Here is a 57671-nt window from a genome sequence, read left to right as displayed (position 1 = left end):
AACACTTGAATGCCCATATCATTGATCATTTGAATGATGTCTTCAATTTGATCTGCATCGACAAGTTCTTCTGGCAAATGGTCATTCACTTCAGCATAAGTAAGATAACCTTGCTCTTTCCCTTGTGCGATTAACAGTTTTAATTGAGATTGTGGATTTTGCTCCATATCCATATTATATATCCGCCTCGATGTGTAATTGTGGGAGATAAAATGGCTTTAATTTTATCACCCTTATGTTGGATTAACTATTTATTTTGCTGTTTTTTCAATAATAATTGTGCGAGCGCCTGCCGTTCTTGCTCATTTAAGCCTTCTGTGCGCTCTTTTGCGATAAGCATTTCGATATTTTTATCCATCAACTGCAAATAAAAATAACGTAGGGTTTCACGAAATGTTTCTTCGATTTTATCCTCATCGACTAAATGATCCCACACGGCAAGAATTTCAAGGGGGCGAAAATATTCCGTATCACGGTAATGTTCTAAAATTTGTGCGGCGGTAATCCCCACACGCTCACGGCAAAGTGCGGTGATTTTTTCAAACAAATCTAGCCCTGCTTCATTGAGTACCGATAGAACACTTAAATTTTCTGGCACAATTTGGATCAATTCAGGATTTTGCAACAGTAATGCAATCAACACGCGCATTGGCGTGCGTTTCACCGCATTTTGTTTCGGCGATGATGAATGATTTTCTTTTTGTGCCGGGATTAAATGCTCGATCTGCGCTTCATTAAAGATCCCCAATTTTTGCGCCAAAAGCTGACGCAATGATAAACGCAGTAATTCGCCAGGAATTCGGCTAATCAATGGCACAGCAAGGGCAGCAAGTTTTCCCTTACCTTCTTTACTGGAAAAATCCACCTGCGAACTTAGGGTAGAAAACATAAAATCGCTCAATGGTTGCGCCTGACGAATATAGTCCTCAAAGCCGTCTTTGCCATATTGGCGAATAAAGGTATCGGGATCTTCCCCATCGGGCAGAAAAATAAACTTAATTTGCCGCCCGTCTTCTAAAAAAGGCAGCGCATTTTCCAACGCACGCCACGCAGCATCACGCCCTGCACGGTCTGCATCGTAACAACAAATAAGCTGTTCGGTGGAACGAAATGCAAGCTGAATTTGCTCCGCTGTAGTGGCTGTCCCTAATGACGCCACGGCATAATCCACGCCAAATTGCGCCAATGCCACCACGTCCATATAGCCCTCTACCACCAGCAACATTTCAGGGCTGTCATTCACTTGTAATGCTTCAAACAAGCCATAAAGCTCACTACCTTTGTGGTAGGTCATACTTTCTGGCGAGTTCAAATATTTCGGCTTTTCATCACCCAACACTCGTCCGCCAAAGGCAATGGTTCGCCCACGGCGATCACGAATAGGAAACATAAGACGATTACGAAAACGATCGTAAACATCTTGTTTTTCATTGCGCGACAACATTCCTACATCAAACAATTTTTGCCGATCTTCTTGATTACGCCCAAACTGATTTAACACGGCGCTAAATTGGTTTGGCGAAAAACCGATTTGAAAGCGTTCAATCACTTCGGTGGATAAACCGCGTTTTTGCACATAGGATTGCGCAGGAATATTTTGTGGAAGTTGCTGATGATAAAACACCGCGATCTCTTGCATTAGCTGGTAAAGATCTTTCTTGGTACGATAATTGGCTTGTGGTTTATTCTTACCATCAAAGTGCGGTGATTTTTCGTAAGGAATTTCTAAGCCTAAATGATTCGCTAGCTCCTCCACCGCTTCGATAAATTCCAGTTTTTCATATTCCATTAAAAAACTAATGGCATTACCGTGCGCGTGGCAACCAAAGCAATGGTAAAACTGTTTTTTCGGACTCACGGTAAAGGAAGGCGTTTTCTCGTGATGAAAAGGACAACAAGCCTGATATTCACGCCCTGCTTTTTTCAGCTTAACCCGTGAATTAATCAATTCGACAATGTCAGTTCTGGCAAGAACATCATCAATAAATGAACGTGGAATATGGCCTGCCACAATAATTTCCTCTCGTTTTCAATCAACACAGAATTTAGCAAGATAGATCTAAGATAATAAGAAATGGCGCAGCTAAAAACAACAAAACCGTGATTCCAAAAGGTTTCACGGCCTGCTTAACTCGAGTTTAATTAAAAAATTTTTAATTAGTATAAACGTACGTTACGTGCATTTTCACGAGCAACGCGTTTTGCGTGGCGTTTAGCACGAGTTGCGTTTTCACGTTTACGAATTGTTGTTGGTTTTTCGTAAAATTCACGGCTACGAACTTCCGCTAAGATTCCCGCTTTTTCACAAGCGCGTTTGAAACGACGTAATGCTACGTCAAATGATTCATTTTCACGAACTTTAATTACCGGCATAAGCCATCACCTCAATATGGATTAATATTTTGCAAAATTTAGACCGTTTCGTTTCGATAAACGGCTTATTCAAATTAATAAGGGTGGCAATTTTAATTCAAATTAACCGCAAAAGCAAAGAAAAGATCCAATTTTTGTTGAAATTCTGCCTTTCCCTAAACGGAAAAATGATCGCCAACTGGTGAAAATACAATAAACAGGGTAAAATCAGCCAAGTTTTTCCCATATAAAAAGAGAGAAAAAATGCGAATTTTAGGCATTGAAACATCTTGTGATGAAACAGGTGTGGCGATTTATGATGAAAATGATGGGCTTATCGCCAACCAACTTTACACCCAAATTGCGTTGCATGCCGATTATGGTGGCGTTGTGCCAGAATTAGCTTCGCGCGATCACATTCGGAAAACTGCCCCCCTTATCCAAGCGGCATTGCAAGAAGCCAATTTATCAGCGCAAGACATTGACGGCATTGCCTACACTTGCGGGCCGGGATTAGTGGGCGCGTTATTGGTGGGTTCAACCATTGCACGTTCCCTCGCCTATGCGTGGAATGTGCCAGCCATTGGCGTTCATCATATGGAAGGGCATTTGCTCGCGCCAATGTTAGAAGAAAATGCACCGCACTTTCCTTTTGTCGCCTTGCTTGTTTCAGGTGGACATACTCAGCTTGTGCGCGTAGATAGCGTAGGGCAATATGAGGTGCTAGGCGAAAGCATTGATGATGCGGCAGGTGAAGCTTTTGATAAAACCGCAAAATTGCTCGGTTTAGACTACCCTGGTGGTGCAGCCTTAGCACGCTTAGCGGAAAAAGGCACGCCAAATCGCTTTACCTTTCCGCGTCCAATGACTGATCGCCCTGGGCTAGATTTCAGTTTTTCAGGCTTAAAAACCTTTGCTGCAAATACCATCAATCAAGCGATTAAAGAAGAAGGCACGCTCACTGAACAAACCAAAGCGGATATTGCTTATGCTTTCCAACAAGCGGTGGTAGAAACCTTAGTGATCAAATGTCGCCGCGCCTTGCAAGAAACGGGCTTTAAACGCCTAGTGATCGCAGGTGGTGTGAGTGCGAATCAACAGTTGCGCCAAGCCTTGAGCGAATTAATGACACAACTAAGCGGCGAAGTGTTTTATCCGCAGCCGCAATTTTGTACCGACAACGGTGCAATGATTGCCTACACTGGCTTTTTACGTCTTAAACACGGTGAACATTCCTCTTTAGAAATTGAAGTAAAACCACGCTGGGCAATGACTGAGCTGAGCGAAATAAAATAAAATAAGCTAAGCGAAATTAAACAAGCTGAGTGAAATTAAACAAGCTGAGTGAAATTAAACAAGGATAATTTATGCAAAATCAACAATCTAACGCAATGCGCGCAGCTGGGATCGGCTGCGTTCTTATGCTTCTTCTTATCGCCTTTGCTTTGATTAAACTCCCTACCGCACAGGTGATGGATTACCTTACCCTTGCAGGCCAATGGGTGGGACAAGGCACAACCATTGGCATTTTAATGCTCGCTACCCTGCCACCACTAACGGGGCTGGTGTTTTACTTGATTTGGAAATGGCTAACAAAATAACCGCACTTTATTATGGCTAATTACTATGGCTAAACTTTATTTTTACTATTCTACGATGAACGCGGGGAAATCCACCACCCTGCTGCAATCAGATTACAACTACCGCGAACGGCAAATGAATACGCTAGTTTACACCGCGGCGATTGATGATCGCTTTGGCGTGGGCAAAGTGACTTCACGCATTGGCATTAGCCAGCAGGCGAAATTATTTCATAAGGAAACGGATCTGTTTGCCGAAATCGCCCTGCATCTTGAACAAGAAAGCCTGCATTGTATTTTGGTGGACGAAGCACAATTTCTCACCAAAGAGCAAGTTTATCAGCTCAGTGATGTGGTGGATAAATTACACATTCCCGTGCTGTGCTACGGCCTGCGCACGGATTTCCAAGCAGAATTGTTTGAAGGCAGCCAATACTTACTGGCGTGGGCCGATCAGCTGGAAGAATTAAAAACCATCTGCCATTGTGGGCGCAAAGCTAATTTCGTGCTACGTTTAAACGATCAAGGCGAAGTGGTCAAAGACGGCGCACAAATTCAAATCGGCGGCAATAATCACTACGTTTCCGTATGTCGCCGCCATTACAAAGAAAAAATTGAACAAGCATAAAATTCGCCATTTTTGCACCGCACTTTTCACTCAACGTTTCCAAATGTAAGGACGCACTTATGTGTGCGTCCGATTGGGCTATCGACACGGGCGGACACATCGGTTCGTCTAGCCATAAAAAGCAATTTTATTTCATCATAAAAGCTGATATATTGAGTCAAGTATTGAAATAAGGAGTCAAAATGAAAAAAGAAGAAATGGGACATAATTTTCTTGCTCGATTAGGCAAAACGCGCTTACGCCCCGGTGGTCGCAAAGCCACAGAATGGCTGATTGCAAACAGCGATTTCAACGCCAATAAAAAAGTGTTAGAAGTGGCGTGCAATATGGGAACCACCGCCATTGAGCTAGCGAGCAAATTCGGCTGCCATATCGAGGGCGTGGATCTTGATGAAAATGCCTTAGAGAAAGCCAGAAAAAATATCGCCGAAAAAGGGCTACAAGATAAAATTCACGTTCAACGTGCCAATGCAATGAAATTACCTTTTGCCGATAACAGCTTTGATATTGTGATTAATGAAGCAATGCTCACAATGTTGCCTGTGGAAGCGAAAATCAAAGCGGTGCGCGAATATTACCGCGTTCTCAAACCCAACGGCTTCTTGCTCACTCACGATGTAATGCTTACCACGGACAATGCGGAAGAAGTAATCCAACAGTTGCGTGAAGCCATTAACGTTACCGTAACTCCATTAACAAAACAAAACTGGAAATCGCTCTTTTTAGAAGCGGGATTCCGCAACGTGGAAACCTATTCAGGCGAGATGACGCTACTTTCCCCAGCAGGAATGATTTATGACGAAGGCGTATTAGGCACAGCTAAAATTATCCGCAATGCGTTAAAAGCAGAAAACCGTCCGACATTCAAAAAAATGTTCAAGGTTTTCAATGATCCAGATAAAAAACTCGGCTTTATTGCCTTATGTAGCCAAAAATAATTTAACGAAAATCCCCGCACTTTTACTCAACAAATTTCACATAACAAAGTGCGGGGATTTTTTGTCAAATTTTGGCGTTCAAATAAAAAATCTATGGACAAATACCTATTTTGTGGGAGAATACTGCGCCTTATTTTTAACTATAAAAATTCTATGACAACCCCTTATTATAAATGGCCTGATGCCGTTTCTTTATATCCTGATCGCGGTAAAAAGTCTTACCGTTTAAAACGCTTTCGTTACCGTTTACGCAGTTGGCTCAATTACGATCTGATCAAAAAATTTGAGCGTTTCGTTAATCAATATCCTTGGCTAGCAGAGCTTCTGGCTACACGACCAGATTGGAGCTATCCTATTGCTTATCGCTTTTTAGATAAACGCTTGAACCGCAAAGAACGCTTTGACACTATTTGCGATAATTTGCAGTTCTTACCAGAGCATTTAGCAGAACTTGGGATTACCCCAATTTGGCAACAACCTATTTCCTTCGGTGAAATCATTCCTGATTTTGAGCTGGTGCTTGCCTTAACGACACACCAACCAATGGAGGGTTATTGGACTTTTGAGCTTATCCATAAACCAAGCAATGAACTTATTTATTTACTCACCTTTGGTAAAGTAAAAGGCACTGTGTTGATTGCTGTGGTTCAAGGGCCAAATTGCGAAGGTTCAAAAGAAATCGTCAAACAATTAACGAAATTATGCCACGGTTTACGCCCTGCCTATTTAATGATCGAAATCTGCAAAATGTTTGCTAAAGCAATGGGTTATAGCCAAGTGTTAGGTATTCCGCAAAAATACCAAAATAAATCACGCTTTATCCAAGCTAAGCGTTACTTAGTAAATTATGATGTGATGTTTGAAGAAAGTGGCGGGATATTAAAAGATTATTGGCAGTTGCCAGTGGAAATTGAAATGAAAAATCTCTCAACGGTATCTAGCAATAAACGCTCAATGTACCGTAAACGTTATGCGATGTTGCAAGAAATTGAACAACGCATACAACAAACCCTGATGCTGAAAAATAGCCTATAAAAATAGCCCCATTGGGGCTATTTTTAACTAAGAGAACGATCTTTTTCTTGAACGCGATTTAAAGCCACCCTCGTCAAAAAAGCGGTGGTTTTTTTCTTTAAATTTGCGATCCCCTTTGACTTTTCCGCCAAAGCCTTTTCCTTTGCCTTCACCACCTTTGGTTTCACCAAGGAAAGACATTTGCATTTGTTTGTTCATTACGCGCGTTTTGGCGAAATGGTTGAGCAATTCTTTTGGCATACCTTGTGGTAATTCAATGGTGGAATGATTATCGTAAAGTTTGATATGCCCGATATAACGGCTATCGATATCGCCTTCATTAGCGATCGCTCCCACAATATGACGCACTTCCACGCCATCTAAGCGCCCCACTTCAATACGGTATAAGTCCATTGGTTGCGGGTTACCGTAGCCACGGCGTTCAGCGGAGCGTGGATTTTCTCTGCGTCCATCATGTTCACGGCGGGCGCGTTTGTCGATGGCTGGATCTGGCGGTAAAATTAATTTTTGTTTACCTTGTAAGAGCATTAGCATTGCGGCGGCAATGTCTTCTTGATCTTGGTCGGCGGTGAAGAGATCTTCCAATAAGCTACGATATTGCTCTAGATCGTGATGTTCCAGCTGTTTGGTGATTTTTGCGACAAATTTTTTGCGACGACAAGCCTGTAATGCTTCGTGATTTGGTACTTCCACTTCCTCAATCGGCTTTTTCGTTAGACGTTCAATATTTTTCAGTAGGCGATTTTCGCGTGGTTCGACAAACAATAACGCACGTCCTGCGCGCCCAGCACGCCCTGTACGCCCAATACGGTGCACATAACTTTCGGCATCAAGTGGAATATCATAATTTACCACAAGACTAATGCGTTCCACATCAAGTCCACGAGCGGCAACATCAGTGGCGACTAAAATATCTAGGCTACCGTTGCGTAGGCGATCGAGAGTTTGTTCACGCAGTTGTTGGGTCATATCCCCATTGAGTGCGGCGGCACGGAAGCCGTGTTTTTCCAATAATTCGGTAATATCAAGGGTAGCAGTTTTGGTGCGAGCAAAGATGATTGCCGCATCAAATTCTTCCACTTCAAGGAAACGCAAGAGAGCTTCATTTTTGCGGAAACCACGCACATACCAGCAACTTTGGGTAATATCTGGGGCATTTTTTTGGCTTGATTGAATTTTCACCTCTTGAGGATTATTCATAAAGCGTTTGGTAATGCGGCGGATTGGTTCTGGCATTGTGGCGGAGAAAAGTGCGGTTTGATGCTGTTCTGGCAGTGCTGCCATTACGGTTTCAACATCATCAATAAAGCCCATTCGTAACATTTCATCAGCTTCATCAAGCACGATAAATTTTAATTCTGATAGATCGAGGGTATTGCGTCTAAGGTGATCGAGAATACGCCCCGGTGTGCCGACAACTACTTGAGCACCTTGTTTTAAGGCTCTGAGCTGAATGTCATAACGTTGTCCGCCGTAAAGGGTAACAATGTTGATCCCTTTAGCATATTTCATAAATTGTTCGCACGCATCAGCCACTTGAATGGCAAGCTCACGAGTAGGCGCCATAACTAGCATTTGTGGCATTTTTTTATTTGGCTCAATTTGGGCTAATAAAGGGAGAGAAAACGCAGCGGTTTTTCCACTTCCGGTTTGCGCCATTCCAAGCACATCATCACCTGCGAGAAGGTAGGGAATACAAGCTTGTTGGATTGGCGAAGGGGATTCAAATCCCATATCTGTTACAGCATTAAGGATAAATTCAGGTAAACCTAAATCATTAAAGGTGATTTTTGTTTCAGTCATTAAAATACTCGAATATAAAAAAGGAAAGCTCAATTACTTTCAGTTGCACAAAGCCTAGGTGTGGCGAAAAATCGCTGCTTTGTGGATAACATTGTTGAAAAGTTTTACGTTTACAACACCAAATCTAGGCTAATGCCTAGTTTATTGTGCTTTTGTGCGTTTTAATTTCGCCAGTTCAAGCACTGCAAAACGATACTCAACAAAGTTATACACCTGATTCGCTATGGCCAATTTAAACAGGGTTTCTGCTTTTTCCCTTTGACCCAAATTGAGTTGTTGTTTTGCTAGATAAAAGTAGGTTTCGGTCAATACTTCGGCATAAGGCATTTTTTGCTTTTCAGCAAATTCCACCCCTTGCTGTTGTAGCTCAGTGAGCGACAACTGACCTAAATAATATTGCACAATATAATTGCCCCACTGCTTTTGCGAGAGCGCAGGCGCTTGCTGTGCTAACTGCTGTTTAGCCTTTTTAGGATTGGTTTCTAATTCATTGAGATATAACCATAATGCACGGTAAGCATCGCTTTTATCTTGTTGATAAAACTGTGATAAATCTTTCTGTGCAAGAGGATAACGTTCTACATAATAAAAACCTAAGCCTCGATTAAATAGGCTATATTCATCGTTTGGGTTTAATTCCAATGCCGCATTAAATGCTTCTAGTGCTTCATCATAATCTTCATTGATAAGCTGATAGACGCCCAAATAATTATAAAGTGCGGCGTTTTTTGGCTGAAAAATTAAAGACTGTAAAAAGTCATAACGCGCTAACCCCCAAAGCCCAAGGGCGTCATACAACACGCCTCGTTCAAAATGTAAGGCAGCACGTTCTTTTTTATCAATTCTGCCAATTTGCAATACTTGGCTAATACGAGCAACCATTATTTCTTGCTCAATATGGCTATTCGGTGTCTGCTCCGCAATAATCAATTTATTATTTGCCATAAAAGGTTGCGAATTGACACAGCCTACAAGTAATAAGGCAACACACCAGATTGAGAACAATCTGAAAGAGTTTATACGCCAATTACATTGCATCATTGTTTAGCCTTAGGTGTTAGCTCAAGTATGCCTGACTGGCAATGCCAGCCCATTTCCCGCTAAGGAAAATTGCTCCCTAACAAGTAGGGAGCGGTATTTTTATTCTTGCTCACTCACTGCAACCACAACTTCTTCTGTTGGTGCTGCCTCTTGTTTTGGAGCAATATCTTTCATTGTTAAGCGGATACGGCCTTGGCGATCAATTTCAACTACTTTCACGCTAACTTCTTGACCCACGCTTAAGTAATCACTGACTTTTTCTACGCGTTCATCAGCGATTTGTGAAATGTGAACCAAGCCTTCTTTATTGCCAACTAAGGAAACGAACGCACCGAAATCCGCAAGGCGAGTCACTTTACCTTGATAGATTGCACCAGCTTCCACTTCCGCGGTGATGTCTTCAATGCGCGCCATCACTTCTTTCACCGCATTGTTATCTACCGCTGCGATTTTCACTGTACCGTCATCATCAATATCAATGGAGGTGCCAGTTTCTTCCGTTAAGGCACGAATTACTGCACCACCTTTACCGATCACATCTTTGATTTTCTTCGGATCGATTTTCATTGTGTGAATACGCGGTGCGAAGTCAGAAATTTCCGCACGCGGTGCAGGAATTGCTTGTTCCATCACGCCAAGAATGTGCATTCTCGCACCTTTTGCTTGGTTAAGGGCGATTTGCATAATTTCAGGGGTAATCCCTTCAATTTTGATGTCCATTTGTAATGCAGTAACCCCTTCGCGTGTACCCGCTACTTTGAAGTCCATATCACCTAAGTGATCTTCATCACCCAAAATGTCAGAAAGCACAACAAATTTTTCATCTTCTTTTACTAAGCCCATTGCGATACCCGCAACAGCGGCTTTAATTGGTACACCTGCGTCCATTAAGGCTAGTGATGCGCCACATACCGATGCCATTGATGATGAACCGTTAGATTCAGTGATTTCAGACACCACACGCACCACATAAGGGAATTCGCTCAAGCTTGGCATTACTGCAGCCACACCGCGTTTTGCTAAACGACCGTGACCAATTTCACGGCGTTTTGGCGAACCAATCATACCTGTTTCACCCACTGAATATGGCGGGAAGTTGTAGTGGAATAAGAAGTGATCAGTTTTTTCACCGGTTAATTCGTCAATGATTTGTGCATCACGTTCTGTCCCTAAGGTTGCCACCGCTAAGGCCTGTGTTTCACCACGGGTGAAAATCGCAGAGCCGTGCGTACGCGGTAACACGCCTGTGCAAATGTCTAATGCGCGCACGGTATCTACGGTACGGCCGTCAATACGCGGCTCACCGTTTAGAATGCGTGAACGCACGATTTCACTTTCAAGTGCGGTAAGAATATCGACAATTTTTCCTTCGCTAAGGGTTTCATCTTCAGTGGTTAATTGGCCTACTACGTCTGCTTTAATCGCATCAATTTGTTCATAACGCGCTTGTTTTTCAGTGATACGATAAGCATCGCCTAAACGGCTTTCCGCAAGGGCTTTAACTTTATCAATTAATGCCGTATCTGGTGCTGGTGGCTGCCAATCCCAACGCGGTTTTCCTGCTTCTTGGGCAAATTCTTTAATGGCTTCAATCACCACTTGTTGTTGCTGATGACCAAATACCACCGCAGCCAACATTTGTTCTTCGGTTAAAATGTCCGCTTCAGATTCCACCATTAATACGGCTTTATCTGTCCCCGCTACCACTAAGTCTAAACGACTTTGTTTTTGTTCGTTAGTGGTTGGGTTTAAGACGAATTGACCATCAATAAAGCCAACGCGTGCTGCGCCGATCGGGCCGTTAAATGGCACGCCAGAAAGGGTAAGTGCTGCTGAAGCACCGATCATCGCCACTAAATCAGGGCTAATTTGTGGGTTTACCGAAACCACGGTTGCCACAATTTGAATTTCGTTGAAAAAGCCTTCAGGGAATAATGGACGGATTGGACGATCGATTAAACGCGCCACTAAGGTTTCCCCCTCAGAAGGGCGGCCTTCACGTTTAAAGAACCCACCAGGGATACGTCCTGCTGCGTAAGTACGCTCTTGGTAGTTTACAGTTAATGGGAAGAAATCTTGCCCTTCTTTAACGTCTTTTTTCGCTACCACTGTTACGAACACGCTAGTGTCGTCCATACTCGCCATCACTGCCGCTGTGGCTTGACGGGCGATTGCACCAGTTTCTAAGGTTACCGTGTGCTGACCATATTTAAATTGTTTAACAATTGGATTCACAATATTTTCCTTCAAATAAAATGGAATAATCTGCGGAACATTCCGCACTCAATGCTTTTAGGTAAATAACAGATTAACTGTTTGATTTCACGTTGTTTTCCCAATTGCGACTAGCAAAAATTCTCTCAAAAAGCACCGCACTTTGTCGGGTTGCGTAAGAGTATTTTTGATAGCCGCACGCCAACGGGAAAAGAAAAGCCCCGCTATTATACAGGGCTTTTGTGTTTATTGATACCGCTAAATGCGTTGATTTTAGGTTTATTCACCTTACCTAATTATTCTGCTTTTTCTGGTGGTAAAAAGCCAGATTTCACGTCTTTCATATTTGGCAAGTGGTGAGCAATCCCTTTATGGCAATCAATACAGGTTTTGCCGTCTTTGATTGCCATTGTGTGCATTTTTTCTGCTACGCCTTTTTGCAAGGTGAAATCCATTGCATCAAAATTATGACAGTTACGACATTCTTGTGAATTATTGGCTTTCATTCTTGCCCATTCACGCTCAGCCATTTCTAAACGTGCTGCTTCAAATTTTTCTTTGGTATCCACTTTACCTGTAATATGCGCATAAACTTCTGTTGCTGCTTTAATTTTACGCACCCACTTAGGAATAAATTCGTGTGGCAAATGGCAATCCGCACAAATGGCTTTTACCCCAGTACGATTCACATAATGCACAGATTGACGATATTCAGGCACAACGTCGTTCATATGGCAACTAGAACAAAATTCTTCCGTATTGGTGTGTTCCAGCGCAGTATTAAAGCCGCCCCAGAAAATAATCCCAGCAATGAAAGAAAGGGTGATTAGCACGCCGACAGCAATACGACTTGGTGAACGAAACCAATGCCAAAACTTTTTGATTAATTTCAACATTTTTATTCTCCGTAGCCTTTCATTGGTTTAAATTCATTTGGCACAATCGGTTCAACGTCAGATTGTGAAACGTGGCACTGTAAGCAGAAATAACGGCGAGGAGCGGTTTCGCCGCCGACAAAGTTTCCGTTACGATCCATAAAGTGGGTTGGGCTAATGCGTGTTGCCCCTGTGATGCGAGAAGCCTCAACGCTGTGGCAATTCAAGCATTGGTTCACATTTTTGGTGATTTGATAATTTTTTACGCTATGTGGAATCGTTGGTGGTTGATTCACATAGTTAAGCGGTGGTAACTCACTTTGTTTTGGTACATTGTGAAAAGCTGGTTTCACATCTTCAGCCGCCCCTTGCAGATAGTTGTCAATTTTGTCTTCCGCAGCCATTACGCTGGTGGCAAAAAGTGCGGTTAAAATTAATAAGGTTTTTTTAATCATTTTATTCCCCCGAATGATTAAATCTAGTGGTAAAAGTAAATACATTTTCAGCACAAACATCAATGCAACGTCCGCAACTGATACAATCTTTAGAAAGCACGAGCAGGCTTTCGTCTTTTTTGCCGTGCAGTGGGCTGCGTAACACTTGCGGTTCAGGGCAAATGTTGTAGCAATCCATACAATTATCACAGCGTGCGCGATCAATCACTTTAATGCGCGCAATGCTTTTTGCGCCAATTAAGCCATAGGTCGTGCCGATAGGGCATAAATGCCCGCACCAGCCGTGCTCTGCAATCAATAAATCAAATAAAAATATCGCTAAAATTAACCAAGTGGTTGCACCGAAACCATAAATTAAGGCGCGTCCAAATGCACTTACAGGATTGATCCATTCCCACAACATAATGCCACTTAACGCACTGCCGATGAGAATCATCAATAAAATGCCGTAGCGTAAGCCGCGTGGAATTTTGGCATTTTGACGAATACCTAATTTACGTCTTAACCAAGCCGCACAGTCGGTAACCAGATTTAACGGACACACCCAACCGCAAAACACTTTGCTTCCCAATAAAGCATAAAGGGTGATCACAATGCCAGCACCCAGTAAGGTGGTGAAGTTGGGCAAATGACCCGTGGCAAGGCTTTCTGCGGTGATGAGTGGATCGCTCATTGGAATTAAATCTAAAAATAAGCTCCCGCTATAATTACCACGCAGAATCCATACACCAAGCCAAGGGCCGCTCAGAAACATTGCGAGAATGCTTAACTGAGTTAAACGACGCCAAAATAAAAAGCGATTAGCGCGCCACAAGCCCAGCTTTTCTCTTGCTTCTCTACCTGCATATTTCGGTGAATTTGCCATTAAAAGCCCTCCGGTTTGCGTACGGGTAAAGAAATAATGTCGTCAGGCGCAAGGGAATGCCCTGCCTTTTCTTTTTCTTCCCAACCAAGGCGATAATGTTTACCCAACATTCCTTTCGCAAGGGAAAGAGGCAACACTTTGATTGCCGCTTCATCCAATACGCAGGCTTCCTCGCATTTACCGCAGCCCGTGCAAGCGTCCGAATGCACCGTTGGAATAAACACCGCGTGCTTGCCCGTACGATCATTACGCTGCATTTCTAAGGTGATGGCTTTGTCGATAAGTGGACAAACGCGATAACACACATCACAACGTAGGCCCTGCCAGTTTAGGCAAGTCTCGTGATCTAACAGCACCGATAAGCCCATTCGGGAATCGTTAATATTATCCTGTGTGGAATCTAACGCCCCGCTCGGACAGGCTTTTGCACAAGGAATATCTTCACACATTTCGCAAGGTTTATCCCGTGCGATGAAATAAGGTGTGCCAGCTTCCATTGGCGAAAGCAAGGAAGCAAGGTGCAACATTTCATAAGGGCAGGCTTGCACACATTGTCCGCAACGAATACAGGCGGCGGCGAATTTTTTCTCATCTTCAATGGCAAAGGGTGGACGTAATGCCACGCCTTGACGAGCAAGGCTTTGCTCTTGTTGAAGACCGAGTAAAATGCCAAGACCTGCTAATCCGCCCGCGGTGCGAGCGGCGTCCTTAAAAAATTTACGGCGTTCCGGTGTTTGGGTTAATTTTTTCATTTTATTTTTCACCGCACTTTGCTTAGTTTAGAAAGAAAGTGCGGTGCTTTTTTGCTAAGTTTTTAGGCTTTTTCCACTTTAACGGCACATTTTTTGAAGTCCGTTTCTTTTGAAATTGGGTCAGTGGCATCTAAGGTTAATTTATTTACCAACTGGCCAGCATCAAAGAAGGTGGTGAAAACTAAACCTTCAGGACATTTATTACGTCCACGAGTATCTACATAGGAAATAATTTCCCCACGGCGTGATGAAACTTTGATCTTATCACCGTGGCGTAAACCACGTTTTTTCGCATCGTTCGGGTGCATCCAAACCACATTGTTCGGGAATGAACGGTGCAATTCAGGCACGCGGCGAGTCATTGTTCCTGTATGCCAGTGTTCTAACACACGGCCAGTAGATAACCATAAATCATATTCTTCATCAGGCACCTCTGCTGGTGGCTCATAAGGCACGGCTAAAATCACCGCACGTTTATCTGGCTGACCATAGAAAGACACTTCTTCGCCTGATTTCACATAAGGATCGTAACCTTCACGGTAACGCCATAGGGTTTCTTTGCCCTCTACCACTGGCCAACGTAAACCGCGCGCTTTGTGGTAAAGATCGTATTCGGCTAAATCGTGGCCGTGGCCGCGACCAAATGACGCATATTCTTCAAACAAGCCTTTTTGAATGTAGAAGCCGAAATCGTAAGCTTCATCGTTAAGACGATCATTGAGTTCAGCGTTAGAATATTTATCTACATTACCGTTGCGGTATAACACCTCGTATAAGGTTTTGCCTTTAAATTCTGGGTTCGCATTTAAAAGCTCTGCTGGCCATACTTCATCAGTGGTGAAGTATTTAGAAAATTCCACTAATTGCCATAAGTCAGATTTCGCTTCGCCCGGTGCTTTTACTTGCTGACGCCATACTTGTGTGCGGCGCTCTGCGTTACCATAAGCCCCTTCTTTTTCCACCCACATTGCGGTTGGCAACATTAAGTCTGCCGCTAAGGCTGATACTGTTGGGTATGGATCGGAAACCACGATGAAGTTTTCAGGGTTACGCCAACCTGGGAAAGTTTCTTCGTTGATGTTTGGGCCACCTTGCATATTGTTCGTACACATTTGCCATAACACACGCATTTTGCCATCTTTTAACGCACGGCTTTGTGCCACGGCGTGATAGCCTAATTTATCGGTGATCGTGCCAGCTGGGATTTTCCACGTTTTTTCTGCAATTGCACGATGTTCTGGCTTGGTAACCACCATATCAGCAGGTAAACGGTGGATAAATGTTCCCACTTCACGCGCCGTACCACAAGCAGATGGCTGACCAGTTAAGGAGAATGGGCCACAACCTGGGATAGAAATTTTACCGGTTAATAAGTGAATGTTGTAAATCAAGTGGTTTGCCCACACACCGCGGGTATGCTGGTTAAAGCCCATTGTCCAGAAAGACACCACTTTGCGTTTTGGATCGGCATAAAGCTGCGCCAAACTTTCTAATTGATCTTTTGGCACACCTGACATTTCGTGGGCTTTCTCAAGGGTATATTCAGACACAAGCGCTTTGAGTTCTTCAAAGTTACTGTCGTACATTTTACCGCTATTGGCATTTTTCGCTGCTTTTTGACGCGGATCGCTATCACGCAAGCCATAACCAATGTCGGTTTCACCACGTTTGAATTTAGTATGTTTATTCACGAAATCCCAGTTAATGGCATCGTTTTGAATGAGATAGTTGATGATGTAGTTGAGAATCACCAAGTCAGCTTGCGGTGTGAACACCATACCGTTATCTGCTAGTTCAAAGCTGCGGTGTTCAAAGGTAGAAAGCACGGCCACTTTTACATCAGGGTTAGATAAACGGCGATCAGAAATACGTGACCATAAAATCGGGTGCATTTCCGCCATATTTGAACCCCATAAAACAAAGGCTTCGGCGTGTTCAATGTCATCATAACAGCCCATCGGCTCATCAATACCAAAGGTACGCAAGAATGCCACCGCGGCAGAGGCCATACAATGGCGCGCATTTGGATCGATATTGTTAGAACGGAAACCTGCTTTCCAAAGTTTCGCTTTGGCATAACCTTCAAAAATGGTGCTTTGTCCAGAAGTGAACATTCCCACGCCATTCGGGCCACGTTCTTTCATTGCGTTTAAGAATTTCTCTTTCATTGTTTTGAACGCAGTATCCCAAGTAACAGGGGTAAATTCCCCATTTTTGTCGTACTTGCCGTCTTTCATACGCAACATTGGTTGAGTCAAACGGTCTTTTCCGTACATAATTTTTGGCAAGAAGTAACCTTTAATACAGTTCAAACCACGGTTTACTTCAGCATCTGGATCACCTTGTGATGCCACAACGCGTCCGTTTTGTGTTCCTACTAATACGCCACAACCTGTACCACAGAAACGGCAAACACCTTTGTCCCATTTGATACTGTTATCCTGTGCGGCTTCCACGTTTTTCACTGGAATGCTTAATCCAGCGACAGCTGCTGCAGCGGCGGCTGCATTGGCTTTCATAAAGTCTCGGCGACTTAAATTCATCTCATTTCCCCCACGAGTATGATTAATTATTCATCATTGCCATCATCTTGTTGATGATAGACCAAAGATACGGTAATCACGCCATCAATATTGCGCGCTTGCTCCATTTGTTCGAGCAAAATATGTTGATCGTGAGATTGCATCACCACCACCAACTTGCCTTTTTCTACATCTTCGGCAGGCACTTCAGCATAAGGCAGCGCTAAAAGTGCGGTCTTAATTTTTTCAATTTTTTGCGGATTACATTGAACAATCACGCCACAAACGTGCCATTCTTCCGCTTTATCCATTGGGATAATTTCTTGTTCTGACATAGTTATTCCTGTGGATAATCAAGTTTAATCGCAGAAACTGGGCAGGCACTAATGCACGCACCGCAACCATTACAATCCGCCAAGTTCAGGCTTGGTTGCGCCACCTTACCAAGCTGCGGCACAAAACGAATCGCACGCATTTCACAACTGTCTTGGCAGGCACGACACTCCACCTGTTTTTGCGTTAAGCATTCATTGGTAATGTCAATTTTATGCCGCCAAGCTATTTCGCTGACTGGGCGAAAAACAGGCTGCTGGCACACGTCCACGCATTTTTGGCAAAAGGTACATTCACCTTTATCAAACTGCACTTCAGGAAATCCGCCTTGTCCTTGCACTAAAATCTGCGTTTCGCAGGCTTTGACACAATCGCCACAAGTGGTGCAGTGTTGAATAAATCGCGCTTCACTCACCGCCCAAGGTGGACGCACGCCCTGAAACCCTTGTACTTTTACCGTTTCGCTTTGTAATGAATGCAGAAACTCTCCACGCAAAAAACGGCGTCTAGGTAATGCGGTTTCTGACATTTTCACGATCCAAGATGGTTTTTTACTAGGTTCGCTATTGTCTAAAGGTAAAGCAAGGTTTTTAATAACCTGAATTGAGTATTTAGGCAGAAAAACACGCTTTTGTTGCGTTAGATCAAAATTATCACCGCGCATTAATTTTATTCATTAGATACAAAATAAAGTGCGGTGGAATTTTTGTGAAAATTTCCTGTTCGAGAGCTAAAACAGCAATGGGATTTTTTGCTAGAATAGCCCTTAATTCTGATTGCCTTTGCCAAGCGTGAACATTGTGAAAAATAAAAAACATTCGGTGGCGACAAAAATCGCCAATTATTTATTGCTCATTATCATCTTTGCCGCATTCATCAGCTTGCTCAGTTTGATTGTGATGCAAAGTAACAAATCTGATGCGGAATTAATCAATGTATCGGGTTCATTGCGAATGCAAAGTTATCGCATTTTATATGAAATTGAACACGAACCGCAGTTGGTGGCAGAAAATTTACAACAATACCGCGCGACCTTATATTCCAGCACTTTAGCGGATATTAACCAGCAATTTTTCGTGCCTTCTGATGTAAAACAGGCTTATAAAAACTTGGTTGCACGTTGGGAAACGATGGAAGTTTATGCCAAGCAATTAGACTACCAAGCCTATCAAAAAGAAGTGAAAAATTATGTTGAGCAAGTCGATCAGTTTGTCTATAACTTGCAAGAATTTGCCGAGAAAAAGCACGATTTTGCGGTGTTGCTTATTCTTTTCACAATGTTGTCGATTGTCGCCATGGTGTCTTATGTGGTGTGGTTTACTAAAAAGCAAATGGTTCGCCCACTGGAAAAATTAGCCTTAGCAAGTACACAGGTACAAATTGGACAGTTTAATCATATTCCCCTTGATGTGAATAACGATGACGAAATCGGGAGACTTTCTTCCGTATTTACCCAAATGGCCAGTGATTTGCAAAAGCTCTATGCTGGGCTGGAAGAAAAAGTCAATGAAAAAACGCAAAAACTCAGCCAAGTCAACCGCTCTTTATCAATGCTTTATCAATGTTCTCAATTAGTTACCACCAATAATATTGATCCTACGGTGCTAAAGCAGGTGCTAAACCAAATTAAAGTGAATGAGCATTTACGCTATATTGAATTGAGCGTTTACGGCGCGGAGCATTGGCATATTTATTTAGGCGAAAATGATGCGAACTTCTCTTTACAAAAAACCGATCTTTGCGTGGAGGGAGATAAACTTGGCACGCTATATTGGCAAGCAGGCTTACCTTGCCCAGATTTGCGCACAATGCACAACGTGTCGCAAATGTTGAGCCGTTCGCTTTATTTCCATCATACACAACGCCAGCAACAACAACTATTATTAATGGAAGAGCGGTCAATTATTGCGCGAGAATTACACGATTCTTTAGCACAAGTGCTGGCCTATCTGCAAATTCAGCTCACTTTGTTGAAGCACAATTTGAATAAAGAAGGCGAGCAAAATAAGGAAAAAAGCCTAACGATTATTAAAGATTTCGAGCAGGCCTTGAATGACGGCTATGTTCAACTGCGCGAATTGCTCGCCACTTTCCGCTTAACGGTGCAAGAAGCCAATTTACAACTCGCTCTTGAACAAGTGATCGATTCTTTACGCAATCAAACAGAAATGAAAATGCGCGTGGAATGTAGTTTGCCGTCCCACACTTTCAATGCGCAACAGCTAGTACACGCCTTACAAATTGTGCGTGAAGCGGCGTTAAACGCGATTAAACATTCCCAAGGTACGGAAATCGAAGTGATTGCACACACCAATGATGACGGTGAATATGAGCTGTTAGTGCGCGATAACGGCGTGGGCATTCCAAGCCTTGATGAACCTGCAGGGCATTACGGTTTGAATATAATGAATGAACGTAGCGCCCAACTCAATGCTATACTACGCATCAATAATCGTCCTGAAGGCGGCACAGAAGTGAAAATCACGCTGCCGAATAAATTATAGAGATTAAGGAACATAATGGAAAATCTTCAACCATTTCATACATTTGGAACCAATGCACAAGCAAAAATGGTGAAAAAAATCACCGCACTTGAACAAATTCTGCCCCTTTGGCAACAAGCTCAGCAACAGCAGCTTCCCGTGCTTTTTCTCGGACAAGGCAGTAATGTATTGTTTGTGGAAGATTTTGACGGGATCGTGCTGGTAAATGCGCTCAAAGGTATCGAACATCGGCAAGATGACAACTTTCATTATATTCACGTTCAAGGCGGCGAAAATTGGCACGAGCTAGTGCAATGGAGCTTGGAACAAGGCATTTATGGCTTAGAAAATTTAGCCTTAATCCCTGGCTGTGTGGGATCAGCGCCAATCCAAAATATCGGAGCTTATGGCGTAGAATTTAAAGATGTATGCGATTATGTGGACGTGCTGAATCTGAATACCGGGGAAATTTTTTGTTTAAGCAAAGCGGAATGTCAATTTGGCTACCGCGAAAGCCTGTTTAAACATCAATATAAAGACGGTTATATGATTGTCGCCGTGGGATTAAAGCTCGCCAAAGATTGGCAGCCTGTGCTAAGTTATGGCACCCTTTCACGTTTTGATCCTGCCACGGTAACAGCGGAGGAAATTTTCGCTGAAGTTTGTACCGTGCGCAGCGCAAAATTGCCAAATCCACAAGAATTGGGCAACGCGGGGAGCTTTTTCAAAAATCCTGTGATTTCCACCGCACTTTTTGAACAATTAAAAAGCCAATATCCAGAAATGCCGAGCTATCCGCAGCCAGATGGCACTGTGAAGCTCGCTGCAGGTTGGTTGATTGATCAATGCGGTCTAAAAGGCTATCAACTTGGCGGCGCGGCGGTGCATCAACAGCAAGCCTTAGTGCTAGTGAATAAAGCAAATGCAAGCGGTAAAGATGTGGCCAATCTTGCCCATCATATTCGCCAAAAGGTGGCAGAAAAATTTGCTGTGTATTTGCAGCCAGAAGTACGTTTTATCGGTGCGCAAGGCGAAATTGACAGCGAACAATTTATTTCATCACAACATTAATCATTATTCTCACTTAAACAAAGGAAGCAAAATGGATTTCAAAACAATTTTAGAAACCTTACCAACTATCGATCACCTTGCAGGCTTAAGCGTATTTGACGGTGAAACGCAAATTCATCACATTCCTGCCATTGCAGGCAAACTTGGCTCATTGCGCGTGTACAACGCCCTTGCACAAGAATTTAACGGAAAATTAGACCGCACTTGCGCAGAAAAAGGCTTGCAACTTTTTGCTGAACACACGCAAGATGCCAAACAGTTCCCTGGCAAGCACCCGAATATTAACCTGTTATTTACGGTGATTGAACAGGGCAAGGACTATCGCTTAGTGCCAGAAGAAAAATAAGCGTTAAGCCTTGTGAAACAAGGGCTGAGTGAGATTTTTTGAAGATTTATTTTATTTAATGAAAAATTTATCAAAAGTAACGAACTTTCTTAAAAGTCCATAGTCTAAACTTACAAGAAAAGGATAGATTAATCGTTATAATCGATTGACCTTATTATAGATTATGTTATAAATAGCCCTAAAGTTGGGCGTAAAATAAGAAGGAATATGATGAACAAAGATACACAAACCCTAATGTTAGTTCCTCAAGGCAGCTTAGAAGGCTATATCCGTGCTGCAAACGAATATCCTATGCTAAGCGCAGAGGAAGAAAAGGAATTAGCGGAACGTTTGTATTATAAAGAAGATCTTGAGGCAGCAAAAAAATTGATTTTGTCTCATCTTCGCTTTGTGATCCACGTTGCGCGTGGCTATTCTGGTTATGGATTGCCACAAGCAGATTTAATTCAAGAAGGTAATATCGGCTTAATGAAAGCCGTAAAACGTTTTAACCCAGAAGTGGGCGTTCGCCTTGTATCTTTTGCTGTGCATTGGATCAAAGCGGAAATCCACGAATATGTATTACGCAACTGGCGTATCGTGAAAGTGGCAACCACGAAAGCACAACGTAAATTGTTCTTTAACCTACGCAAAACTAAACAACGCTTAGGTTGGTTCAATGATAATGAAGTGGATATGGTCGCCGAAGAGCTTGGCGTATCTAAACAAGATGTGATTGAAATGGAAAGCCGCATGACTGGGGCAGATGTTGGCTTTGATCTTTCTAATGAAGATGATGACGAAAGCTTTGCACCAGCGCTTTACCTTGAAGATAAAAGCTCAAACTTTGCCGCAGAACTTGAAAATGAAAATTATGAAACCCAAGCGGCAGATCAAGTTGCTACCGCGCTTGAAGGCTTAGACGAACGTAGCCAAGACATTATCAAAGCACGTTGGTTAGATGAAAACAAAGCCACCTTGCAAGATTTAGCGGCAAAATACAATATTTCCGCTGAGCGTGTTCGCCAACTTGAAACTAACGCATTGAAAAAACTTAAAAGCGCGGTAACGTTCTAAAGTAAAATGACATAAAGAAGCACTGATTGATTTGCTCTGCGCCCAAAAAGTTAGACTACATTTTAATTCAAGGACTGGGTTCCGTATTCCACTGGCTTAGTCCTTTTAGCTTCACTTGAATACGTTCATTATTGTAGTAATATTTTCTTACTCTAAGGCAATTAGACAATAACCATATTAGGATAAGTTAGTTTCATAATCGGCCAACCTTTAGGTTTGGGCAATAAAACATCTATACTTTGTTTTTCGAAGGTTTGCAAGCATTGGCTACTTATCCCTGAATTGGAGATATCAAAGTGAAAGCACGTTGCTTTGGCAAAATACTGTCTTTTTTGATAGCTTGAATTACCTTGAATTTAAACTCAACAGAATAACATTGCTTTTTACCTAACATAGCTAATCCATTGATTCTATTAAGATTAAATTTTACAATCTAACGATTTAACGTATTTTTGGTAAGCTGAAAATACCGGCGAATAAGCGAACGATTTTTCCATTTTTAAAATATAAAAGCCGAACACTTATTGTTTGAAACCTTGAGTATATTTAGTCATAAAAAATCTACAGCTTAATCAGTTGGTTGTTTAGCCGAACTTTGGGGGCCAATAAATTGATTCAGTGCTTTTTTATTAGCCTTCTTTATAAGTGACTCTCTCCAAGTCATCGTAATAAACATGAGTTTACCATCACTTCGTTATATTTTGAGTTTCTTCAAGCATTCTAAATACAAAGAAAAATCAAGAATTACTGCCATTCCCTGATAGATCTTGGCAATTTTCTCTGTAAAACATCATTTTTTATGTACTTAGGTCTCATTGCTATCTCCATTTTGGATAATAAGCTATTTACTGCTTAATAAAGGCTCTACAACCATTATTTCATGACATTTTTCCTTGCTACATAACCACTTGTTTAAAGTTGTTATGTGCATTTAGTCATAGAAAATCTGCCCCTTAATAGGTTGCTTATTTCATCCAGCTTTTTTAGAGGCAGATAAAGCGGTCTACTTCTTACTTTCTTATACTTCTTTTTAATATAAGCTAAATGATTGAATATAAGGCAATTTCCCTGCTTTTAGCATTTTTTCAATGCCGCTGCGGTGATCTGTTGTGCCTAAACCTCGCAATTCAAAGTTTATGCTAAAGCTATTATCGTAAATCACTTCATTTTCTTTTTGCCCATCTTTACTGGTTACATAACGGCGCGCGCCAACACCGACTGCCCAGCAGCAAGTGTTATATTTCACGCCGAGATATTGCTCAACAGGTTTGTTTAAAGCCAGATCTTGATAGTAATGCCCAACCACGGCCCATCTGTCGGCAATTTCCCACGCTGCCACTAAACCGAGCTGTTTAATATCTTGATTATACGCATTTGCGCCCGTGAGATTTTGGTCAATATATTCCTGACTTGCGTAGCGATAACTTAGCTGAATCAGATTATTGCCACTTGGGTTATATTCCAACACAGTATTGGCAAGGGAGGTTTGGTGTAAGCTGGTATCGTATTGATAGCTACCACGCCAATTCCATTTTGGACTAATACGCCAGTTACTTTCTAATGACCAAGACGAGGTTGAACGATCACTGATATTGTTTGGATTATTATCAATACGCGAATCGCTGAGATAATAAATTTGCCCTAAAGAGAGGTTAAAACGTTCGTTCCCTTCTTGATCGTAAAAACGCGTTGTTCCCCCTAAGGTGAACTGATTTGCCGAAGCGATGCGGTCTAAGCCACTATAACGGCGATCACGGAATAATGAAAAATAATCCTGTTGTAATAAGGCGGAATCATAACCAAAACCAAGATATTGACTGTTTAATTTTGAGCCAATATTACTTTGATCTTTATAAGGACGATACAGATACTGAATATGTGGTTCAATTGTTTGCGTATAGCCATCAAATAAGGTTTCTTTGCTGGCAAGCAAGGTTTGCAAATCCACTTTCACTTGCGGCAACACGCGGGTTACAGAGCGTTCAATCTCTTCTGCATTTTGCCCTTTCCCTTTGGTTTGATTATAGTGCGTGGCGTAAAGTTTGGTTTCAATATTCAAGCTGCCGTAACGGTTCGCAAGGGGAATATTAAGGCTTGGCTCAATGTGATAACGCCAAGCTTTTGGCATTAAGGCGCTGTCATTCTCAAAACGAGAAATTTGTGAGAATAAACGGAAATCCATTAAACCGTTAGCAAGCCCATCACGATAATAATTAAAATCTAGCTGTGGAAAAACGCGGTAAGGCCCAATATCCACATCATCAAACACTTGGAATTGCTTCGCCGATAGAGAGAAATTGTAGTTTGGCTGATAGTACGCAATGCGGAAATTTTGATCAGCATAACCGTCCGTGCTGCGTCCGTAAGCGGAGTCAAAATCTGAGAAATAACGCTTATCGCTGACTCTGGTGTAATCCACGTTTAAACGCCAATTTTGTAAGAAACTGGAACTGTGTCGCCAGTGGAATAAATGGCGCGAGCGGTTATCCCCTTGGTAATCATCAAGCCGATCATGGCCTAAATATTCGCCCGCAATTAACCCTTCGCCAAGCTGCGTGAGATAGCGTGTTTCACCATTAAATTGCCAGCCACGTTTTGACATAAATTTTGGTGTTACTGTCATATCAAAATTGGGTGCAATGTTCCAATAAATAGGCTGAGCATACCAATAACCATCACGGCTAGATGTGCCCGCATTTGGAATGAGCAAACCAGAACGGCGACGATCGCCAATAGGCAATTGTAAATAAGGGGTATAGAAAATCGGTACGCCGTGAACTTTAAAGCGCGCGTGCCACATTTCGGCATATTCTTCTTGGATATGCTGACGCATTTCAGAGGCTTCAATCGCCCAGCTATTATCATCAGGCAAGCAAGAGGTAAAGGTGGCGTTTTTCAACAAGCGATAATCATTGCGTAGCTCAACTTGCTGTGCTTTACCGCGTCCTTGACGGCCGACAAATTGGTAATCTGCGCCTTCTACATCGGCATCTTTATTATTCAGATTAACCTTGGCGGAATCACCTAACAGATTGATTAGATTATCTTTATAATCAAAGCCATTTTTTGCATAGGCAAAGCGTTGCACATTTTGCCCCTCGCCCATTTGAATCACTTCCGCCATTTGCGTTTTTAAATGGCGGTTACCTTGTTGAATATCCACGTCCCCTTCGTAACGTGCATTAACGGGCTGATTTAACTCCGCACGATCGGCTTCAATATAAACTGGCAATTCATTTGGATCGCCTTGTACCACTTCCCCTTGAAACTGCGGTACGCCAGCTAAGCATTGCTGCTGCAAACTCGCCCAACTTGGCACGCCATAAAGTGCGGTCAAAATTGAGAAAGAAAGCATAGTGTAGTAATTTTTTTTCATTAATAACCCATTTAAATTTAAGGTGTAAAATTAACCTGATTATAAAGAAAAAACGCTCAAAAAGCATTTTATTTATGCTTACAAAAGCAGGTGTTGAGATGATCATTCACCAAGCCCATTGATTGCATAAAGGCATAACAGGTGGTTTCGCCCACAAAAACAAAACCTTTTTTCTTCAAGGCTTTTGACAGTTGTTTTGAAGTGTCTGTTTTGGCAGGGATGACAGATAAATCCGGCACATCATTCATTTGTGGTTGATGATTCACAAACGCCCAAATAAAATCGCTGAAATTTTCACCGCACTTTTCCATCGCTAAATAAGCTTTGGCGTTTTTCACAATAGCTTCTAATTTTGCACGATGACGAATTAATCCCGCATTTTGCATTAACGCGTCAATATCTTGCTCGTTCATTTGAGCAATTTTGACGGGATCAAAATGATGAAAGGCTTGGCGATAATTTTCCCGCTTTTTTAATACCGTGATCCAAGAAAGCCCTGATTGTTGCCCTTCTAAACAAATTTTCTCAAATAATTTCAAGCTATTATATTCAGGTTTTCCCCATTCATTATCGTGATAATCTTCATAAATAGCTAAGCCTTGCGCCCAATTACAACGTGTTTTCATTTTGTTTCCTATTATTGTGAGCCAGATCACAGATTTTATTTTTCTAAATGCCGAAATTTAATTTAGAATCTGCCTATCAATACTAAAGCTAAAATAGCTATATGTATATTGGCAAGATGTGATATTGTATTCCAACTTAACTAACAATTAAACAAGAGGTAACTATGACAACACAATTAGAATCATTACGCGAAATGACCGTGGTTGTAGCGGATACGGGCGATATTGAAGCCATTAAAACCTACCAACCACAAGACGCCACCACCAACCCATCACTCATTTTAAACGCATCTGCTTTGCCTCAATATGCCCCATTAATTGATGAAGCTATTGCTTATGCTAAAAGCAAAAGTGCGGACAAAGCACAGCAACTTATTGATGCAGAAGATAAATTAGCGGTAAACATCGGTTTAGAAATTCTTAAAATTGTCCCAGGACGCATTTCTACCGAAGTGGACGCTCGTCTTTCTTACGACACCCAAGCGACCGTTGAAAAAGCGCGTAAATTAATCGCACTTTATAATGAAGCAGGCGTGTCTAATGATCGTATTTTAATTAAAATTGCCTCCACTTGGCAGGGGATCCGTGCGGCAGAAATTCTTGAAAAAGAAGCTATTAACTGTAACCTAACCCTGTTATTCTCTGAAGCTCAAGCGCGTGCTTGCGCAGAGGCTGGCGTGTATTTAATTTCCCCATTTGTAGGCCGTATTCTTGACTGGTACAAAGCGAATAGCGACAAAAAAGAATACGCTACCGCCGAAGATCCGGGCGTCATTTCAGTGACTAAAATTTACAACTATTACAAACAACACGGCTATCAAACCGTGGTGATGGGCGCAAGTTTCCGTAACGTAGGTGAAATTATTGAGCTTGCAGGTTGCGACCGTTTAACCATCGCGCCAGCATTGTTAAAAGAATTACAAGAAAATCACACCGCACTTGTGCGTAAGTTAGATTATACTGGCGAAGTGAAAGCCAAGCCACAACCGCTTACTGAAAGCGAGTTCTATTGGCAACACAACAGCGATCCAATGGCAGTCGAAAAACTGGCTGAAGGGATTCGCAAATTTGCTATCGACCAAGAAAAATTAGAAGCGATGCTATTAGCGAAGTTCTAATCGCAATCTGATAAAAAAGCCCCAAAAATCAATGGGGCTTTTGCTATGCGTGAAAATGCTATGCGTGAAAATTCTGCCAAAAATCCAACCGCACTTTTAATTCTTGTAATGGCACAAAGCGGGCGAAGCGCTCCACTTCTTTTTGTTGATAAAAAATAAGTACCACAGGGGCGGTGAGTGCGTGGAAATAACTCGCCATTTCAGGAATATCCGCAATATTTGCTTGCATTGCGGAAAGTGTTGGATAAGTTGGTAAAAGTGCTTCAAGCTGCTGCGCTACGGCAGTACACACCCCACAGTTTGGTGCTTTAATAAGCAACAAAGCAAAAGGGTTTTCATTAATATGTTGTTCAATTTCCTTTAATGTCGTTGCGATTTTCATTATTTAAACCTGATGAAAGTAGTTCCTTAAAAAGAACTTCTTCACAATAAAGTGCGGTGCAAATTTTAGGAATTTTTTCTTTATCCTTCCATATAACTTTTTAGCGCCTCGCCTTGTAATCCGGCATTAAGGGCAATCAACAATTTTAAGCGTGCTTTTGGCGCATTGAGTTCTTTCACAAACATCACGCCCTGTTGTTGCAAATTTGCACCGCCGCCTGCATAGCTGTAAACGGGTTCTGCAATGCCATTAAAACAACGAGAAACTAGTGCAATAGGAATGTTATGATCGATCAATCGTTGCAATCCTTGCATCGCTTGCGGTGGAATATTCCCCGCACCTAAAGCTTCAATGATCAATCCATCTAATTTTTGCAAATCTAATTGCTCAAACAGCCAACTATCCATTCCCGCATACGCTTTGATGATTTGCACATTTCCGCTCACCGTCTCTAAATCAAAACGCACTCGAGGTTCGGCAGTTTTGAAAAAGAGAATATCCTTTTTCATAATTACACCCAAAGGTCCGTGCGTTGGAGTTTGAAAAGTGGAAACATTGGTGGTGTGGGTTTTAGTGACATATTTTGCGGCGTGAATCTCATCATTCATCACCACTAACACGCCTTTATCAGCACTTTTCTCACAACTTGCTACGCGCAACGCGGAAAGGTAATTATAAATACCATCACTGCCGAGTTCATTATTGGAACGCATCGCGCCTGTAATTACAATCGGCATTTTCGGCAACTGCATTGTATCCAGAAAATAAGCGGTTTCTTCCAATGTATCCGTACCGTGTGTAATCACCACGCCATCATAATTTGCACCGTCTTGTTTAATTTTCTGGCTCAACGCCAACATATGCTCAAGGCGAATATGCGGACTAGGAAGATTGAGAAAATCCACCGATTCCACTTCAACATTATGCAAATCAAACCCGACTTTGGTCATAGGATTAGTGGCATTTGGCGCCACTTTCCCTTGACTGTCCGCGTGCATTGAAATTGTTCCACCCGTGTGGAGAACAAGGAGTTTTTTCATTATTTTTCGATCTTCTATTCTGTTTTAATTGCACTATTTTAACACAGCTATTCACAAAAAATTTGTTACAAACTTTGATACAAACTAAAGTGCGGTAGAAATTTTCATTATTTTTAGTTAATCAGCCAAGCACTGCGAAGTTTAGTCAGAGTAGGAGGAGAGGTTAAACCTGTTAAAAGTCTTTTCTGAAGCTGGAACTTCTGTTTTACCGCCTTGTCCATATTTCAAACAAAGAAATATTTTTTATACAAGGAGTTCATTATGCGCAGACACAAATTAACCGAGAACGATGTTACGCCGGAAGAAATTTTCTATCATCGACGCAAACTGATTGCTGGACTTGGCGCAATAGGTGGAATGTCTCTATTACCGCAAATTTCACAAGCAGATCCTATGCCTCAAGAGAATTTACTTCTCTTCAAAAAAGACAGCTTAAACACCGCATTATCCTTAACGCCAGAAGATAAAGTAACTGGTTATAATAACTTCTATGAATTTGGCATAGACAAGGGCTCTCCCGCTCAATATGCACACACATTAAAAACCGCTCCTTGGCAAGTAGAAATTTCTGGTGAAATTGAAAAACCATTAATCTTGGATTTACAGGATCTTTATACACGTTATCCCTTGCAAGAAAGAATTTATCGTTTCCGTTGTGTAGAGGCGTGGGCAATGGTTATTCCTTGGATTGGTTTTGAATTAAATGCACTCTTACGCGAAGTTAGACCAACCAGTCGAGCGAAATATGTTGAGTTTGAAACGCTCTATGATCCAGAGCAAATGCCGGGACAAAAAAATTTCTTCTGGGGAGGTGGAATTAATTACCCTTATCGGGAAGGTTTAACGATTGCTGAAGCAATGCACCCACTCACGCTGCTCTCCGTTGGACTTTATGGCAAAAAGCTAACGCCTCAAAATGGTGCTCCAATACGTCTAGTCGTTCCTTGGAAATATGGATTTAAAAGCATAAAGTCGATTGTAAAAATTCGTTTAACCGAAACTCGTCCGCTCAATACTTGGCAACAACTTGCGCCGCATGAATATGGCTTTTATGCCAACGTGAACCCAAATGTGCCTCACCCTCGATGGTCACAAGCCAGTGAACGTGTTATTGGTGCAGGCGGATTATTCAATGTGAAGCGACAACCCACCTTGCTGTTTAATGGTTATGATGAAGTTGCCTCACTGTACCAAGGATTAGATTTAACGGTTAATTACTAATGAAATCAGCACGTTTCTTACTGCATTTTACTGCTGGCGCCCCTTTTATATGGCTAGGTCATGAACTCATTATCAACCAAGGACAATATTTTGGGGCCGATCCGATTAAAGAATTAATTCACTTTTTAGGATGGATGGCACTTAGCCTATTTCTAGGTGTTTTTCTCTTCAGAGAGGCGATAGGGCTATTCAAATGGCATAAATTAAAAACCTATCACCCTATTTTAGGGCTATGGGCAATGGTATGGGCGAGTTTACATATTATTGCCTATTTTTATCTTGAACTGGGATTAGATACTTCCCTGTTTATTAAAGAATTACTCCTACGCCCTTATCTTCTATTAGGTGCATTTGCTTTTGTAATCTTCATTTTTACCTCAGTAATCATGCTGCCAGCTATAAAACGTTATTTACAAAGAACTGTTTTTCCCTTACATCAACTCACTTATATCGCCCTATTTTTTGCAGCAATGCATTATGTTTGGTCATCAAAAAGTTTTCAATTAGGGGCATGGATTTACTTGCTTACAGCAATCCTGCTTCTGATATTGAAAGTGTGGAAATATTTAAAAAGCCATAAACGTTGAGTAAATAATAATGCAACAAAAAAGCCAATGGCATACACCATTGGCTATTGTTTTATTTAAAGCGATAACTAATAAATTAGATTACTGCTTTTTCTACAACGCGAACTAAAGTCCAAGACTTAGTTTTTGAAATCGGGCGACATTCGCGAACTTCTACGACATCACCTAATTTCGCTTCGTTGTTTTCATCGTGTACGTGTAGTTTTGTTGTACGACGGATAAATTTACCGTATAACGGGTGTTTTACCTTACGTTCAATAGCAACAACAAAAGATTTATCCATTTTGTCGCTAACAACTTTACCTTGTACGCTACGAATATTATCAGTCATTACTCACCCGCCTTTTCGGTTAATACAGTTTTCACTTGTGCAATACTGCGACGCACTTGTTTTAACTGATGGGTTTGTTGAAGCTGACCGGTGGCTGCTTGCATACGCAATTTGAATTGCTCACCTAACAAGTTAACCAATTCAGCATTCAGCTCTTCAACAGTTTTTGTACGTAGTTCTTGAGCTTTCATTACATCACCGTTTTAGTTACGAATGTGGTCTTGATTGGCAATTTCGCTGCTGCAAGTGCAAATGCGTTTCTTGCTAATTCTTCAGACACACCATCCATTTCATAAAGTACTTTACCCGGCTGGATTAAAGCTACCCAGTATTCAACGTTACCTTTACCTTTACCCATACGGACTTCTAATGGTTTTTCAGTAATTGGTTTATCTGGGAATACACGGATCCAGATTTTACCTTGACGTTTAATCGCACGAGTCATCGCACGACGTGCTGCCTCAATTTGGCGAGCGGTTAAACGACCACGACCAACTGATTTCAAACCGAAGGTACCGAAGCTAACTTCTGTACCACCTGCAATTCCACGGTTACGACCTTTTTGGACTTTACGGAATTTTGTACGTTTTGGTTGCAACATTTAGCAATTCTCCTTACTTACGACCTTTACCACGTGGTTTTTTAGGCGTGGTAGGTTGTTGTTCTGGTTGTTGTTCAATTGCAGCCATTCCACCAAGAATCTCACCTTTGAAGATCCACACTTTAACGCCGATTACGCCGTATGTTGTGTGAGCTTCTGCAGTGTTATAATCGATGTCCGCACGCAGTGTATGTAATGGTACACGACCTTCACGATACCACTCTGAACGAGCAATCTCTGCACCACCTAAACGACCGCTTACTTCAACTTTGATACCTTTAGCACCTAAACGCATTGCGTTTTGTACTGCACGTTTCATTGCACGGCGGAACATTACACGGCGTTCAAGTTGTGAAGCGATGCTATCAGCAACTAATTTTGCATCTAATTCAGGTTTTTTCACTTCAGCGATGTTGATTTGTGCTGGAACACCTGCGATTGCCGCAACAGCGTTACGTAATTTTTCAACATCTTCGCCTTTTTTACCGATTACGATACCAGGACGAGCTGTGTGAATTGTTACACGAATACTTTTCGCTGGACGCTCAATAGTGATGCGTGAAACGGAAGCATTCGCTAATTCTTTATTTAAGAATTGACGCACTTTGAAATCGCCATCTAAGTTAGATGCGAAATCTTGTGTATTCGCAAACCAAGTAGAGCTCCAAGGCTTAACAATACCTAGGCGAATACCATTTGGATGGACTTTTTGACCCATTGCTATTCCTCTACTAAATTAACGATCTGACACAACCACTGTGATGTGGCTTGTACGTTTTAAAATACGATCTGCACGACCTTTAGCACGTGGCATAACACGTTTCATACTAGGACCTTCATCTACGAAAATCTTAGTCACTTTAAGATCATCGATATCTGCACCATCATTATGCTCTGCATTGGCAATCGCAGACTCAAGCACTTTCTTAACAAGCGATGCCGCTTTTTTGTTAGTGAAAGTTAAAATTTCTAACGCTTGATCTACTTTTTTACCACGGATTAAATCCGCAACTAAGCGAGCTTTTTGCGCTGAAGTGCGAGCGTAACGATGTTTTGCGATAGTTTCCATCTTTTACCCCTTACTTCTTAGCTTTCTTATCCGCAGCGTGTCCGCGGTAAGTACGAGTCGGTGCAAATTCACCGAGTTTATGACCAATCATTTCGTCCGATACATAAACTGGAACGTGCTGACGACCATTATGGACTGCGATGGTCAATCCGATCATTGAAGGAATGATCATTGAACGACGGGACCAAGTTTTAATTGGCTTTTTATCCCCGCTTTCCACCGCCTTCTCTACCTTCTTCAACAAGTGTAGGTCAAGGAAAGGACCTTTCTTGAGAGAACGTGGCATGGCTTATCCTCTTTAATTGATTAAAAAATTATTTACCACGACGACGTACGATGTATTTATCAGTACGTTTGTTATGGCGAGTTTTCTTACCTTTGGTTTGAACGCCCCAAGGAGTAACAGGGTGTTTACCGAAGTTACGACCTTCACCACCACCGTGAGGGTGATCAACAGGGTTCATTGCTGTACCACGAACTGTTGGGCGAACGCCTCTCCAGCGGTTAGCACCAGCTTTACCAAGAACGCGAAGCATATGCTCTGAATTGCCCACTTCACCGATGGTTGCAGAACATTCAGCTAATACTTTACGCATTTCACCTGAGCGAAGACGTAAAGTTACATAGTTACCTTCACGAGCAATAATTTGTACATAAGCACCAGCAGAACGTGCAAGTTGTCCGCCTTTACCTGGTTTTAATTCAACATTATGTACAGTTGAACCAACAGGGATATTACGCATTGGTAATGAGTTACCAACTTTAATAGGTGCGTTTACGCCTGCTTGGATTTGATCGCCTGCGCTTAAACCTTTAGGTGCTAAGATATAACGGCGTTCACCATCTTTATAAAGCACTAAAGCAATATTTGCACTGCGATTTGGATCATATTCAAGACGCTCAACAACCGCTGGGATATCTAACTTGTTACGTTTGAAATCGATTAAACGGTAATGTTGTTTATGACCACCACCGATATGGCGAGTAGTAATACGTCCTAAATTATTACGACCACCAGTTTTAGATTTGCTATCTAATAATGGTGCGTAAGGTTTCCCTTTATGTAATTCAGGGTTTACGATTTTAACAACGTGACGACGACCAGCGGAGGTCGGCTTACATTTTACGATAGCCATTTATTTCTTTCTCCTCCGTAATTACTCTGCACCTTCAACGAAGTCAAGTGATTGACCTTCTTGAAGAGTTACATAAGCTTTTTTCCAGTCACTGCGATGTCCCATCTTCGTACCACGACGTTTAGTTTTACCTTTAACTACAACAGTACGAACAGAATCTACTTTCACTTCAAATAATTCTGCAACAGCTTTTGCAATCTCTGCTTTGTTGGCATCTAAAGCGACTTTGAAAACGATGGTGTTTGACTTCTCAGCGTTATTTGTTGCTTTCTCAGAGACGTGAGGTGCTTTTAACACTTTTAGCAAACGTTCTTGTTGAATCATGCTAACATCTCCTCAATTTGTTTCACTGCATCAACAGTTAAAACCACTTTATCAAAAGCGATTAAACTTACTGGATCAATACCTTGAACATCACGTACATCTACTTTGTATAAGTTACGCGCTGCTAAGAATAGATTCTCATCTAAGTTTGCAGTGATGATAAGAGCGTCAGTTAACGCCATATCTTTTAATTTTTGAACTAAGGCTTTAGTTTTTGGTGCATCGATTTCGAATTTTTCAACAACAACTAAACGATCTTGACGAACAAGCTCAGATAGAATGCTTTTGATTGCACCACGGTACATTTTTTTGTTCACTTTTTGGCTGTGATCTTGTGGTTTCGCTGCGAAAGTTACACCACCTGAACGCCAAATTGGTGATTTCACATCACCAGCGCGAGCGCGACCTGTACCTTTTTGACGCCAAGGTTTTTTACCTGAACCAGACACTTCAGCACGAGTTTTTTGTGCGCGAGAACCTTGACGAGCACCTGCTGCATAAGCAACAACCACTTGGTGGATTAACGCTTCATTAAACTCACGTCCGAAGGTAGTTTCAGAAACAGTTAGTGCGTTTGCACCTACAACTTGTAATTCCATCTCTATCTCCTAGACTTATGCTTTAACTGCTGGTTTAACGATAACATCACTATTAGTTGCACCAGGTACAGAACCTTTAACTAATAATAAATTACGCTCAGCATCTACACGAACAACTTCAAGTGATTGAACGGTTACACGCTCAGCACCTAAGTGTCCAGCCATTTTTTTACCTTTAAACACACGACCTGGAGTTTGGTTTTGACCAATAGAACCAAGTACACGATGTGATAAAGAGTTACCGTGGCTTGCATCTTGAGTACGGAAATTCCAACGTTTAACACCACCTTGGAAACCTTTACCTTTAGATGTACCAGTAACATCAACTTTTTTAACATCTGCAAAGATGTCAACATTAATTTCTTGACCTAAAGTGAATTCTTCACCTTCAGTTGTACGAAATTCCCATAAACCGCGACCAGCTTCAACACCTGCTTTCACGAAATGGCCTGCTTCAGGCTTAGTTACACGGCTCGCTTTTTTAGAACCAGTAGTAACTTGAATTGCAGTATAGCCATCGTTTTCAAGAGTTTTAACTTGAGTTACACGGTTTGCTTGGATTTCGATAACAGTAACTGGTACAGACACACCATCTTCATTGAAGATACGAGTCATACCAACTTTACGACCGACTAAACCAATCATTGTCATAACCTCTTAATTAACCTAGGCTGATCTGCACGTCAACGCCGGCAGCCAAATCTAAACGCATTAATGCATCAACAGTTTTTTCTGTTGGTTCTACGATATCTACTAAACGTTTGTGTGTACGAATTTCGTATTGGTCACGAGCGTCTTTATTAACGTGTGGAGAAATCAACACGGTAAAACGTTCTTTACGCGTTGGTAAAGGAATTGGACCACGAACTTGTGCGCCAGTACGTTTAGCTGTTTCTACGATCTCCGCTGTAGATTGATCGATCAAACGATGATCAAAAGCTTTTAAGCGGATACGGATTCTTTGGTTCTGCATTAGACCAGAGCTCCAATAATTTTTAGCTAAAATAAAACTGACACCATCACCTTTCATAAACTTCATTGAAAGGGAAGTGCAGTAACCTAATATTATAGTCCCCCAATCGGGAACATTTTATGTATTACAAAATCTGTAACACGCCTTTAATAAATGATTACATCAAAGGGCTTTCTAAGAAAGCTTGTGGATTATACTTAGCTCAACTAGGAATTGCAACCTATTTCTCAGCAAAATCTGAAATTTAGTATTCCCACTTCTCAGGATTAATCCCTAGTTCACGCATAATATCTTTTGCCTGCTCAGGAATTTCATCGTGGCGTTCTTTTAACAAATCTTCATCGGTCGGTAATGGCTGCCCTGTAAATGCGTGCAAAAATGCCTCACACAATAACTCACTATTTGTTGCGTGGCGTAAATTTTTGAGCTGACGTCTTGTCCGCTCATTGGTTAAAATTTCCAGCACCTTAATTGGAATAGATACCGTAATCTTCTTTACTTGCTCACTCTTCTTACCGTGCTCTGCATAAGGGCTAATATATTTACCGTCCCAATTTGCCATAATGACACCTTAAATCTCCACAAAAATTGTGCTTATTCTAATGAAAAATTACTGAAATCACAATCTAGACATTAAGGCAGTTAGATCAGGCTGTATAAATAAAAGTATCAGGTTTCTACTTGTTCATGTTTTGTTTGCTGAGAAGTTGAATCAGAAGAGCTACTAAGTTCATTTTGTAATTTTCTTGCATTTTCATATGGGATATTATCTGATACGATTACCAAACCTAAAAATGAAAGACCTGTTCCCAGGATGGTAAGAATAATAGTATCTGCATTAGAGAGCTCTCCCCCATCAAAGAACATATTAAGAATAAAAACATAACAAAGCATAAAAATAGCTATCCCTAATACCCCCCACCCAAACAGATTATTGAACCAATAACCAAATCTATCTACTTTATTTATGCTTACTTCCATTTTCCCATCATCGCACAATTTTAAATACCTTGACATCTTTATTAATCTATTGAATGTATATTTCCTATCTAGACTATAATAAAGCTTAACTAAAGCCTCTATACGCCTAAACTCTGCTCTCACTTTCAATGATTTTGAGAGGGAATACTCTAGCCTTTTCTCACGGATTAGAGAACAAATTTCTGGATACCCCTCTGCTAAATTCAGACTGTCCTCAAATCTTTCCAATTTATTTCTTCTCAGATAAGAAATATATTCCTTTATATAGTCCATTTTAAATAAAATATGTATGATATATACAATAATCCCCAGAAAAACTATCGTGATTTCCTTATCCTGAATAAGTTTATGAAAAACATCTAATAGTTCTTTTAGTTCCATTATTCCTCCAATATAAAAAACACCGCACTTCAGTTTTACGCCCCCTAAGTGCGGTGTAAATTTTCGTAATTTTTATATGATTAAGCTTTTGGCCCTGCTGCGATTAAGGCTTTACCTTCTTCGTTGGTCGCATATTTTTCAAAGTTTTTCACAAAGCGGTTTGCTAAGTCTTCCGCTTTTGCTTGCCATTGTGCCTTGTCTGCATAAGTATCACGCGGATCTAAAATTGCAGGATCAACCCCTGGCAAAGCTTTTGGAATGGCTAAGTTGAAGATTGGCAACTCAGACATTTCCGCTTTATCAATTGAGCCATCTAAAATTGCGTCAATAATGCCACGAGTATCTTTAATTGAGATACGTTTGCCTGTGCCGTTCCAACCTGTATTCACAAGGTAGGCTTCTGCGCCAGCGGCTTCCATACGTTTCACTAATACTTCTGCATATTGCGTTGGGTGAAGTGATAAGAATGCCGCGCCAAAACAGGCTGAGAAAGTTGGCGTTGGCTCAGTAATACCACGTTCTGTTCCCGCTAATTTTGCGGTGAAGCCAGATAAGAAGTAGTATTTCGTTTGCTCTGGCGTTAATTTTGCCACTGGCGGTAACACACCGAACGCATCAGCCGTTAAGAAGATCACTTTTTTCGCGTGGCCTGCTTTAGAAACTGGTTTTACAATGTTTTCAATGTGGTAGATTGGGTAAGAAACACGGGTATTTTCGGTTTTTGAACCGTCATCATAATCCACTGAACCATCTGCACGCACCACCACGTTTTCTAACAAGGCATCACGTTTAATCGCACGATAAATATCTGGCTCGCTTTCTTCAGAAAGTTTGATGGTTTTCGCATAGCAACCACCTTCGTAGTTGAATACTCCGTCATCGTCCCAACCGTGTTCATCATCACCGATTAATTGGCGTTTTGGATCCGTTGAAAGGGTGGTTTTACCTGTGCCTGATAAGCCGAAGAACACCGCAACATCACCATCTTCACCCACGTTCGCGGAACAATGCATTGATGCAATACCTTTAAGCGGAAGGAAATAGTTCATCATTGAGAACATACCTTTTTTCATTTCGCCGCCGTACCAAGTACCACCGATTAATTGAATACCTTCTGTGATGTTAAACGCCACAAAGTTTTCAGAATTTAAGCCTTGTTCTTTCCAATTTGGATTGGTTACTTTTGAACCATTCATTACCACAAAATCAGGCTTGAAGTTTTCTAATTCTGCCGCTGACGGACGAATAAACATATTAGTTACAAAGTGCGCTTGCCACGCCACTTCTGTAATAATACGCACGGCTAAGCGAGTATCTGGGTTCGCACCACAGAATGCGTCCACCACAAATAGACGTTTGCCTGAAAGCTGTTTAGTCACTAACTCTTTTAAACTTTGCCAAGTGGCTTGGTTCATAGGCTTGTTATCGTTTTTCGCCGCATCGCTTGTCCACCACACGGTATCTTTGGTTTTCTCATCTAATACGATGTATTTATCTTTCGGTGAACGACCTGTGAAAATCCCTGTATCCACCGCAACAGCACCAGATTGGGTAACCGTTCCTTTCTCAAAGCCTTCTAAACCTTCCTTAGTTTCTTCCTCAAAAAGCTGCTCATAACTTGGGTTATACACCACATCTTTTACATCATAAATACCCAAGTTACCCAATTCTGCCACTAGTTTTTTTACGTCAGTCATAAGATATACCTCAATTAAGTTAATATTAAAAAAGATAGCGGTATTCTATGTGAAGTACGAAAAAAAAAATGTTAGGTAGATCTCAAAATCAGAAAAAAACCATTCCATTACTCAAAATAGTTAAGTTTTGTGATGTGAATCAAGGAAAAGAGAGCGGGAAGAGAAATAAAAAAGCACGAACCGAAGTTCGTGCTAATCAAATTATTGTGCGGAATCACGCAATTTTTCAATGGCTTCTTTATTAAAGAAATAATGCGTGCCACAACATTCGCATTGCATATCGATGCTGCCGTTGTGTTCGGCGAGAATTTCGTCAATTTCGTTTTCTGGTAATAATAGCAATGCACCGCCTGAGCGTTCTTGGGTGCAACCACAGAAAAATTCCACATTTTGTGCAGGGTAAATTTCCACGGTTTCTTCGTGATATAAACGGTAAAGCATTTCCTCTGCGCTTAGGCCAAAGATTTCTTCATCTTTTACCGTCGCCGTAAGAGTAGCAAGATGCTCAAAATCCCCTTCTTCGCCCACGCCATCTGGCATCACTTGCAATAACATTCCTGCTGCCACAGGTTCGCCATTAAATTCGCCTGTACGGATAATTAACTGGGTTTGCAACTGCTCAGAACGCACGAAATAATCTTCTAAACATTCCGTAATCGTTGGTTTATCTAAACCAATCACGCCCTGATAACGCTCGCCTTCATTTGGCGTGATGGTGATCACTAATACCCCTTTGCCAATCATTTCGCTTAGGTTCATATCATCACGCACTTCCCCTTGTAAACGGGCTAGCGCACGCATTTTTTGATCATCAGAACCATTCACTAAAGCCAAAGAGAGCGGGCCGTCCCCTTGAATTTGCACGGTAATGCTGCCGTTAAATTTTAGCGTTGCGGTTAAAAGACTGGTCGCCACCATCATTTCGCCCAATAAATTTTGCACCACTTTCGGATAATGATGGGGGTTTAAGGTGTCTTTAAAACTTTGGTTTAAGCGTACCCATTCACCGCGTACAGCACGGTTTTTAAATAGATAACGGTAAAGTTTGTCGTTGTCTGCTTGATATGTCATTTTGTCCTCAATAAATCTTTAGGTTACGCCATTTGCTGAGTGGATTAAGAAAAGAATAGATTTCACCTTTAGGAATATGTTCCCCACGATGCTCACACTCAACTTGGCAATGGGCTTAATATTGGGACGATTTTGCCGATCACAAGATCAATCCTGATATTTAAACTTAAGCAAATCTCGTCGCTCTTTTTTATTTGGACGGCGTTCAGGATTTGGCATTGAAAGAGCATTATTTTTACGCGCAATCGCCCATTTCTCCCGCTTCTCCACACTTTGCGCTGTTTCTTGATACAACAACTGCGCCTCTGGTGCGCCGCGGCGTTGGGTGGAAAGAGCAAGCACTTGCACTTCTTTTTCCTCATTGCCTTGGCGTAATTTAATCAACGCTCCCACTTCCACCGTTTTATTCGGCTTGGTACGCTGGTTGTTATAATGCACCTTACCGCCGTCAATCATTTCTTTCGCAATGGTGCGAGTTTTATAAAAACGTGCCGCCCACAGCCATTTGTCCAAGCGAACCTCATTATCTTCTTTATTATCTCGTTGCTTTGCAGAATTTTTTGCCATTTTGCTTTTTCCTCTTATTTTTAAAGTGCGGTAGTTTTTTCCGTATTTTATGCCATTAGGCAAGATTTAGACAAAAATTTGATCCGATCTAACAAAATTCAGATAGAATGAAGCATTTTCATAACTAAATTGAGGAAAATTATGCAAACGACAATACCAAATTCGCCCAGTTTAAAAGAGCTAACCTTTCGGGGAATGCTCTTAGGGGCGTTAATTACGGTGATTTTCACCGCATCAAATGTTTATCTTGGGCTAAAAGTAGGGCTAACTTTTGCCTCTTCAATTCCAGCCGCCGTGATTTCAATGGCGGTGCTGAAAATGTTTTCGGGTTCAAATATCTTAGAAAATAATATGGTACAAACCCAAGCCTCCGCAGCAGGTACACTTTCTTCGGTGATTTTTGTGATCCCGGGTTTGTTGATGATGGGCTATTGGCAAGATTTCCCTTTCTGGCAAACCTTGTTAATTTGTGCCGCGGGGGAATTTTAGGGGTGATTTTCACCGTGCCATTACGCCAAGTGATGGTAGCGAAAAGTGATCTGCCTTATCCAGAAGGCGTTGCCGCCGCGGAAATTCTCAAAGCCGGCAACCACGAAGAAGGAAAAGGCGATAGCGGCATTAAAGAGATCGCAACAGGTGGTGTGATTGCCGCTGTGGTGAGCTTTGCCACTAACGGTTTACGCCTGATTGCCGATGGCACAAGCCTATGGTTTAAAGGAGGAAATGCCGTTTTCCAAGTGCCAATGGGCTTCTCTCTTGCCTTATTAGGGGCGGGTTATTTAGTGGGAATTGTAGGGGGTATCGCCATTTTAGTGGGAATTTTCCTCACTTGGGGCGTTGCAGTGCCTTATTTCACTAGCACCTCGCCAATGCCTATGGACGCCGATATGGTGAACTATGCAATGGGCATTTGGAAAAGCAAGGTGCGCTTTATTGGCGTGGGAACCATCGGCATTGCAGCAATTTGGACATTGCTGGTGTTAATGAAACCAATGATCCAAGGAATGGCGCAATCTTTCCGCGCATTAAAAGATCCCTCTGCGCAAACCAATGATCGCACACAGCTTGATTTATATCACAATCGCCGCAATCGCCTTGATTATGGTGGCACTTCACCACTTCATTGCGCAAGCACCGATTGCCACAGAATATGCCTTATTATTCGTCATTGTGTGTACCTTTTTAGCTGTGTTTATCGGCTTTTTCGTTGCCGCAGCCTGTGGTTATATGGCAGGGCTTGTAGGATCATCATCTAGCCCAATCTCAGGCATTGGGATTATTTCCGTGGTGCTAATTTCCCTCACTTTAATGCTATTAGGCAAAATCACGGGCTTAATCGACAGCACGGAAGGAATGAAATTTTTAACCGCACTCACCATTTTCTCCGGCTCGATTGTGGTTACCACCGCGGCTATTTCCAATGATAATTTGCAAGATTTAAAAACAGGATTACTGGTTCACGCTACCCCTTGGTGTCAGCAAGTGGCATTGATTATTGGCTGTGTGGTCGGTGCCTTAGTGATCGCACCGGTGCTAGAAATTCTGTATCACGCTTATGGCTTTACAGGAGCATTGCCGCGTGCCGATATGGATCCAAGCCAAGCCCTTTCGGCCCCACAAACCACTTTAATGACCACCATCGCAACGGGCATTTTCTCCAGCAATTTAGAATGGCGTTATATCTTTATGGGGATCGGATTAGGCTTAGCCCTCATCATCATTGATACGCTATTGAAAAAAGCCAGCCAAAATCGCTTTGCCCTGCCTGCCCTCGCTGTGGGAATGGGGATTTATTTACCTCCAGTTGTAAATATGCCTATCGTCATTGGTGCGGTACTGTCTTGGTTTATTAATCGACACTTAACGACTTCTGCACAACGCAACGGCAAAAATGTTGATGATGTGAAGAAAAAAGCAGAACGCTATGGCACGTTATTTGCGGCGGGTTTAATCGTAGGGGAAAGCTTAATCGGCGTGATTCTCGCCTTTATCATCGCTGCCTCTGTGACTTCTGGTGGCTCAGACGCGCCGCTTGCGCTTTCATTAGAAAACTGGGACAGCACCGCCGAATGGCTAGGTTTAACGGTGTTCCTTGCTGGCGTGGTGATTTACGCCCTTCGTGTATTGCGTGCGAAAAAAGACTAAAAATTACACCGCACTTTAATATCTCATTATTTTGTGAATAATAAAGGGGCAATTGCCCCTTTTTCTTTTCCCACTTTCACCCTTGCCTTTACTCCCCCCTTTGCTATACTTTGTGCCATTGTTTCATCACTTGGGCGGCCACTTTGTTATTCGATTCTTCTTTACTGCAATCCGTGTTGGTAATTGCTGAGCAGGCGGGCGGTCATCTTAATCGTTTTTATGGAAAAAATATCCGTCCGCAGCTCAAGGCAGATAACACGCCGGTTACCGAAGCGGATCTTTTTGTCAGCCAATTTTTAATTGAAAAACTCACCGCCTTAACGCCCGAGATTCCTGTTTTATCGGAAGAAAATTGCAAAATTCCCTTTGCTGAACGGAAACAGTGGCAAACATATTGGCTGGTCGATCCCTTAGATGGTACGCAACAATTTATTAATCGCACTGGGAATTTTTCTGTTTTAATTGCCTTGGTGCATCAACATCGCCCGGTGCTTGGGGTGATTCATTCACCGCAATCACAGCATACCTATTATGCGCTACAAGGCGCAGGGGCATACAAAAAAACGCCGCAAAAAACCACCGCACTTGAAAAACAACCTGTTAATCTTAACCACCCTATTCGCATTGCCGTTGGCTCATATTCCGCAAAAAACAAAGTACGGTCGATTTTAAATCCAAATTTTCAATACGAGTTTCAGATTATCGGCTCGAGCGGCATTAAAAGCGCCTTGGTGGCAGAAGGCACGGCAGATTGTTATGTGCGCTTAGGGGAAACAGGCGAGTGGGATACCGCCGCGGCAGAAATTATTTTAGCGGAAATGGGCGGCAAAATTTTTGATCCGCATTTCCAGCCACTCACTTATAATCAGCGGGAAACCTTGGTGAACCCTGATTTTGTGATGGTGGCAGACGCGCAGTTAAACTGGCACAACATCTTTCAATTTAATTAATGAGAACTATTGGTAATTTGCCAAATTTGGGCATATTATTACCACTCTTTTAAAAATGGATAGCAATCATATGACAAACCTCAACGCAGAAAAAAACTGTATCGTGATTTTTGGGGCTTCGGGCGATTTAACCCACCGTAAATTAATCCCCGCACTGTACAATTTATATAAACTCGGGCGTTTAGCGGAAGATTTTTCCGTGCTAGGCGTAGCAAGAACAGAAATGACCGATGAGCAATTCCGTGAAAAAATGCGTCAGGCATTGATCAAAACGGAAAAAGCGGAAGGCGAGATGCTTGAGCATTTTTGTAGCCATCTGTATTACCAAACCATCAACACTTCTGATGCGAAAGATTATGGCAAACTGGTGCCGCGTTTAGCAGAATTACACGAAAAATATCACACCGAAGGCAACACGCTTTATTATATGTCCACACCGCCAAGCCTCTATGGAGTGATTCCAGAATGCCTTGCTGCACACGGTTTAAATACCGAAGAACAGGGCTGGAAGCGTCTAATCGTGGAAAAACCTTTTGGTTACGACATTAAAACAGCCAAAACCTTAGATATTCAAATCCACCGTTTCTTTGAAGAGCATCAAATTTACCGTATCGACCATTATCTTGGTAAAGAAACCGTGCAAAACCTGTTGGTGTTGCGTTTTTCTAACGGCTTATTTGAACCTTTATGGAACCGCAACTTCATTGATTATATTGAGATCACTGGGGCTGAAAAACTTGGTGTAGAAGAGCGTGGTGGCTATTATGACGGTTCTGGCGCAATGCGTGATATGTTCCAAAACCACTTATTGCAAGTGTTGGCGATGATCGCAATGGAACCGCCTGCGATTATTAACGCCGATTCAATGCGTGATGAAGTGGCGAAAGTGCTACATTGCTTACACCCATTAAGCGAAGAAGACGTGAAAAACAATCTCGTACTCGGGCAATACACACGCGGTTTCATTGATGGCAAAGAAGTGAAAGGCTATCTTGAAGAAAAAGGCGTGCCGCCAGATTCCAATACGGAAACCTATATGGCGTTGCGTTGCGAAATTGACAACTGGCGTTGGGCGGGTGTGCCATTTTATGTACGTACCGGAAAACGCTTACCTGCACGCGTAACAGAAGTGGTGATTCATTTTAAAACCACACCACACCCAGTATTCAGCCAAAATGCGCCAGAAAACAAATTGATCATTCGCATTCAACCTGATGAAGGCATTTCAATGCGTTTCGGCTTGAAAAAACCAGGTGCGGGCTTCGAAGCCAAAGAAGTGTCAATGGATTTCCGCTATGCGGATCTAGCGCAACCAAGTTTATTAAGCGCTTACGACCGTTTATTGCTTGATGCAATGAAAGGTGATGCTACCCTATTCGCGCGTACTGATGCCGTACACGCCTGCTGGAAATTTGTGCAGCCGATTTTGGATTACAAAGCCGCGCGCGGCCGTATTTACGATTACGAAGCCGGCACTTGGGGGCCAACAGAAGCGGATAAACTGATTGCTCGCACAGGGCGCGTTTGGCGTAAACCAAGTGGTTTAATGAAGAAAAAAGTCTAACCCAATCCCCCCGCTCTTACGGGAGCTAGGGGATCTTCGGAGAACAGAATGAACAACGTTATTTTTGAAAATGCACAAAGTGCGGTGGAAAAAATCGCTGAAGAACTCAAGCAATACAGCCTTGAAGGTCGTCCTGTGCATATTTCACTTTCAGGCGGCAGCACTCCAAAACTTTTGTTTAAAACCTTGGCAGCCGCACCGTACAACCAAGCTATCCAATGGAAAAACTTGCATTTCTGGTGGGGCGATGATCGTATGGTTGCCCCTTCTGATCCGGAAAGCAATTATGGCGAAGTGCAAAAATTATTGTTCGATCATATTGAAATTCCAGCAGAAAACATTCACCGCATTCGTGGTGAAGCCCCGGTGGAGCAGGAACTCGCGCGCTTCCAAAATGAACTGGCAGAAGTCGTGCCGAACGGAGAATTTGATTGGATTATTTTAGGAATGGGCGCAGACGGGCATACCGCCTCATTATTCCCACATCAAACCAATTTTGATGACGAGAATTTAGCGGTGATCGCCAAACACCCAGAAACAGGGCAAGTGCGAATTTCCAAAACTGCCAAATTGCTTGAGCAAGCTAAACGCATTACCTATTTGGTAACCGGTGCGGCAAAAGCGGAAATTTTAAAAGAAATCCAAAGCACACCGGCGGAAAATCTGCCTTACCCCGCGGCGAAAATCAAAGCAAAAAATGGCGTAACGGAATGGTATTTGGATAAAGACGCGGCGAAGTTGTTGTAATAAAATGAAAGTGCGGTGATTTTTTTAGGAATTTTTATTGGGAAAATAAATGGAACAACTGGATCTTTCAGCGTTAGAAAAAGCGTTTAACTCACTTGAAATGACCTTAGCCAAACTGGCGGATAAGCAATGGTTTGCCACACAAGAAAACATTGTGCAAGACACCCTTATCGCTGGTTGCATTCAAAAATTTGAATTTGTTTATGAGCTAAGTATCAAGATGATGAAACGCCAATTAAAGCTGATCGCCGAAGCTCCCGATGAAATTGACAGTGCAGATTTCCGTGATATTTTGCGTTTGAGTGCCAAAGCAGGCTTGATTGAGCAAGTGGAGGATTGGCTGCTCTATCGTAAAATGCGAAACATCACCTCGCACACTTACGATCAAAATAAGGCTCAGCAAGTTTATGAACAAATGATCGGCTTTTTAGCTTCTGCCAAAAACTTGCTCAGCCAGTTACAACAGCGTAATAACGATGATTGATATTCAACCCCAACATCTTGAAATTGTGGAAAAAATCCTCCGCACTTATTTGAGTGAATATGAAGTGCGAGCTTTTGGCTCAAGAGTAAAAGGCACGGCTCGCCCTTTTTCAGATCTTGATTTGGTGGTAATGACAACACAGCCCCTTTCTTTAAGAACGCTATGTGAAGTCGAAAATGCGTTTTCAGAAAGTGATTTACCTTGGCAAGTGGATATTGTGGATTGGGCTACAACATCGGCAGAATTTCAGCAAATTATTTTGCAGAAATCGGAAATTATTCAAGCAGGAGATAAAAAATAGAATGCTCATTCTCGCAACGCTCTTACTTTATTTCGTTGCTATAGAGCATTTTTATATTCTTTATTTAGAAATATTTGCCATTGAAAGCAAGAGTGCAAAACGAATTTTTAACCTTGAAGAGCGTTTTATCACTCAAAAGAAAGTGAAAGTCTTGTTTGCCAATCAAGGGCTATATAACGGTTTCCTTGCCGCAGGGTTGATTTTCGCTCAGCTCACTCAAAATGTGGCAATGATTTATTTCTTGCTAGGTTGTATCATTCTTGCAGCCATTTTTGGTGCCGCAACAGCAAGAAACCACAGTATTTTAATCAAGCAGGGATTACCTGCAATCTTAGCTTTCATTGCTTATATATTAAGCTAGGAAACATATAAAACAATTTTCGCAATGATTACACAGGAGAAAACAATGTCAGTAAAAGGCGATATCGGCGTTATCGGTTTAGCGGTAATGGGACAAAACTTAATTTTAAATATGAACGACCACGGCTTTAAAGTGGTGGCGTATAACCGTACCACTTCAAAAGTGGACGAGTTCTTAGAAGGGCCAGCGAAAGGCACAAATATTATCGGTGCCTATTCCTTAGAAGATCTGGCAAACAAATTAGAAAAACCACGCAAAGTAATGTTGATGGTGCGTGCGGGTGAAGTGGTTGATCAGTTTATCAACGCTTTACTACCTTATTTAGAAGAAGGCGACATCATTATTGATGGTGGAAACTCAAACTATCCAGACACCAATCGTCGCGTGAAAGAATTGGCGGAAAAAGGCATTCGCTTTGTGGGTGCTGGCGTATCTGGCGGTGAAGAGGGAGCAAGACACGGGCCTTCTATTATGCCGGGTGGTAACGCAGAAGCTTGGCCTTATGTAAAACCTATCCTACAAGCGATCTCTGCCAAAACAGACAAAGGCGAACCTTGCTGTGATTGGGTTGGTCAAGAAGGTGCGGGCCATTTCGTGAAAATGGTGCATAACGGCATTGAATACGGCGATATGCAACTTATCTGTGAAGCCTATCAATTCTTAAAAGACGGTTTAGGCTTAAGCTATGATGAAATGCAAAAAATCTTCGCTGAATGGAAAAAAACCGAGCTGGATAGCTATTTAATCGACATCACCACCGATATTCTTGGTTATAAAGATGCCGATGGCGAACCATTGGTAGAAAAAATCTTAGACACCGCAGGACAAAAAGGGACAGGTAAATGGACGGGGATCAACGCCCTCGATTTCGGTATTCCATTAACCTTAATCACCGAATCTGTGTTTGCCCGTTGCGTGTCTTCATTTAAAGATCAACGTGTTGCCGCAGCAAAATTATTCCACAAAACCATTCAACCCGTGGAAGGGGATAAACAAGTTTGGATCGAAGCAGTACGCAAAGCCCTGCTTGCGTCAAAAATTATCTCATACGCACAAGGCTTTATGTTGATCCGTGAAGCATCAGAAAACTTTGGTTGGAACATTAACTACGGCGCAACGGCCTTATTATGGCGTGAAGGTTGTATCATTCGTAGCCGTTTCTTAGGCAATATTCGTGATGCTTATGAAGCTAACCCAGATCTGATTTTCTTAGGCTCAGATCCATACTTCAAAAACATCTTGGAAAATGCCTTGGGCGATTGGCGTAAAGTGGTAGCGAAATCCATTGAAGTGGGCATTCCAATGCCTTGTATGGCCTCTGCCATCACTTTCTTAGATGGCTACACCTCAGCAAACTTGCCTGCTAATCTTTTACAAGCACAGCGTGATTATTTCGGTGCGCACACCTATGAACGCAAAGACAAACCACGCGGTGAGTTCTTCCACACCAACTGGACAGGACGCGGCGGTAACACAGCATCAACTACTTATGATGTGTAATTAAACTAACAAGCGATGGGGGTTCTCATCGCTTTTTTGCATAACATAAAGTGCGGTGTAAAATTTCGCACTTTTTCCATTTATAAAAAATAGGAGTCATAAAATGAAAAAAGAGAATCCCGTAGAATGCGTAGGCTGCAACACCTTTGATGTTGGCACTATTATCGACAACAGCAACTGCACCAGCCACGTTGAACGTGTTTATGCCACAGAAGCCGAGGCTGATCTTGCCTTACAAGAATTCACCCAAAAAGCACGTGCTGCTGAAACCGATCCCTGCCAAATTCAAGCAGAAATTATCCCAGTTGAAAATCGCTTCTTGCTAAAGGCAGATTTCACCTTTAGTTGCCAAGCAGAATCATTAATTTTTGAATTAGGATTACGTTAATAAAAGAGTGAGAGTGAATACTCTCACTTTTTGCATAGAAAAAGTTTGAAAATATAATCAGCTCAAAGAGGAGAACGGTTTAAGCCCATCTTTATTGAGGAGAGACTTCAATTTCTGCCACAGGAAAAGCTGGTGACAATTTTGCTGGCATCACAGCAGGTGCAAAAAACCACAATAATTTAGGTGATGTTCGTACTGCTTCGTTTTCTTGACAAGGTGCCAATCTATAATCACTATGACTTTTTCCAGCACTCAAGCACGTATTGGTACGCATTGATTTAATCTCAACAGCACCTAACTCAGTAGGTATAATCTTCCAAAGGGATCCCGTATCTTTGGCATCACAGCTGGCGGAAATTAATCTATTTTGTATGGTATAAAGACAGCGATTTAATCCTGGCACTTTAAATTGTGTCATACCAGCCTGTTTGAGAATCGTATCCGAAGCTAACACTTCACGAATAATCCATTGTAAATTTCGGTCATCATTATATTGCCCATTCTTGAGTGGAACCCCAGTTTCTATACTTCGCAATGAAATCAATGGATCCACCTGTTCCATATCATCTACAAAATCCGCTTCAGCATCAGCCTCACTAAGTGGGGCAATAACAGTAAAAATCAGTAAAATACCCATTTTTAATAATTTGTGAACAACAATCATAATATTTCCTTAGCGTGGTACGAAAAAACCGACCGGACGATGATCAGAAAGCAACTGGCTGCGTATTTGACCAAATAAAATTGAAGCAATAATCGCAGTACCAGCAAAGCTGGCAGAATTTCCAACTACCCCATAATCTAATGTGCCTCCACTTTGTTGAGTCGGAGCAGTAGGCGCAATAATATTAATATGTCGGGCTATTCCAGGTTCTGTGGTTTCTAAAGTACGCTGTAAATTAGAAGGAACACGATTAAAGTCCCCCACAATCATCCAATTCACCGCTCGCTGTTCAGGTCGATTATTAAAATAATCAAAAACTGACCGCACAATTGCAGCGGAATCAGCCCCACGACTTGCTAGCGCATGCACGGAGAAAAAAGCATCATTACCAATTCGAATACCAATAATTGGACGCGATACCACCGTTGGTGGAGGAATAATAATCACTTCATCCGCCTGTCTTCTCGTGATAATGGCAAGATTAACGCGATTAGCCCCCACATCGACACGAGAATAATAAATAAAAACGTTATCTGGACGCGAAGCTGTACCTAAATTCCAAGTATATTCATGAATAGGAATACCTATCGTTGATGGTTGAACCATTCGACTCGTTATCACGGCTGAACTAGGCAATACCCCTGCCTCTTGAATAGCTAAAATATCTGCCGCACCAGCTCCGGTTATCAACTGTCGAACACTCACATTCCATTTATTTTCATTTGCTGCTGAAGAACCTTGCAAATTCCATGTTGCAACTTTGAAATCCTCAAGCTTAGCCATGGTTTGCATACTAGTGAGTAACATACTCACCGAAAAAAAGATTTTTTTCCACATAAATTCGCCCCTTATTTAGAACTTGGAATCGGATATGAATCAAGAATAGGCGGAATAATAAACCATTGTTGATCGATGGTCGTTTGTTCTCCAGATAAGCATTTCGTAAAAGTAATTGGCATATAGACTATTGAACGTTTCATCGGAATACGTAAACATTCCTGATTAGCCGCATTTTTTAATGCTACGGCACCATTAGTTAATGGTAATAAATCAAATTGTTGACTTAAACTATTTGGATTACACCCTGTATGGATAATGCCCGTTTTATAAGCACTAATACAAGTATTAGTTCTCACATTACGAAATGACACTGAACCATTTGCATTTTTCAATATGTACCAATTTCGTAAATTGCCAAATGTCTTTGAATCAAACGGAGAATACCCCCATAGCCAATTATTTCGTGCAATAGCCCACACCGTAATAATCCCAGAAGCATTGTTCATAATACTTATCATCGGATCACCTTTTATCGCAGCACTCACCGATATCGTGGAGCGATTTTCCTGAAGGTCACCAACAACTTGACCAACTTCTCCAGGTGGGGTAGGATTATCCGTCAGTGAATTGTTAGTGGTATCCTCCGCATTTGTCTGGCTACAGCACATTGTTAGCAAACAAGTACTATAAATAATATAACGTCTCATAAAAATTCTCTAATACGGATAATATGCAAACTAATGATTGTGGGCTAATATACGCAAAATACTTTTTTTCTTCAAACTAAAAAATCAATAATTATTTATTTACTGATATAAATCATTATTTATATCAATTTATTTAATTATACAGAGGCATTCAAATTTCACTCAATAGTACTGGCCGCCCCTCTTCCAAAGATTTTTTCGCAGCTAAGGCAATCCGCACAGGTTGTAAACCATCATTACCATTGACTAATGTTGGTTTATCATTCACCACAGAATCTACGAAACATGCCATTTCATCTGCGAAAGATTGCATATAACGCTCTAAAAAGAAGTATTTCGGTTTTTCTGAGATAACACCGGCTTCACTAGAGTATATCGCTGTAGAATCAGTATCATTACGCGTTTGCACCGCACCTTTCGATCCAAATACTTCAGCGCGTTGATCATAGCCATAAACGGCTTTACGGCTGTTATCAATCACGCCAATGGCACCATTAGCTAATTTCAAGGTGATTACGGCAGTATCAATATCCCCAGCTTCACCAATAGCAGGATCAACGAGCACTCCACCTACTGCATAAACTTCTGTTACTTCACTGCCTGAAAGATAACGGATCATATCAAAGTCGTGGATTGTCATATCAAAGAACATTCCACCTGATACTTTAACGTATTCGATCGGGGGGGCAGCAGGATCTCTTGAGGTAACGCGAATTAAATGAGGCTCACCAATATCTCCTGCTACAACACGTTGTTTTATGGCTTTAAAGTTATGATCAAAACGACGGTTAAATCCCACTTGGAATTTCACACCGGCCTTTTCTACTTCTTTAAGCACTTCTTGAATGCGTTCCACGTTCGCATCAATTGGTTTTTCGCAAAAAATATGCTTACCTGCCCGCGCTGCTTCAATAGAAATTGGGGCGTGAGTGTTGGTTGAAGAACAAACTAACACAGCGTCAATTTCAGGATCTTGCAGAATCTTTTGGTAATCATCATAGACATTTGGAATACCTATTTCTTTTGCCCATTGCTGAAGTTCATCAGTGACACGAATATCAGAAATAGCTTTAATTTCTGCTCCTTTAACATATTTGCTGATGCTTTCAGAATGTACGCGACCAATACGCCCAGCACCGATAATACCTACTTTAATCATATTAAACTCCTGCTACATCTTTAATATATTTACGACCTTTCACTGCATATTCAAATGGATTGGCGACAGCAGGATCTTGTTCTGCTTCTACCACCATCCAGCCTTTGTAATTATGTCTATCTAAGATTTCAAAGATAGGTTTAAAATCAATCACGCCATCACCGGGTACAGTAAATGTCCCTTTTTTCACGCCCTCTAAAAAACTTAGATTTTTCGACCGCACTTCATTAACTACATCATCGCGAACATCTTTCAAGTGAACGTGAATAATACGATCAATATATTTTTCTAGTACATCAAGCATTACCTGTTGAGAGCCTTCGGAATAGTACAGATGACCTGAATCAAATAAGAGATAAACATCATCATTTACCACCGACATATAACGATCGATTTCCTCTGGTGTTTGAATCCCTGTTCCCATATGGTGATGTAAGCACACGCGCATTCCTTTTTCAGCGGCTAATTTGGCTAATTCATTATAACCCTCTGCCAATAGTTGCCATTCTGCATCAGTGAAAACGGTTTTCTCATTAAAAATTGATTTCGGCAATCCTTGAATACTGCGGCTTTGTTCGGAACAACCGATCACTTTCGCTCCCATCGCATGTAAAAAATCACGATGTTTAATAAAATCTTGCAGTGTTTGCGCTTTTTTTCCGTCCACGAAGAAAGTGCTAAACCAAGCATTACAAATTTCTATGCCTCGAACATCAAGCTTGTGTTTCAATACTTCAACATCGCGCGGGTATTTGTTTCCTACTTCACAGCCGGTATAGCCTGCCAGCGCCATTTCACTCACACATTGCTCAAAAGTATTTTCAGCACCTAATTCAGGTAAATCATCGTTTGTCCAGCCAATAGGTGCAATCCCTAATTTTACATTTTCAGCTTTCATAATTTTTCCTTCTTAAACAATGAATAATTAATAACGTCTTGCTTCATTTATGCGTTTCACCGCATTTTCATAAGCCTGTTGAACTCGTTCTTTTTCGGAAACTTCTGCTACTCCAACGTGCCACCAACTGCCATAAGAATGCACCATTGTTTTCGGCAACACTTTCACATCAATTAGCGTAGAGACAGATTGTTTTTTCGCATCTTGCAACGCTGCGACTAACTCTTCCTCTGTGGTTACACGATAGGTCTTACACCCATAAGAAGCCGCATTCATTGCAAAATCTACTGGAACAAAAGCGCCATTGAGCTTGTTCGTATCGGCATTTCTGAAACGGAATTCTGTCGCAAAGCTATCCATACCGTGTCCAATTTGAAGATTGTTGATACAGCCGTTGGTCATATTATCAAATAATATGACATTAACTTTTTTACCTTCTTGAATAGAAGTAACCAATTCAGAATGGAGCATCATATAGGAGCCATCACCTAACAGTGCATAAACTTCTCGTTGTGGCTGAGCTAATTTCACCCCAAGCGCCGCATTCACCTCATAGCCCATACAAGAATAACCATATTCTAAATGGTAAGTATTCACACCTTTCGATTGCCATACCCGCTGCAAATCACCAGGTAAACTTCCCGCCGCCCCAACAATCACATCATTTTCACCTAATGTTTCATTAAGAATGCCAAGTACCCGGCTCTGAGTTAAACGTGAATTTGTCAGCCTAATAAATTCTTCAAACACTGCTTCACAATTTAAGTTATCGTCTACTTCTGGTACAAAATCATTTTCGCTATAAGACAGGTGATAAAGACGATCCAGCTCTTTTTCAAACTGTTGTTTGGCTTGAGAAATTTCTTCTCCCCAAGCACTTTGATAACCTGTCGATGCGAGAAGTGCGGTCAATTTTTCTAAAGTTTCTTTCGCATCTGCGGTGATTTGTACCCCATCTAATTTATAAGCATCAAAACGAGAAACATTGATGTTGAGATATTTCACTTCAGGGTGCTGGAAAATCCATTTCGAAGACGTGGTAAAATCTGTATATCTTGTTCCTACACCAATAATCAGATCGGCTTCTTTGGCAAGTAAATTGGCGGACAAACAACCAGTTTCACCAACGCCACCAACATTCAAATAATGGGAAGAAACCACCGCACTTTTACCTGCTTGCGTCTCCGCAAAAGGAATATTATAAATTTCAGCAAAGGCTTTTAATTGCTCCGCAGCCTCTGAATAACGCACCCCACCACCACAAATAATGAGTGGTTTTTTCTTTGATTGGATTAACGCCAAGGCATCTTGCAACATTGGCTCTGTCGGCAATGTACGCTCAATGCGATGAATACGCTTTTCTAGGAAAGATTCCGGAAAATCATAAGCCTCCCCCTGCACATCTTGCGGTAACGCAATCGTTACCGCCCCAGTTTGCGCAGGATCGGTCAGCACACGCATAGCATTAATACAAGCTGTCATTAATTGCTCCGGACGGCTGACTCGATCCCAATATTTACTCACCGCACGGAAGGCGTCATTGGTACTAATGCTTAAATCATAAGGTTGCTCAATTTGTTGTAACACAGGATCAGGCTGACGTGTTGCAAACACATCACCTGGTAATAAAAGTAAAGGGATACGGTTGGCTGTTGCCGTTGCCGCCGCGGTAATCATATTCGCCGCACCAGGCCCCACAGAAGATGTACACGCATAGATTTGCTTACGCAATTTCTGTTTAGCAAAACCGATGGCAACGTGCGCCATTCCTTGCTCATTACGTCCTTGCCGAACGACTAAATCGCCTAAATTTTGCTCAAGTGCTTGCCCTAATCCCAGCACATTTCCGTGTCCAAAGATCCCAAAGATACCTTCAATAAACTTCGTCACCTTGCCATCAAATTCAACGTACTGATTATCTAAGAATTTTACTAAGGCTTGCGCAACTGTAAGTCTGACTGTTTTCATCTTTCTCTCCTCGTTACCCTAAAAACGAATTTCTGCATTATATAATCACACTTTTATTTCAAATAAAACAAAAATGAAAAATAAATTTCATTTTTGTGGCAGGGATCAAATTTTGAGAAAAAAGAGTTGAAAAATCTAGCAAGCATTACGCTAAAAATAACAACAAAAACAACTCAGAATAAATCAAATACTTTATATACAGACAAAAAAAACCTTGAGCCAAAACTCAAGGTTTTTATCAAGATAAAGTGCGGTGGAAAATTATAAAATTTCTTTCGCTTTAGCCACCACGTTTTCTACGGTGAAGCCGAAGAGTTTGAATAATTCACCAGCAGGAGCGGATTCGCCGAAGCTGTTCATTCCCACAATGCGTCCGCCGAAGCCAACGTATTTGTACCAAAACTCGCTAATGCCCGCTTCAACTGCAACACGTTTGGTTACGCTGCTTGGCAATACGCTTTCGCGGTAGGCTTCATCTTGTTTGTCAAACACGTTTGTGGAAGGCATTGATACCACACGGATTTTTTTACCTTCTTGACGAAGTTGCTCCGCCGCTTTCATCACTAATTCTACTTCAGAACCCGTTGCGATAAAGATTAAATCTGGTGTACCTTCACTATCGGTTAAGATATAACCACCGCGCGCCACATCAGCCAATTGTGCAGGGGTTCTGTCCATTTGAGTAAGATTTTGACGACTGAAAATCATCGCACTCGGGCCATCTTTACGCTCAACCGCTGCTTTCCACGCAACCGCTGATTCCACTTGGTCACACGGACGCCACGTTTCTAAATTTGGAATTAAACGTAATGACGCCGTTTGCTCCACAGGTTGGTGTGTCGGGCCGTCTTCCCCTAAGCCGATAGAATCGTGGGTATAAACGAAAAGCACGCGTTGTTTCATTAACGCCGCCATTCTCACTGCATTATGGGCATATTCCATAAACATTAAGAAGGTTGCGCCATAAGGAATGAAACCACCGTGTAAGGCAATCCCGTTCATAATGGCAGACATACCAAATTCACGCACGCCGTAGTTGATGTAGTTACCATCTTGATTTTCTGTCGCACGAATAGGGCGAGAACCTGACCATAAGGTTAAGTTTGAGCCTGCTAAATCTGCCGAACCACCTAAAAACTCTGGCAATAATGGGGCATAGGCTTCAATGGCATTTTGTGATGCTTTTCGGCTTGCGATGCTTGCTGGATTGGCTTGTAATTTTTCAACAAATGCTTGGCTTTCTTGCGCCCAATTTGCTGGCAATTCACCACTTAAACGGCGTTCAAGCTCTGCACTTAATTCTGGATAGGCTTGGCTATATGCTGTCCATTTTTCATTCCACGCTTGTTCTGCTTGTTTGCCTTTTTCTTTGGCGTCCCATTGCGCATAAATTTCCGCAGGGATTTCAAATGGTGCATAGTTCCAACCTAAGTTTTTACGCGTTAAAGCGATTTCTTCATCACCTAATGGCGCACCATGACTGTCGTGTGAGCCGGCTTTGTTTGGTGAGCCAAAACCAATGGTGGTTTTGCAGATAATCAAGGTTGGACGCGCTTTTTCTGCTTGCGCTTGTTTAATAGCTTCCGCAATGGCTTCTGGATTATGTCCATCAATTTGACCAATCACTTGCCAGTTATAGGCTTCAAAACGTTCTTTGGTGTTATCGGTGAACCAGCCGTCCACTTCACCATCAATAGAAATATTGTTGTCATCATAGAACGCAATTAATTTGCCTAAGCCTAAGGTGCCCGCTAATGAGCAAGCTTCGTGGGAAATCCCTTCCATTAAACAACCATCGCCTAAGAAAGCGTAAGTGTAATGGTCGATAACCTCGTGGCCTGGGCGGTTAAATTGTGCCGCTAAGGTTTTCTCGGCAATCGCCATTCCTACCGCGTTGGTAATGCCCTGACCTAATGGCCCTGTAGTGGTTTCCACACCGGGTGCATAGCCATATTCTGGGTGGCCTGGAGTTTTGGAATGTAATTGACGGAATTGTTGTAAATCTGAAATGGTTAAATCATAGCCCGTTAAATGTAAAAGGCTGTAAATTAACATTGAACCGTGTCCATTTGATAACACAAATCTATCGCGGTTTGACCATTTTGGATTGGTTGGATTATGCACTAAAAAATCACGCCATAATACTTCTGCAATGTCCGCCATTCCCATCGGCGCGCCCGGATGCCCTGATTTGGCTTTCTGCACTGCATCCATACTTAAAAAACGAATGGCATTCGCTAATTCTCTTCGAGTTGACATTTTTGTTCTCCTAATTATCAAATGTAAAACTGAACTCTGGCTATTCTACCCGATTTATTATGAAAAAATAGCAATTAATTTGATTAGTTTTTCTAGGTTTTATCGTGATTCAAAAAGAAACCAAACATTACTGCTTGGTTTCTCTATCTATTGTTTTCTCTACTGCCCATAATACGCATTCTTACCGTGTTTACGGAGATAATGTTTATCCAATAATTCTTGCGGCATTGGCGTTAAATTCGGGTTGAGTTGGCGACTGAATAAATTCATATAACCAATTTCTTCTAACACCACCGCATTATGTACGGCATTATCTGAGTCAGTTCCCCAAGCAAAAGGGCCGTGGGAATGGACTAATACAGCAGGG

61 protein-coding genes and 3 pseudogenes (1 of these 64 running past the window's edge) are annotated in these 57671 nt (G+C 41.8%); 21 read left to right on the top strand and 43 right to left on the bottom strand.

Annotated features, from left to right (window positions below):
• The 3 genes from rpoD to rpsU form a co-directional block, all read right to left on the bottom strand.
• Positions 1-167 carry the start of an RNA polymerase sigma factor RpoD gene (gene rpoD, locus ACNAV8_RS08320; protein ID WP_415777560.1) on the bottom strand. The gene continues 1705 nt to the left of window position 1, outside the view, so 167 of the gene's 1872 nt are visible here — the first part of the coding sequence; it begins with the start codon at positions 165-167; the stop codon falls past the left edge of the window.
• Between the two features lie 80 nt (positions 168-247).
• Positions 248-2011 (bottom strand): DNA primase, encoded by a 1764-nt coding sequence (gene dnaG / locus ACNAV8_RS08315; protein WP_103855310.1) that lies wholly within the window; start codon positions 2009-2011, stop codon positions 248-250.
• Positions 2012-2157: 146 nt separating this feature from the next.
• A complete protein-coding gene (gene rpsU, locus ACNAV8_RS08310) occupies positions 2158-2373 on the bottom strand; it encodes a 30S ribosomal protein S21 (protein WP_103853581.1) in 216 nt (71 codons plus the stop codon).
• 243 nt (positions 2374-2616) lie between these two features.
• Between rpsU and tsaD the strand changes: the two genes are divergently transcribed.
• The 5 genes from tsaD (at position 2617) to ACNAV8_RS08285 (ending at position 6533) form a co-directional block, all read left to right on the top strand.
• Positions 2617-3648, top strand: coding sequence for a tRNA (adenosine(37)-N6)-threonylcarbamoyltransferase complex transferase subunit TsaD (tsaD, locus tag ACNAV8_RS08305; protein WP_103855309.1), 1032 nt, complete (start codon positions 2617-2619; stop codon positions 3646-3648).
• Positions 3649-3719: 71 nt separating this feature from the next.
• On the top strand, positions 3720-3953 hold the full coding sequence (locus ACNAV8_RS08300; protein ID WP_103855308.1) for a hypothetical protein: 234 nt from the start codon (positions 3720-3722) through the stop codon (positions 3951-3953).
• A 25-nt stretch (positions 3954-3978) separates the two neighbouring features.
• Positions 3979-4560, top strand: coding sequence for a thymidine kinase (locus tag ACNAV8_RS08295; protein WP_415777553.1), 582 nt, complete (start codon positions 3979-3981; stop codon positions 4558-4560).
• Between the two features lie 182 nt (positions 4561-4742).
• Entirely contained in the window at positions 4743-5498 is a 756-nt protein-coding gene (locus ACNAV8_RS08290; RefSeq protein WP_103854947.1) for a class I SAM-dependent methyltransferase, read from the top strand.
• A gap of 153 nt (positions 5499-5651) precedes the next feature.
• Positions 5652-6533, top strand: coding sequence for a VirK/YbjX family protein (locus ACNAV8_RS08285; protein ID WP_103854948.1), 882 nt, complete (start codon positions 5652-5654; stop codon positions 6531-6533).
• Positions 6534-6560: 27 nt separating this feature from the next.
• On the opposite strand, the gene ACNAV8_RS08280 is transcribed toward ACNAV8_RS08285, so the two are convergent.
• From ACNAV8_RS08280 to napF, 10 genes are all read right to left on the bottom strand, one after another.
• The gene (locus ACNAV8_RS08280) at positions 6561-8336 is read right to left on the bottom strand and encodes a DEAD/DEAH box helicase (protein ID WP_415777552.1); all 1776 of its coding nucleotides are present in this window, start codon (positions 8334-8336) and stop codon (positions 6561-6563) included.
• A gap of 141 nt (positions 8337-8477) precedes the next feature.
• The gene (gene nlpI, locus ACNAV8_RS08275; protein WP_415777559.1) at positions 8478-9374 is read right to left on the bottom strand and encodes a lipoprotein NlpI; all 897 of its coding nucleotides are present in this window, start codon (positions 9372-9374) and stop codon (positions 8478-8480) included.
• Between the two features lie 102 nt (positions 9375-9476).
• A complete protein-coding gene (pnp, locus tag ACNAV8_RS08270) occupies positions 9477-11612 on the bottom strand; it encodes a polyribonucleotide nucleotidyltransferase (RefSeq protein WP_415777551.1) in 2136 nt (711 codons plus the stop codon).
• A 275-nt stretch (positions 11613-11887) separates the two neighbouring features.
• Positions 11888-12487 (bottom strand): cytochrome c3 family protein, encoded by a 600-nt coding sequence (locus tag ACNAV8_RS08265; RefSeq protein ID WP_415777550.1) that lies wholly within the window; start codon positions 12485-12487, stop codon positions 11888-11890.
• 2 nt (positions 12488-12489) lie between these two features.
• Positions 12490-12921, bottom strand: a complete 432-nt coding sequence (locus ACNAV8_RS08260; RefSeq protein WP_103854950.1) for a nitrate reductase cytochrome c-type subunit — start codon at positions 12919-12921, stop codon at positions 12490-12492.
• Position 12922: 1 nt separating this feature from the next.
• Complete coding sequence (gene napH, locus ACNAV8_RS08255; protein ID WP_103854951.1) at positions 12923-13786, bottom strand: quinol dehydrogenase ferredoxin subunit NapH; 864 nt, start codon at positions 13784-13786, stop codon at positions 12923-12925.
• Positions 13786-14538, bottom strand: a complete 753-nt coding sequence (napG, locus tag ACNAV8_RS08250) for a ferredoxin-type protein NapG (protein ID WP_103854957.1) — start codon at positions 14536-14538, stop codon at positions 13786-13788. Before napG ends, napH begins: the two co-directional genes overlap by 1 nt.
• A 62-nt stretch (positions 14539-14600) precedes the next feature.
• Positions 14601-17081, bottom strand: a complete 2481-nt coding sequence (napA, locus tag ACNAV8_RS08245) for a nitrate reductase catalytic subunit NapA (protein ID WP_103854952.1) — start codon at positions 17079-17081, stop codon at positions 14601-14603.
• 26 nt (positions 17082-17107) lie between these two features.
• Positions 17108-17395 carry a chaperone NapD gene (locus ACNAV8_RS08240; RefSeq protein WP_103853571.1) on the bottom strand — a complete coding sequence of 96 codons (288 nt, stop codon included), beginning with the start codon at positions 17393-17395 and terminating at the stop codon, positions 17108-17110.
• Between the two features lie 2 nt (positions 17396-17397).
• Positions 17398-17922, bottom strand: coding sequence for a ferredoxin-type protein NapF (gene napF, locus ACNAV8_RS08235; protein WP_103854958.1), 525 nt, complete (start codon positions 17920-17922; stop codon positions 17398-17400).
• 271 nt (positions 17923-18193) lie between these two features.
• Here napF and narQ point away from each other — a divergent pair, with 271 nt between their 5' ends.
• The 4 genes from narQ (at position 18194) to rpoH (ending at position 22349) form a co-directional block, all read left to right on the top strand.
• Positions 18194-19897: a nitrate/nitrite two-component system sensor histidine kinase NarQ gene (gene narQ / locus ACNAV8_RS08230; RefSeq protein ID WP_415777549.1), complete on the top strand. Its 1704-nt coding sequence runs from the start codon at positions 18194-18196 to the stop codon at positions 19895-19897.
• A gap of 15 nt (positions 19898-19912) precedes the next feature.
• A complete protein-coding gene (gene murB, locus ACNAV8_RS08225; RefSeq protein WP_103854953.1) occupies positions 19913-20947 on the top strand; it encodes a UDP-N-acetylmuramate dehydrogenase in 1035 nt (344 codons plus the stop codon).
• Positions 20948-20978: 31 nt separating this feature from the next.
• The gene (locus ACNAV8_RS08220) at positions 20979-21293 is read left to right on the top strand and encodes a DUF2322 family protein (protein ID WP_103854954.1); all 315 of its coding nucleotides are present in this window, start codon (positions 20979-20981) and stop codon (positions 21291-21293) included.
• Between the two features lie 210 nt (positions 21294-21503).
• Positions 21504-22349: an RNA polymerase sigma factor RpoH gene (rpoH, locus tag ACNAV8_RS08215; protein WP_103853568.1), complete on the top strand. Its 846-nt coding sequence runs from the start codon at positions 21504-21506 to the stop codon at positions 22347-22349.
• 62 nt (positions 22350-22411) lie between these two features.
• Here rpoH and ACNAV8_RS08210 read toward each other — a convergent pair.
• The 4 genes and pseudogenes from ACNAV8_RS08210 to ACNAV8_RS08195 form a co-directional block, all read right to left on the bottom strand.
• Positions 22412-22491: pseudogene (locus ACNAV8_RS08210) on the bottom strand (IS3 family transposase); the annotation flags it as partial.
• 31 nt (positions 22492-22522) lie between these two features.
• Positions 22523-22842, bottom strand: a pseudogene (locus tag ACNAV8_RS08205) (IS3 family transposase); the annotation flags it as partial.
• 537 nt (positions 22843-23379) lie between these two features.
• Positions 23380-25725: an LPS assembly protein LptD gene (lptD, locus tag ACNAV8_RS08200; protein WP_415777548.1), complete on the bottom strand. Its 2346-nt coding sequence runs from the start codon at positions 25723-25725 to the stop codon at positions 23380-23382.
• 68 nt (positions 25726-25793) lie between these two features.
• Complete coding sequence (locus ACNAV8_RS08195) at positions 25794-26351, bottom strand: DNA-3-methyladenine glycosylase I (protein ID WP_415777547.1); 558 nt, start codon at positions 26349-26351, stop codon at positions 25794-25796.
• 164 nt (positions 26352-26515) lie between these two features.
• Between ACNAV8_RS08195 and tal the strand changes: the two genes are divergently transcribed.
• Complete coding sequence (gene tal, locus ACNAV8_RS08190; RefSeq protein ID WP_103854955.1) at positions 26516-27469, top strand: transaldolase; 954 nt, start codon at positions 26516-26518, stop codon at positions 27467-27469.
• Positions 27470-27527: 58 nt separating this feature from the next.
• Here the strand turns inward: tal and ACNAV8_RS08185 are convergent, their stop codons facing one another.
• Positions 27528-27851: a thioredoxin family protein gene (locus ACNAV8_RS08185; RefSeq protein ID WP_103853563.1), complete on the bottom strand. Its 324-nt coding sequence runs from the start codon at positions 27849-27851 to the stop codon at positions 27528-27530.
• A gap of 80 nt (positions 27852-27931) precedes the next feature.
• Positions 27932-28894 (bottom strand): asparaginase, encoded by a 963-nt coding sequence (locus tag ACNAV8_RS08180; RefSeq protein WP_281258763.1) that lies wholly within the window; start codon positions 28892-28894, stop codon positions 27932-27934.
• Positions 28895-29152: 258 nt separating this feature from the next.
• Between ACNAV8_RS08180 and msrP the strand changes: the two genes are divergently transcribed.
• Together msrP and ACNAV8_RS08170 are read left to right on the top strand one after the other, a co-directional pair.
• Positions 29153-30112, top strand: coding sequence for a protein-methionine-sulfoxide reductase catalytic subunit MsrP (gene msrP / locus ACNAV8_RS08175; protein WP_415777546.1), 960 nt, complete (start codon positions 29153-29155; stop codon positions 30110-30112).
• A complete protein-coding gene (locus ACNAV8_RS08170) occupies positions 30112-30699 on the top strand; it encodes a ferric reductase-like transmembrane domain-containing protein (protein ID WP_415777545.1) in 588 nt (195 codons plus the stop codon). The genes msrP and ACNAV8_RS08170 overlap by 1 nt, the downstream gene beginning before the upstream one ends.
• 76 nt (positions 30700-30775) lie before the next feature.
• Here the strand turns inward: ACNAV8_RS08170 and rpsQ are convergent, their stop codons facing one another.
• From rpsQ to hslR, 16 genes are all read right to left on the bottom strand, one after another.
• A complete protein-coding gene (gene rpsQ, locus ACNAV8_RS08165; protein WP_017805231.1) occupies positions 30776-31030 on the bottom strand; it encodes a 30S ribosomal protein S17 in 255 nt (84 codons plus the stop codon).
• Positions 31030-31221, bottom strand: a complete 192-nt coding sequence (gene rpmC, locus ACNAV8_RS08160; protein ID WP_017805230.1) for a 50S ribosomal protein L29 — start codon at positions 31219-31221, stop codon at positions 31030-31032. Before rpmC ends, rpsQ begins: the two co-directional genes overlap by 1 nt.
• Positions 31221-31631, bottom strand: coding sequence for a 50S ribosomal protein L16 (rplP, locus tag ACNAV8_RS08155; RefSeq protein WP_103855067.1), 411 nt, complete (start codon positions 31629-31631; stop codon positions 31221-31223). Before rplP ends, rpmC begins: the two co-directional genes overlap by 1 nt.
• Positions 31632-31644: 13 nt before the next feature.
• On the bottom strand, positions 31645-32349 hold the full coding sequence (gene rpsC, locus ACNAV8_RS08150) for a 30S ribosomal protein S3 (RefSeq protein ID WP_103853557.1): 705 nt from the start codon (positions 32347-32349) through the stop codon (positions 31645-31647).
• A gap of 18 nt (positions 32350-32367) precedes the next feature.
• A complete protein-coding gene (gene rplV, locus ACNAV8_RS08145) occupies positions 32368-32700 on the bottom strand; it encodes a 50S ribosomal protein L22 (RefSeq protein WP_017805227.1) in 333 nt (110 codons plus the stop codon).
• A 10-nt stretch (positions 32701-32710) separates the two neighbouring features.
• Positions 32711-32986: a 30S ribosomal protein S19 gene (rpsS, locus tag ACNAV8_RS08140; protein ID WP_005539416.1), complete on the bottom strand. Its 276-nt coding sequence runs from the start codon at positions 32984-32986 to the stop codon at positions 32711-32713.
• A gap of 28 nt (positions 32987-33014) precedes the next feature.
• Entirely contained in the window at positions 33015-33836 is an 822-nt protein-coding gene (rplB, locus tag ACNAV8_RS08135; RefSeq protein WP_103853556.1) for a 50S ribosomal protein L2, read from the bottom strand.
• A 21-nt stretch (positions 33837-33857) separates the two neighbouring features.
• A complete protein-coding gene (gene rplW, locus ACNAV8_RS08130) occupies positions 33858-34160 on the bottom strand; it encodes a 50S ribosomal protein L23 (RefSeq protein WP_035687397.1) in 303 nt (100 codons plus the stop codon).
• Positions 34157-34759 carry a 50S ribosomal protein L4 gene (gene rplD, locus ACNAV8_RS08125; protein WP_103853555.1) on the bottom strand — a complete coding sequence of 201 codons (603 nt, stop codon included), beginning with the start codon at positions 34757-34759 and terminating at the stop codon, positions 34157-34159. Before rplD ends, rplW begins: the two co-directional genes overlap by 4 nt.
• A gap of 15 nt (positions 34760-34774) precedes the next feature.
• Positions 34775-35404, bottom strand: a complete 630-nt coding sequence (rplC, locus tag ACNAV8_RS08120) for a 50S ribosomal protein L3 (RefSeq protein WP_035687403.1) — start codon at positions 35402-35404, stop codon at positions 34775-34777.
• Between the two features lie 16 nt (positions 35405-35420).
• Entirely contained in the window at positions 35421-35732 is a 312-nt protein-coding gene (gene rpsJ, locus ACNAV8_RS08115) for a 30S ribosomal protein S10 (RefSeq protein ID WP_001181005.1), read from the bottom strand.
• 244 nt (positions 35733-35976) lie between these two features.
• Entirely contained in the window at positions 35977-36294 is a 318-nt protein-coding gene (metJ, locus tag ACNAV8_RS08110) for a met regulon transcriptional regulator MetJ (protein ID WP_103853554.1), read from the bottom strand.
• Positions 36295-36401: 107 nt separating this feature from the next.
• A complete protein-coding gene (locus ACNAV8_RS08105) occupies positions 36402-37094 on the bottom strand; it encodes a hypothetical protein (protein ID WP_103855068.1) in 693 nt (230 codons plus the stop codon).
• A gap of 80 nt (positions 37095-37174) precedes the next feature.
• Positions 37175-38791, bottom strand: a complete 1617-nt coding sequence (pckA, locus tag ACNAV8_RS08100; RefSeq protein ID WP_103855069.1) for a phosphoenolpyruvate carboxykinase (ATP) — start codon at positions 38789-38791, stop codon at positions 37175-37177.
• 201 nt (positions 38792-38992) lie between these two features.
• Positions 38993-39862 (bottom strand): Hsp33 family molecular chaperone HslO, encoded by an 870-nt coding sequence (hslO, locus tag ACNAV8_RS08095; RefSeq protein WP_103855070.1) that lies wholly within the window; start codon positions 39860-39862, stop codon positions 38993-38995.
• 147 nt (positions 39863-40009) lie between these two features.
• The gene (hslR, locus tag ACNAV8_RS08090; RefSeq protein ID WP_126370754.1) at positions 40010-40429 is read right to left on the bottom strand and encodes a ribosome-associated heat shock protein Hsp15; all 420 of its coding nucleotides are present in this window, start codon (positions 40427-40429) and stop codon (positions 40010-40012) included.
• A 141-nt stretch (positions 40430-40570) separates the two neighbouring features.
• On the opposite strand from hslR, the pseudogene ACNAV8_RS08085 reads away from it, so the two are divergent.
• The 9 genes and pseudogenes from ACNAV8_RS08085 (at position 40571) to ACNAV8_RS08045 (ending at position 48869) form a co-directional block, all read left to right on the top strand.
• Positions 40571-42574, top strand: a pseudogene (locus ACNAV8_RS08085) (OPT family oligopeptide transporter).
• A 143-nt stretch (positions 42575-42717) separates the two neighbouring features.
• Positions 42718-43524 (top strand): 3'(2'),5'-bisphosphate nucleotidase CysQ, encoded by an 807-nt coding sequence (cysQ, locus tag ACNAV8_RS08080; RefSeq protein ID WP_103855223.1) that lies wholly within the window; start codon positions 42718-42720, stop codon positions 43522-43524.
• Positions 43525-43594: 70 nt separating this feature from the next.
• Positions 43595-45088: a glucose-6-phosphate dehydrogenase gene (gene zwf, locus ACNAV8_RS08075; RefSeq protein WP_103855224.1), complete on the top strand. Its 1494-nt coding sequence runs from the start codon at positions 43595-43597 to the stop codon at positions 45086-45088.
• A 48-nt stretch (positions 45089-45136) separates the two neighbouring features.
• Complete coding sequence (gene pgl / locus ACNAV8_RS08070; RefSeq protein WP_410683569.1) at positions 45137-45835, top strand: 6-phosphogluconolactonase; 699 nt, start codon at positions 45137-45139, stop codon at positions 45833-45835.
• A 49-nt stretch (positions 45836-45884) separates the two neighbouring features.
• Positions 45885-46319: a nucleotidyltransferase substrate binding protein gene (locus ACNAV8_RS08065; protein ID WP_103853546.1), complete on the top strand. Its 435-nt coding sequence runs from the start codon at positions 45885-45887 to the stop codon at positions 46317-46319.
• Entirely contained in the window at positions 46312-46620 is a 309-nt protein-coding gene (locus ACNAV8_RS08060; RefSeq protein WP_103855225.1) for a nucleotidyltransferase family protein, read from the top strand. Before ACNAV8_RS08065 ends, ACNAV8_RS08060 begins: the two co-directional genes overlap by 8 nt.
• Before the next feature lies 1 nt (position 46621).
• On the top strand, positions 46622-46981 hold the full coding sequence (locus ACNAV8_RS08055) for a DUF1304 domain-containing protein (protein WP_103855226.1): 360 nt from the start codon (positions 46622-46624) through the stop codon (positions 46979-46981).
• 45 nt (positions 46982-47026) lie between these two features.
• On the top strand, positions 47027-48481 hold the full coding sequence (gene gnd / locus ACNAV8_RS08050) for a decarboxylating NADP(+)-dependent phosphogluconate dehydrogenase (RefSeq protein ID WP_103855227.1): 1455 nt from the start codon (positions 47027-47029) through the stop codon (positions 48479-48481).
• Positions 48482-48584: 103 nt separating this feature from the next.
• Positions 48585-48869 carry a YfcZ/YiiS family protein gene (locus ACNAV8_RS08045; RefSeq protein ID WP_415777544.1) on the top strand — a complete coding sequence of 95 codons (285 nt, stop codon included), beginning with the start codon at positions 48585-48587 and terminating at the stop codon, positions 48867-48869.
• A 91-nt stretch (positions 48870-48960) separates the two neighbouring features.
• Here ACNAV8_RS08045 and ACNAV8_RS08040 read toward each other — a convergent pair whose 3' ends face one another.
• The 8 genes from ACNAV8_RS08040 to ACNAV8_RS08005 all read right to left on the bottom strand — a co-directional run.
• Positions 48961-49533, bottom strand: coding sequence for an RICIN domain-containing protein (locus tag ACNAV8_RS08040; RefSeq protein WP_103855229.1), 573 nt, complete (start codon positions 49531-49533; stop codon positions 48961-48963).
• 9 nt (positions 49534-49542) lie between these two features.
• Positions 49543-50370: a cytolethal distending toxin subunit B family protein gene (locus ACNAV8_RS08035; RefSeq protein WP_415777543.1), complete on the bottom strand. Its 828-nt coding sequence runs from the start codon at positions 50368-50370 to the stop codon at positions 49543-49545.
• An 11-nt stretch (positions 50371-50381) separates the two neighbouring features.
• Positions 50382-51020 carry an RICIN domain-containing protein gene (locus tag ACNAV8_RS08030; RefSeq protein ID WP_103855230.1) on the bottom strand — a complete coding sequence of 213 codons (639 nt, stop codon included), beginning with the start codon at positions 51018-51020 and terminating at the stop codon, positions 50382-50384.
• A 151-nt stretch (positions 51021-51171) separates the two neighbouring features.
• The gene (gene iolG / locus ACNAV8_RS08025) at positions 51172-52179 is read right to left on the bottom strand and encodes an inositol 2-dehydrogenase (protein ID WP_415777542.1); all 1008 of its coding nucleotides are present in this window, start codon (positions 52177-52179) and stop codon (positions 51172-51174) included.
• Position 52180: 1 nt separating this feature from the next.
• The gene (gene iolE, locus ACNAV8_RS08020; protein WP_415777541.1) at positions 52181-53077 is read right to left on the bottom strand and encodes a myo-inosose-2 dehydratase; all 897 of its coding nucleotides are present in this window, start codon (positions 53075-53077) and stop codon (positions 52181-52183) included.
• Positions 53078-53104: 27 nt separating this feature from the next.
• Positions 53105-55045 (bottom strand): 3D-(3,5/4)-trihydroxycyclohexane-1,2-dione acylhydrolase (decyclizing), encoded by a 1941-nt coding sequence (gene iolD / locus ACNAV8_RS08015; RefSeq protein WP_415777540.1) that lies wholly within the window; start codon positions 55043-55045, stop codon positions 53105-53107.
• A 261-nt stretch (positions 55046-55306) separates the two neighbouring features.
• Positions 55307-57304 (bottom strand): transketolase, encoded by a 1998-nt coding sequence (gene tkt, locus ACNAV8_RS08010; protein ID WP_415777539.1) that lies wholly within the window; start codon positions 57302-57304, stop codon positions 55307-55309.
• Positions 57305-57463: 159 nt separating this feature from the next.
• Positions 57464-57671, bottom strand: a 208-nt coding sequence (locus tag ACNAV8_RS08005; RefSeq protein ID WP_415777538.1) for a class II aldolase/adducin family protein, incomplete at its 5' end; no start/stop codon positions are given.

The organism is Avibacterium endocarditidis (assembly GCF_965138825.1).
In the GTDB taxonomy this organism is placed as follows: Bacteria; Pseudomonadota; Gammaproteobacteria; order Enterobacterales; family Pasteurellaceae; genus Avibacterium; species Avibacterium endocarditidis.
This window is presented reverse-complemented; position numbering and strand designations above follow the sequence as displayed.

What these genes read in the sequence shown, in the direction of transcription:
- ACNAV8_RS08105 (WP_103855068.1), bottom strand. Translation starts at nt 37,094, where the DNA reads ATGGAACTAAAAGAACTATTAGATGTTTTTCATAAACTTATTCAGGAT.
- rpsS (WP_005539416.1), bottom strand. Translation starts at nt 32,986, where the DNA reads ATGCCACGTTCTCTCAAGAAAGGTCCTTTCCTTGACCTACACTTGTTG.
- metJ (WP_103853554.1), bottom strand. Translation starts at nt 36,294, where the DNA reads ATGGCAAATTGGGACGGTAAATATATTAGCCCTTATGCAGAGCACGGT.
- napA (WP_103854952.1), bottom strand. Translation starts at nt 17,081, where the DNA reads ATGAATTTAAGTCGCCGAGACTTTATGAAAGCCAATGCAGCCGCCGCT.
- rplP (WP_103855067.1), bottom strand. Translation starts at nt 31,631, where the DNA reads ATGTTGCAACCAAAACGTACAAAATTCCGTAAAGTCCAAAAAGGTCGT.
- ACNAV8_RS08185 (WP_103853563.1), bottom strand. Translation starts at nt 27,851, where the DNA reads ATGAAAATCGCAACGACATTAAAGGAAATTGAACAACATATTAATGAA.
- rpsC (WP_103853557.1), bottom strand. Translation starts at nt 32,349, where the DNA reads ATGGGTCAAAAAGTCCATCCAAATGGTATTCGCCTAGGTATTGTTAAG.
- napF (WP_103854958.1), bottom strand. Translation starts at nt 17,922, where the DNA reads ATGTCAGAAACCGCATTACCTAGACGCCGTTTTTTGCGTGGAGAGTTT.
- ACNAV8_RS08220 (WP_103854954.1), top strand. Translation starts at nt 20,979, where the DNA reads ATGGATTTCAAAACAATTTTAGAAACCTTACCAACTATCGATCACCTT.
- zwf (WP_103855224.1), top strand. Translation starts at nt 43,595, where the DNA reads ATGACAAACCTCAACGCAGAAAAAAACTGTATCGTGATTTTTGGGGCT.
- napH (WP_103854951.1), bottom strand. Translation starts at nt 13,786, where the DNA reads ATGGCAAATTCACCGAAATATGCAGGTAGAGAAGCAAGAGAAAAGCTG.
- tal (WP_103854955.1), top strand. Translation starts at nt 26,516, where the DNA reads ATGACAACACAATTAGAATCATTACGCGAAATGACCGTGGTTGTAGCG.
- ACNAV8_RS08195 (WP_415777547.1), bottom strand. Translation starts at nt 26,351, where the DNA reads ATGAAAACACGTTGTAATTGGGCGCAAGGCTTAGCTATTTATGAAGAT.
- ACNAV8_RS08055 (WP_103855226.1), top strand. Translation starts at nt 46,622, where the DNA reads ATGCTCATTCTCGCAACGCTCTTACTTTATTTCGTTGCTATAGAGCAT.
- hslO (WP_103855070.1), bottom strand. Translation starts at nt 39,862, where the DNA reads ATGACATATCAAGCAGACAACGACAAACTTTACCGTTATCTATTTAAA.
- murB (WP_103854953.1), top strand. Translation starts at nt 19,913, where the DNA reads ATGGAAAATCTTCAACCATTTCATACATTTGGAACCAATGCACAAGCA.
- pgl (WP_410683569.1), top strand. Translation starts at nt 45,137, where the DNA reads ATGAACAACGTTATTTTTGAAAATGCACAAAGTGCGGTGGAAAAAATC.
- ACNAV8_RS08285 (WP_103854948.1), top strand. Translation starts at nt 5,652, where the DNA reads ATGACAACCCCTTATTATAAATGGCCTGATGCCGTTTCTTTATATCCT.
- iolD (WP_415777540.1), bottom strand. Translation starts at nt 55,045, where the DNA reads ATGAAAACAGTCAGACTTACAGTTGCGCAAGCCTTAGTAAAATTCTTA.
- tkt (WP_415777539.1), bottom strand. Translation starts at nt 57,304, where the DNA reads ATGTCAACTCGAAGAGAATTAGCGAATGCCATTCGTTTTTTAAGTATG.
- rplC (WP_035687403.1), bottom strand. Translation starts at nt 35,404, where the DNA reads ATGATTGGTTTAGTCGGTCGTAAAGTTGGTATGACTCGTATCTTCAAT.
- ACNAV8_RS08280 (WP_415777552.1), bottom strand. Translation starts at nt 8,336, where the DNA reads ATGACTGAAACAAAAATCACCTTTAATGATTTAGGTTTACCTGAATTT.
- ACNAV8_RS08035 (WP_415777543.1), bottom strand. Translation starts at nt 50,370, where the DNA reads ATGTGGAAAAAAATCTTTTTTTCGGTGAGTATGTTACTCACTAGTATG.
- ACNAV8_RS08265 (WP_415777550.1), bottom strand. Translation starts at nt 12,487, where the DNA reads ATGTTGAAATTAATCAAAAAGTTTTGGCATTGGTTTCGTTCACCAAGT.
- nlpI (WP_415777559.1), bottom strand. Translation starts at nt 9,374, where the DNA reads ATGCAATGTAATTGGCGTATAAACTCTTTCAGATTGTTCTCAATCTGG.
- rplD (WP_103853555.1), bottom strand. Translation starts at nt 34,759, where the DNA reads ATGGAATTACAAGTTGTAGGTGCAAACGCACTAACTGTTTCTGAAACT.
- rpsJ (WP_001181005.1), bottom strand. Translation starts at nt 35,732, where the DNA reads ATGCAGAACCAAAGAATCCGTATCCGCTTAAAAGCTTTTGATCATCGT.
- rplV (WP_017805227.1), bottom strand. Translation starts at nt 32,700, where the DNA reads ATGGAAACTATCGCAAAACATCGTTACGCTCGCACTTCAGCGCAAAAA.
- gnd (WP_103855227.1), top strand. Translation starts at nt 47,027, where the DNA reads ATGTCAGTAAAAGGCGATATCGGCGTTATCGGTTTAGCGGTAATGGGA.
- hslR (WP_126370754.1), bottom strand. Translation starts at nt 40,429, where the DNA reads ATGGCAAAAAATTCTGCAAAGCAACGAGATAATAAAGAAGATAATGAG.
- ACNAV8_RS08295 (WP_415777553.1), top strand. Translation starts at nt 3,979, where the DNA reads ATGGCTAAACTTTATTTTTACTATTCTACGATGAACGCGGGGAAATCC.
- ACNAV8_RS08040 (WP_103855229.1), bottom strand. Translation starts at nt 49,533, where the DNA reads ATGATTGTTGTTCACAAATTATTAAAAATGGGTATTTTACTGATTTTT.
- rpoH (WP_103853568.1), top strand. Translation starts at nt 21,504, where the DNA reads ATGAACAAAGATACACAAACCCTAATGTTAGTTCCTCAAGGCAGCTTA.
- rpmC (WP_017805230.1), bottom strand. Translation starts at nt 31,221, where the DNA reads ATGAAAGCTCAAGAACTACGTACAAAAACTGTTGAAGAGCTGAATGCT.
- ACNAV8_RS08170 (WP_415777545.1), top strand. Translation starts at nt 30,112, where the DNA reads ATGAAATCAGCACGTTTCTTACTGCATTTTACTGCTGGCGCCCCTTTT.
- napG (WP_103854957.1), bottom strand. Translation starts at nt 14,538, where the DNA reads ATGAAAAAATTAACCCAAACACCGGAACGCCGTAAATTTTTTAAGGAC.
- ACNAV8_RS08060 (WP_103855225.1), top strand. Translation starts at nt 46,312, where the DNA reads ATGATTGATATTCAACCCCAACATCTTGAAATTGTGGAAAAAATCCTC.
- rplB (WP_103853556.1), bottom strand. Translation starts at nt 33,836, where the DNA reads ATGGCTATCGTAAAATGTAAGCCGACCTCCGCTGGTCGTCGTCACGTT.
- ACNAV8_RS08045 (WP_415777544.1), top strand. Translation starts at nt 48,585, where the DNA reads ATGAAAAAAGAGAATCCCGTAGAATGCGTAGGCTGCAACACCTTTGAT.
- rpsQ (WP_017805231.1), bottom strand. Translation starts at nt 31,030, where the DNA reads ATGACTGATAATATTCGTAGCGTACAAGGTAAAGTTGTTAGCGACAAA.
- ACNAV8_RS08240 (WP_103853571.1), bottom strand. Translation starts at nt 17,395, where the DNA reads ATGTCAGAACAAGAAATTATCCCAATGGATAAAGCGGAAGAATGGCAC.
- ACNAV8_RS08260 (WP_103854950.1), bottom strand. Translation starts at nt 12,921, where the DNA reads ATGATTAAAAAAACCTTATTAATTTTAACCGCACTTTTTGCCACCAGC.
- ACNAV8_RS08065 (WP_103853546.1), top strand. Translation starts at nt 45,885, where the DNA reads ATGGAACAACTGGATCTTTCAGCGTTAGAAAAAGCGTTTAACTCACTT.
- lptD (WP_415777548.1), bottom strand. Translation starts at nt 25,725, where the DNA reads ATGAAAAAAAATTACTACACTATGCTTTCTTTCTCAATTTTGACCGCA.
- msrP (WP_415777546.1), top strand. Translation starts at nt 29,153, where the DNA reads ATGCGCAGACACAAATTAACCGAGAACGATGTTACGCCGGAAGAAATT.
- rplW (WP_035687397.1), bottom strand. Translation starts at nt 34,160, where the DNA reads ATGATTCAACAAGAACGTTTGCTAAAAGTGTTAAAAGCACCTCACGTC.
- pckA (WP_103855069.1), bottom strand. Translation starts at nt 38,791, where the DNA reads ATGACTGACGTAAAAAAACTAGTGGCAGAATTGGGTAACTTGGGTATT.
- ACNAV8_RS08290 (WP_103854947.1), top strand. Translation starts at nt 4,743, where the DNA reads ATGAAAAAAGAAGAAATGGGACATAATTTTCTTGCTCGATTAGGCAAA.
- ACNAV8_RS08030 (WP_103855230.1), bottom strand. Translation starts at nt 51,020, where the DNA reads ATGAGACGTTATATTATTTATAGTACTTGTTTGCTAACAATGTGCTGT.
- iolG (WP_415777542.1), bottom strand. Translation starts at nt 52,179, where the DNA reads ATGATTAAAGTAGGTATTATCGGTGCTGGGCGTATTGGTCGCGTACAT.
- iolE (WP_415777541.1), bottom strand. Translation starts at nt 53,077, where the DNA reads ATGAAAGCTGAAAATGTAAAATTAGGGATTGCACCTATTGGCTGGACA.
- rpsU (WP_103853581.1), bottom strand. Translation starts at nt 2,373, where the DNA reads ATGCCGGTAATTAAAGTTCGTGAAAATGAATCATTTGACGTAGCATTA.
- ACNAV8_RS08300 (WP_103855308.1), top strand. Translation starts at nt 3,720, where the DNA reads ATGCAAAATCAACAATCTAACGCAATGCGCGCAGCTGGGATCGGCTGC.
- tsaD (WP_103855309.1), top strand. Translation starts at nt 2,617, where the DNA reads ATGCGAATTTTAGGCATTGAAACATCTTGTGATGAAACAGGTGTGGCG.